The organism is Winogradskyella psychrotolerans, from assembly GCF_018860565.1.
GTDB lineage: Bacteria > Bacteroidota > Bacteroidia > Flavobacteriales > Flavobacteriaceae > Winogradskyella > Winogradskyella damuponensis.
This window is the reverse complement of sequence record NZ_JAHKPS010000013.1, coordinates 237,755-295,425: the sequence shown is the minus strand read 5'-3', so window position 1 is coordinate 295,425 and position 57,671 is coordinate 237,755. Positions and strand designations below refer to the sequence as shown.

54 protein-coding genes (1 of these 54 cut by a window edge) are annotated in these 57,671 nt (G+C 33.3%); 20 read left to right on the top strand and 34 right to left on the bottom strand.

The annotated features are described in order from the left end of the window. The 3 genes from KO504_RS05915 to KO504_RS05905 all read right to left on the bottom strand — a co-directional run. A protein-coding gene (locus tag KO504_RS05915; RefSeq protein ID WP_215925402.1) for an amidohydrolase family protein crosses the window boundary here: on the bottom strand, positions 1-1,109 show its 5' portion. The gene continues 202 nt to the left of window position 1, outside the view; only the first 1,109 of its 1,311 coding nucleotides appear in the window; its start codon is at positions 1,107-1,109; its stop codon lies off the left edge, out of view. A 12-nt stretch (positions 1,110-1,121) separates the two neighbouring features. Next, positions 1,122-4,094, bottom strand: a complete 2,973-nt coding sequence (locus KO504_RS05910; RefSeq protein WP_252723625.1) for an amidohydrolase family protein — start codon at positions 4,092-4,094, stop codon at positions 1,122-1,124. 230 nt (positions 4,095-4,324) lie between these two features. Continuing rightward, positions 4,325-5,392: a DUF3810 domain-containing protein gene (locus tag KO504_RS05905; RefSeq protein ID WP_215925401.1), complete on the bottom strand. Its 1,068-nt coding sequence runs from the start codon at positions 5,390-5,392 to the stop codon at positions 4,325-4,327. Between the two features lie 145 nt (positions 5,393-5,537). On the opposite strand from KO504_RS05905, the gene KO504_RS05900 reads away from it, so the two are divergent. After that, positions 5,538-7,001, top strand: coding sequence for an aminoacyl-histidine dipeptidase (locus tag KO504_RS05900; RefSeq protein ID WP_215925400.1), 1,464 nt, complete (start codon positions 5,538-5,540; stop codon positions 6,999-7,001). 125 nt (positions 7,002-7,126) lie between these two features. Here KO504_RS05900 and KO504_RS05895 read toward each other — a convergent pair whose 3' ends face one another. Genes KO504_RS05895 through KO504_RS05885 form a run of 3 tightly spaced genes read right to left on the bottom strand, consistent with a single transcriptional unit; the run spans position 7,127 to position 9,918 of the window. Next, positions 7,127-8,347: a peptidylprolyl isomerase gene (locus KO504_RS05895; protein WP_215925399.1), complete on the bottom strand. Its 1,221-nt coding sequence runs from the start codon at positions 8,345-8,347 to the stop codon at positions 7,127-7,129. Next, positions 8,340-8,873: a gliding motility-associated peptidyl-prolyl isomerase GldI gene (gene gldI / locus KO504_RS05890; protein WP_215925398.1), complete on the bottom strand. Its 534-nt coding sequence runs from the start codon at positions 8,871-8,873 to the stop codon at positions 8,340-8,342. The genes KO504_RS05895 and gldI overlap by 8 nt, the downstream gene beginning before the upstream one ends. Before the next feature lie 28 nt (positions 8,874-8,901). Further along, positions 8,902-9,918 (bottom strand): DHH family phosphoesterase, encoded by a 1,017-nt coding sequence (locus tag KO504_RS05885; protein WP_215925397.1) that lies wholly within the window; start codon positions 9,916-9,918, stop codon positions 8,902-8,904. A gap of 389 nt (positions 9,919-10,307) precedes the next feature. Between KO504_RS05885 and KO504_RS05880 the strand changes: the two genes are divergently transcribed. Then, complete coding sequence (locus tag KO504_RS05880) at positions 10,308-10,727, top strand: nucleoside-diphosphate kinase (RefSeq protein ID WP_092444097.1); 420 nt, start codon at positions 10,308-10,310, stop codon at positions 10,725-10,727. A gap of 122 nt (positions 10,728-10,849) precedes the next feature. Here KO504_RS05880 and KO504_RS05875 read toward each other — a convergent pair whose 3' ends face one another. The 5 genes from KO504_RS05875 to KO504_RS05855 form a co-directional block, all read right to left on the bottom strand. Next, complete coding sequence (locus tag KO504_RS05875; protein ID WP_215925396.1) at positions 10,850-11,959, bottom strand: serine hydrolase domain-containing protein; 1,110 nt, start codon at positions 11,957-11,959, stop codon at positions 10,850-10,852. A gap of 94 nt (positions 11,960-12,053) precedes the next feature. After that, positions 12,054-12,521 (bottom strand): SRPBCC domain-containing protein, encoded by a 468-nt coding sequence (locus KO504_RS17435; protein ID WP_436840192.1) that lies wholly within the window; start codon positions 12,519-12,521, stop codon positions 12,054-12,056. A gap of 303 nt (positions 12,522-12,824) precedes the next feature. Further along, positions 12,825-13,895 (bottom strand): DUF6090 family protein, encoded by a 1,071-nt coding sequence (locus tag KO504_RS05865; RefSeq protein ID WP_215925535.1) that lies wholly within the window; start codon positions 13,893-13,895, stop codon positions 12,825-12,827. Positions 13,896-14,057: 162 nt separating this feature from the next. Further along, complete coding sequence (locus tag KO504_RS05860; RefSeq protein WP_215925394.1) at positions 14,058-14,684, bottom strand: hypothetical protein; 627 nt, start codon at positions 14,682-14,684, stop codon at positions 14,058-14,060. 140 nt (positions 14,685-14,824) lie between these two features. Beyond that, positions 14,825-16,636: a serine hydrolase gene (locus KO504_RS05855; RefSeq protein WP_215925393.1), complete on the bottom strand. Its 1,812-nt coding sequence runs from the start codon at positions 16,634-16,636 to the stop codon at positions 14,825-14,827. Positions 16,637-16,816: 180 nt separating this feature from the next. On the opposite strand from KO504_RS05855, the gene KO504_RS05850 reads away from it, so the two are divergent. The 8 genes from KO504_RS05850 to KO504_RS05815 are packed head-to-tail and all read left to right on the top strand — an operon-like array spanning position 16,817 to position 22,091. Then, on the top strand, positions 16,817-17,239 hold the full coding sequence (locus tag KO504_RS05850; protein ID WP_215925392.1) for a DUF2141 domain-containing protein: 423 nt from the start codon (positions 16,817-16,819) through the stop codon (positions 17,237-17,239). 18 nt (positions 17,240-17,257) lie between these two features. Beyond that, entirely contained in the window at positions 17,258-17,884 is a 627-nt protein-coding gene (locus KO504_RS05845; protein WP_215925391.1) for a tetratricopeptide repeat protein, read from the top strand. A gap of 6 nt (positions 17,885-17,890) precedes the next feature. Beyond that, a complete protein-coding gene (locus tag KO504_RS05840) occupies positions 17,891-19,243 on the top strand; it encodes a histidine kinase (protein ID WP_215925390.1) in 1,353 nt (450 codons plus the stop codon). A gap of 11 nt (positions 19,244-19,254) precedes the next feature. After that, complete coding sequence (locus KO504_RS05835) at positions 19,255-19,581, top strand: 2TM domain-containing protein (RefSeq protein ID WP_215925389.1); 327 nt, start codon at positions 19,255-19,257, stop codon at positions 19,579-19,581. Then, the gene (locus KO504_RS05830) at positions 19,581-19,925 is read left to right on the top strand and encodes a 2TM domain-containing protein (RefSeq protein WP_215925388.1); all 345 of its coding nucleotides are present in this window, start codon (positions 19,581-19,583) and stop codon (positions 19,923-19,925) included. Before KO504_RS05835 ends, KO504_RS05830 begins: the two co-directional genes overlap by 1 nt. A gap of 48 nt (positions 19,926-19,973) precedes the next feature. Further along, complete coding sequence (locus tag KO504_RS05825) at positions 19,974-20,288, top strand: 2TM domain-containing protein (RefSeq protein WP_215925387.1); 315 nt, start codon at positions 19,974-19,976, stop codon at positions 20,286-20,288. A 46-nt stretch (positions 20,289-20,334) separates the two neighbouring features. Continuing rightward, on the top strand, positions 20,335-21,090 hold the full coding sequence (locus KO504_RS05820) for a LytR/AlgR family response regulator transcription factor (RefSeq protein WP_215925386.1): 756 nt from the start codon (positions 20,335-20,337) through the stop codon (positions 21,088-21,090). A 53-nt stretch (positions 21,091-21,143) separates the two neighbouring features. Beyond that, positions 21,144-22,091, top strand: coding sequence for a Fic family protein (locus KO504_RS05815; protein ID WP_215925385.1), 948 nt, complete (start codon positions 21,144-21,146; stop codon positions 22,089-22,091). A 41-nt stretch (positions 22,092-22,132) separates the two neighbouring features. Here KO504_RS05815 and KO504_RS05810 read toward each other — a convergent pair whose 3' ends face one another. After that, the gene (locus KO504_RS05810; protein ID WP_215925384.1) at positions 22,133-22,693 is read right to left on the bottom strand and encodes a hypothetical protein; all 561 of its coding nucleotides are present in this window, start codon (positions 22,691-22,693) and stop codon (positions 22,133-22,135) included. A 9-nt stretch (positions 22,694-22,702) separates the two neighbouring features. Beyond that, positions 22,703-23,878 carry an LETM1-related biofilm-associated protein gene (locus KO504_RS05805; RefSeq protein ID WP_215925383.1) on the bottom strand — a complete coding sequence of 392 codons (1,176 nt, stop codon included), beginning with the start codon at positions 23,876-23,878 and terminating at the stop codon, positions 22,703-22,705. A gap of 318 nt (positions 23,879-24,196) precedes the next feature. On the opposite strand from KO504_RS05805, the gene KO504_RS05800 reads away from it, so the two are divergent. Continuing rightward, a complete protein-coding gene (locus KO504_RS05800) occupies positions 24,197-26,347 on the top strand; it encodes a S46 family peptidase (RefSeq protein WP_215925382.1) in 2,151 nt (716 codons plus the stop codon). 110 nt (positions 26,348-26,457) lie between these two features. Here KO504_RS05800 and KO504_RS05795 read toward each other — a convergent pair whose 3' ends face one another. Beyond that, positions 26,458-27,033 (bottom strand): superoxide dismutase family protein, encoded by a 576-nt coding sequence (locus tag KO504_RS05795; protein ID WP_215925381.1) that lies wholly within the window; start codon positions 27,031-27,033, stop codon positions 26,458-26,460. 381 nt (positions 27,034-27,414) lie between these two features. Continuing rightward, the gene (locus KO504_RS05790; RefSeq protein ID WP_215925380.1) at positions 27,415-28,041 is read right to left on the bottom strand and encodes a YceI family protein; all 627 of its coding nucleotides are present in this window, start codon (positions 28,039-28,041) and stop codon (positions 27,415-27,417) included. Positions 28,042-28,193: 152 nt separating this feature from the next. Between KO504_RS05790 and hemN the strand changes: the two genes are divergently transcribed. The 6 genes from hemN (at position 28,194) to KO504_RS05760 (ending at position 34,905) form a co-directional block, all read left to right on the top strand. Continuing rightward, positions 28,194-29,558, top strand: coding sequence for an oxygen-independent coproporphyrinogen III oxidase (gene hemN / locus KO504_RS05785; protein WP_215925379.1), 1,365 nt, complete (start codon positions 28,194-28,196; stop codon positions 29,556-29,558). A gap of 12 nt (positions 29,559-29,570) precedes the next feature. Beyond that, positions 29,571-30,404, top strand: a complete 834-nt coding sequence (locus KO504_RS05780) for a universal stress protein (protein WP_215925378.1) — start codon at positions 29,571-29,573, stop codon at positions 30,402-30,404. Positions 30,405-30,638: 234 nt separating this feature from the next. After that, positions 30,639-32,084, top strand: coding sequence for a copper-containing nitrite reductase (nirK, locus tag KO504_RS05775; RefSeq protein WP_215925377.1), 1,446 nt, complete (start codon positions 30,639-30,641; stop codon positions 32,082-32,084). A 4-nt stretch (positions 32,085-32,088) separates the two neighbouring features. After that, on the top strand, positions 32,089-32,871 hold the full coding sequence (locus KO504_RS05770) for a formylglycine-generating enzyme family protein (protein ID WP_215925376.1): 783 nt from the start codon (positions 32,089-32,091) through the stop codon (positions 32,869-32,871). A gap of 146 nt (positions 32,872-33,017) precedes the next feature. Next, entirely contained in the window at positions 33,018-33,638 is a 621-nt protein-coding gene (locus KO504_RS05765; protein WP_436840191.1) for an SCO family protein, read from the top strand. 7 nt (positions 33,639-33,645) lie between these two features. After that, positions 33,646-34,905 carry an alginate export family protein gene (locus KO504_RS05760; protein WP_215925375.1) on the top strand — a complete coding sequence of 420 codons (1,260 nt, stop codon included), beginning with the start codon at positions 33,646-33,648 and terminating at the stop codon, positions 34,903-34,905. A gap of 117 nt (positions 34,906-35,022) precedes the next feature. Here the strand turns inward: KO504_RS05760 and KO504_RS05755 are convergent, their stop codons facing one another. The 14 genes from KO504_RS05755 to KO504_RS05690 form a co-directional block, all read right to left on the bottom strand. Further along, positions 35,023-35,472, bottom strand: coding sequence for a pyridoxamine 5'-phosphate oxidase family protein (locus tag KO504_RS05755; RefSeq protein ID WP_215925374.1), 450 nt, complete (start codon positions 35,470-35,472; stop codon positions 35,023-35,025). A gap of 34 nt (positions 35,473-35,506) precedes the next feature. Continuing rightward, entirely contained in the window at positions 35,507-36,331 is an 825-nt protein-coding gene (locus KO504_RS05750) for a universal stress protein (protein WP_215925373.1), read from the bottom strand. Between the two features lie 71 nt (positions 36,332-36,402). Continuing rightward, positions 36,403-36,867, bottom strand: coding sequence for a hemerythrin domain-containing protein (locus tag KO504_RS05745; protein WP_215925372.1), 465 nt, complete (start codon positions 36,865-36,867; stop codon positions 36,403-36,405). After that, positions 36,857-38,050: a hypothetical protein gene (locus KO504_RS05740; RefSeq protein ID WP_215925371.1), complete on the bottom strand. Its 1,194-nt coding sequence runs from the start codon at positions 38,048-38,050 to the stop codon at positions 36,857-36,859. Before KO504_RS05740 ends, KO504_RS05745 begins: the two co-directional genes overlap by 11 nt. Before the next feature lie 109 nt (positions 38,051-38,159). Beyond that, entirely contained in the window at positions 38,160-38,891 is a 732-nt protein-coding gene (gene ric / locus KO504_RS05735) for an iron-sulfur cluster repair di-iron protein (protein WP_215925370.1), read from the bottom strand. A gap of 51 nt (positions 38,892-38,942) precedes the next feature. Then, a complete protein-coding gene (locus tag KO504_RS05730) occupies positions 38,943-39,377 on the bottom strand; it encodes an RrF2 family transcriptional regulator (RefSeq protein WP_215925369.1) in 435 nt (144 codons plus the stop codon). 74 nt (positions 39,378-39,451) lie between these two features. Further along, positions 39,452-40,153 (bottom strand): sulfite exporter TauE/SafE family protein, encoded by a 702-nt coding sequence (locus KO504_RS05725; RefSeq protein ID WP_215925368.1) that lies wholly within the window; start codon positions 40,151-40,153, stop codon positions 39,452-39,454. Next, the gene (locus tag KO504_RS05720; RefSeq protein WP_215925367.1) at positions 40,154-40,600 is read right to left on the bottom strand and encodes a FixH family protein; all 447 of its coding nucleotides are present in this window, start codon (positions 40,598-40,600) and stop codon (positions 40,154-40,156) included. It abuts the gene before it with no gap. A 60-nt stretch (positions 40,601-40,660) separates the two neighbouring features. After that, on the bottom strand, positions 40,661-42,085 hold the full coding sequence (gene ccoG, locus KO504_RS05715; RefSeq protein ID WP_215925366.1) for a cytochrome c oxidase accessory protein CcoG: 1,425 nt from the start codon (positions 42,083-42,085) through the stop codon (positions 40,661-40,663). A 54-nt stretch (positions 42,086-42,139) separates the two neighbouring features. After that, positions 42,140-43,030, bottom strand: coding sequence for a cbb3-type cytochrome c oxidase N-terminal domain-containing protein (locus KO504_RS05710; protein WP_215925365.1), 891 nt, complete (start codon positions 43,028-43,030; stop codon positions 42,140-42,142). After that, positions 43,027-43,212 (bottom strand): CcoQ/FixQ family Cbb3-type cytochrome c oxidase assembly chaperone, encoded by a 186-nt coding sequence (locus KO504_RS05705; RefSeq protein WP_215925364.1) that lies wholly within the window; start codon positions 43,210-43,212, stop codon positions 43,027-43,029. Before KO504_RS05705 ends, KO504_RS05710 begins: the two co-directional genes overlap by 4 nt. Positions 43,213-43,218: 6 nt before the next feature. Further along, on the bottom strand, positions 43,219-45,417 hold the full coding sequence (gene ccoN, locus KO504_RS05700; protein WP_215925363.1) for a cytochrome-c oxidase, cbb3-type subunit I: 2,199 nt from the start codon (positions 45,415-45,417) through the stop codon (positions 43,219-43,221). Between the two features lie 11 nt (positions 45,418-45,428). After that, positions 45,429-45,614: a cbb3-type cytochrome oxidase assembly protein CcoS gene (ccoS, locus tag KO504_RS05695; RefSeq protein WP_215925362.1), complete on the bottom strand. Its 186-nt coding sequence runs from the start codon at positions 45,612-45,614 to the stop codon at positions 45,429-45,431. Positions 45,615-45,693: 79 nt separating this feature from the next. Then, entirely contained in the window at positions 45,694-48,069 is a 2,376-nt protein-coding gene (locus tag KO504_RS05690; protein WP_215925361.1) for a heavy metal translocating P-type ATPase, read from the bottom strand. A gap of 106 nt (positions 48,070-48,175) precedes the next feature. Between KO504_RS05690 and KO504_RS05685 the strand changes: the two genes are divergently transcribed. The 3 genes from KO504_RS05685 (at position 48,176) to KO504_RS05675 (ending at position 51,912) form a co-directional block, all read left to right on the top strand. Further along, positions 48,176-48,853 carry a Crp/Fnr family transcriptional regulator gene (locus KO504_RS05685; protein ID WP_215925360.1) on the top strand — a complete coding sequence of 226 codons (678 nt, stop codon included), beginning with the start codon at positions 48,176-48,178 and terminating at the stop codon, positions 48,851-48,853. Positions 48,854-49,234: 381 nt separating this feature from the next. Continuing rightward, complete coding sequence (locus tag KO504_RS05680) at positions 49,235-50,365, top strand: vWA domain-containing protein (RefSeq protein ID WP_215925359.1); 1,131 nt, start codon at positions 49,235-49,237, stop codon at positions 50,363-50,365. A gap of 83 nt (positions 50,366-50,448) precedes the next feature. Next, complete coding sequence (locus tag KO504_RS05675; RefSeq protein WP_215925358.1) at positions 50,449-51,912, top strand: magnesium chelatase; 1,464 nt, start codon at positions 50,449-50,451, stop codon at positions 51,910-51,912. A 148-nt stretch (positions 51,913-52,060) separates the two neighbouring features. Here the strand turns inward: KO504_RS05675 and KO504_RS05670 are convergent, their stop codons facing one another. The 5 genes from KO504_RS05670 to KO504_RS05650 form a co-directional block, all read right to left on the bottom strand. After that, a complete protein-coding gene (locus KO504_RS05670; RefSeq protein ID WP_215925357.1) occupies positions 52,061-52,633 on the bottom strand; it encodes a YdeI/OmpD-associated family protein in 573 nt (190 codons plus the stop codon). Between the two features lie 158 nt (positions 52,634-52,791). Further along, positions 52,792-54,432: a M1 family metallopeptidase gene (locus KO504_RS05665; protein WP_215925356.1), complete on the bottom strand. Its 1,641-nt coding sequence runs from the start codon at positions 54,430-54,432 to the stop codon at positions 52,792-52,794. Further along, positions 54,429-54,779 carry a hypothetical protein gene (locus KO504_RS05660; RefSeq protein ID WP_215925355.1) on the bottom strand — a complete coding sequence of 117 codons (351 nt, stop codon included), beginning with the start codon at positions 54,777-54,779 and terminating at the stop codon, positions 54,429-54,431. The genes KO504_RS05665 and KO504_RS05660 overlap by 4 nt, the downstream gene beginning before the upstream one ends. A gap of 50 nt (positions 54,780-54,829) precedes the next feature. Next, positions 54,830-56,176, bottom strand: coding sequence for a M28 family peptidase (locus KO504_RS05655; protein WP_215925354.1), 1,347 nt, complete (start codon positions 56,174-56,176; stop codon positions 54,830-54,832). Between the two features lie 13 nt (positions 56,177-56,189). After that, on the bottom strand, positions 56,190-57,338 hold the full coding sequence (locus KO504_RS05650; RefSeq protein WP_252723624.1) for a DUF6265 family protein: 1,149 nt from the start codon (positions 57,336-57,338) through the stop codon (positions 56,190-56,192). Positions 57,339-57,671: the final 333 nt, after the last annotated feature.

Here is a 57,671-nt window from a genome sequence, read left to right as displayed (position 1 = left end):
GCAGGATTCTGAGTAATTAATTGCAAGGCTTGTGCTTTTGTTAGTCCATGTGCTACAGTGGTACCAGCATAAAACGGGAGGTTACGAGAATTCATACGCTCCATTTGTCCGCTTGGTTCTAAAGCCACTAAAACACCAGCATCTACTAACTTTTTTGCGAGTTTATATGAGGTGTCATAATCATCATCTTCTAATTCTGGTCTAGAGTGAATTCGTCTTAAAAAGACAGACACATCATTTTGTTTTAAAAAGCTAGCGACATTACCTGCTTGATAGCCGCCAACAATTGTAATTTTAGAAACTCCATGGGACTTTGCAAAATTTACAGCATCAGTAATGCCTTTTTCATCATTAGCATTAATGTATAAACGTTTAGAGCCATCAAATAAGCCACCTAAAGCTTCAAAAGGTAAGTGTAATTCGGACTTATTTCCTTTATTATAACTTTTAGATTCACTGAAGTAATCTGATAATTCTTTTACTTGTTTGGCATAATCCTTATTGGGTTTTAAACCTGGATCTTCACCTAGCCACCAACGCCCACGACTAAAACTACTTGGCCAATTGACGTGAATTCCATTGTCCATTTTTATAGCGGCATCTTCCCAATTCCAAGCATCATACTGTACTACAGATGAGGTACCCGAAATACGGCCACCTCTTGGAACAACTTGTCCAAGTAATACGCCATTCGGTCTCATAGACTCAGTAACTTTAGATTCGGTATTGTAAGCGATAATACTTCTAATATGTGGATTATATGTTCCCATTTCAGACAAGTCATCAGAAGCTTTTACAGCATCAACTTCTACTAAACCTAAGGTGCCGTTAGCGACAATAAAACCGGGATAGACGTCTTTTCCTTTGGCGTCAATAATATCCATGGCTTGTCTGGTGAGTGGAGTTGTAGCTTGGGGTCCAATGGTTGTTATTTTTCCATTACTAACCACAATAATACTGTTTTCTATCACAGTGCCATTACCAATATGAGCGGTGGCACCAACAATCGCAAAGTCTTTGGTTTGCTTAGGTGCAGGTGTTTGCTGTGCGAATCCTAAAGTAACACACAACAAAAACAATAGACTATTTATTTTATTTAAGTTTTTCATTTTAAATCGTTTTTAGTGGTGTGAATCCATGGTGTCACAATGCATTAATTTCTCTTCTTTTTTCTTAACAGGCTGTGTTTTTAAGCCTTTATTTTTTTCTTGAAGCATTAAGTTTGTGAGTTCACTTTTTTCTTTTTTAATAGCTTCACGCATTTGTTGATCTCTAGCTAAATCAAAATAAGTGACTCCTTCAATAATTGTTTTTTCAGCTTTAGCGTAAATGGATAACGGATGATCGCTCCATAAGACCAGATCGGCATCTTTTCCAACTTTTATACTTCCAACGCGGTCATCAAGATGTAAAAGCTTTGCAGGATTTAACGTCACAAATTTTAAAGCCTCTTCTTCACTAATGCCACCATATTTTACAGATTTTGCAGCTTCTTGATTTAAACGACGCGACATTTCAGCATCATCACTATTAATGGCTACTGTAACTCCTGCATTATGCATAATCGCAGCATTATAAGGAATGGCATCATTTACTTCATATTTGTAAGCCCACCAATCGCTAAATGTAGAACCGCCAACTCCATGTGCTTTCATTTTATCAGCCACTTTATAACCTTCAAGGATGTGCGTAAATGTGTTAATTCTAAAATCGAATTGCCCGGCAACTTTCATTAGCATATTAATTTCACTTTGTACATAGGAATGACAAGAAATAAAACGCTCACCATTTAGAATTTCAACAAGTGTTTCCATTTCGGCATCATGTCTATATGGTTTGCCACTTTTCTTTAATTCGTCATAAGCTTTTGCTCTGGTAAAATAATCGACAAATACCTGTTCAACACCCATTCGCGATTGTGGGAAACGTGAATTGGTTCTGCTTCGCGATTGCTTTACGTTTTCACCCAAAGCAAACTTGATAAACTTAGGAGAATTGTCATAGATTAAATCGTCAGCAGCTTCTCCCCATTTTAGTTTAATGATGGCAGAGCGTCCACCAATAGGATTGGCTGAGCCATGTAAAATTTGAATGGAGGTCACTCCACCTGCCAAATTGCGATAGATATTAATGTCTTCATCATTTACGACATCTTCAATAGTCACTTCTGCTGAAGAGTTTTGACCTCCTTCATTTATTGAAGAGGCTGCAATATGCGAATGTTCATCAATAATACCAGCCGTAATATGTTTTCCGGAGGCATCAATAACTTTCGCGTTTTTACTCGATAGGTCTTTTCCTATTTTGGAAATTTTACCGTCCTTAATTAAGACATCTGTCTGTTCTAAAACACCTTCTTTTTCATTTGTCCAAACGGTTGCATTTTTGAATAATAAGGTTTCCGATTTTGGTTTCTCTGTAAATCCGTAAGCTAAATTAGGATAGGTGATAGGACTCATAAAAGGCGTCTCTGTAGCATCATTAGCTTTCTTTTTGCCGTCTTTTTTATTGGTGTCTTTTTTGGCTACTTTATTTGCAAAAAATGACAATTCATTGCCATTTTCTAAAATAGCCTTACCGTTTAAAGTATTGTTGTTTGCTGCGTTAGCTACAATTCTAACGTATGCTTTTTTCGTGCTATCAGCAGTTTTGAACGTCAGATTTACCCAGTCATCTGAGTAGTTCATTTTTGTGCCTAAAGTTTGGTCACCACTTTCAAGTTTAGCTTTTGGTTTACTTGTGCTTCCAGTAATGGTAAGTTTATAATCATTTCCAGCGAGTTTAAAATTGTAATCGCCATCAATGTCTTTTGTATTCATATTGGCTATAACATGTGGTGTGCCTTGTACCCAATTTTCAAAAAGTTTAGTTTTCTTTTCAAAAATGTCTCCATCAGTAATTAAGAAATTGGCATAGCTTCCCGTTTTTAAAGTGCCTAAAACATCTGATTTTCCTAATAATGACGCCGGAATAGTGGTTAAAGCTTCTAATGCTTTTTGTTTAGAAAGCCCATTTTCAATCGCTTTCATTAAATTAGAAGAAAAGGTTTTATTCGATTTTAAGCCATGTGTGGTTAACGCGAATTTGATACCGTTTTCAGCCAATAGTCTTGGGTTATGAGGTTCTTGATTCCAAGAACGCATATCGCTTAAAGACAATGTACTTGCTAAGAATGGATCATTAACATCGTAAGCCAATTGAAAATCTATGGGAAGAATAATGGTGGCATTTGTGCGTTTGATTTCATCAATACGTTCGTATTCATCTCCACCACCAACAATGGTGTATTGAATATTAAAAGCATCTCCAACTTTATCTGCTCGCATAACATTAGCTCTACTGCCAGCTTCAAAAATTTGAAGTAAATTTTTGTTTTTGTTTAAAGCTTCTAGTGATAAGTCTTTGGTATCAATATGTCCTGCTTCGTACCATTTGGCATCATTATACATTTGACGCAATAAAGCCATGCTGCCCATAATTGAAGATGGGTACGATTGGCGAGATCTTACACTTTTACGAAATGATAAATGTTGTGTGGTTTCGCCATCAACAACACGCATAGCATTATCCGCATTATTATTAAGTGCAATTAAAGCACCTGTGCCTCTAACAACACCATCTGGCATATGTGTATTTACAACACCAAAGCCTAACTTGTGTAGCTCTGATGCCGATTTTGCATCATATTTAAAACTTGCCATAACGTCTTGCTCCGGCATAATATGGTCGTTCCAATAATAGCCGCTTCGGCTTGCACCGTATTGTGGGCCGTTGCCTCCACGTTTGGGTTTCTCTACTCCAAAAGTGGTATACATATCAATAAAAGACGGATAAATGGTTTTTCCTGAAAGATCAATTTTTGTTGTATTCTTCGGAATGTTTACTGATTTTCCAACACTTACCACTTTACCATCCTTAATGAGGAGCGTGGCATTGTCTATTATTTCGGTTGGTGATACATGGATCGTAGCATTTGTAAATGCTGTGTAGTTAGAGTTGTTTGCAATAACTCCGGAATTGCTAGGAAAGTAATCTTGTGCAAATAACGAAAAACTGCACATAAAAATGAGCAGCCGTAAATGAACTTTAATCATATAGTTTTGGTTGGTTAGATTGAATTCTAAAGATAGGAATTATAGCTAAAGGGATATTCATTATTTGAATACTTTAACATTTTCTAAGTAGAATTAATGTTGTATTAATGAGCTAGATGGCCATTTAACGTTTAATAAAGTTTAAGCCTATTGCTGAAATTTAACTAAAATGTTGAATGTTTGGATTGTCCCCATGAGGGGACTTTAGGGGGGTTTTTTTAAGGATTAATTCACAATTGTTTGTCCTCATAATAATTAACCAATAGTGCAACGACATAACTGTAGCTTTTCATACCAGCAGATTGATTGTTTGCTTTTAAGAAACTATCAAACGTTTTTTCGAAAATAGGCTCTATTGGATTTTCGTAAGACTTCCAGAAATCTTGGACCTCTTGGTAGTTCTTTAAAATACCTTTATTTATCGTAGGAAGGATGGAGATGTAAAGGTCTGGTTCTCTGTTGTATATTTCAGCTAAGCAATACCGGAGTGCAAATGTGTGACCTGAGTATTTAAAATAGATATCGTCATTATGAATGGCAGCGAGACTTCCTATAAAATTCGCTTCATTTTCGGCGGCATAACCGAGTTGATGTGCCGCTTCATGACAAGCTGTGGTTGGGAATTTGTAGGTGGAGATCAAACCGTTCACTTGAGCTTCATTTGTAAACGGATTTAAATAACCTGAAAATCCCATATAAGTTAAAGGTAAGCTATAGATTGATTTTTTGATGCTTTTAGGATGATAATCCAGATGCGGGTAGACTTCAGAAAGGGTACTGTAACCCTCTTTTACCTTACTTAAAATTTCAGATTTAGTATAAGGTAACTCAACTTTTAAAGTATCGTTTTTTGCTAATTGAAGGTGTAGGTTATTCGATTTTTGAATTAATTTTTCTGTAAACGAAATCAGTTGTTCTGTGGTGTAATCTGCCTCAAGATTTAGGGATTTGTACAGTGGTTGTCTGTAATAATTGAATGCCCAAAGGATATGAAATGCAAAATAAGCGATTGATAAGGTTGCGCCAATATCTAGGAACCAATTTAAGGTGTCTTTAATGATGCGTTTCCGATTTATAATTAACCATCGTATTATATAAATTCCTACAAGTGTGTATAATATATCTCCAACCGAAAAAGGGATCCAGCCAAAAACATAGCGACTGAGTTTAGATAAGAACACGTACAGTCCATTGCTGTAAAATTGCTCAACAAATTCGGGATAATGCTTGAGTATAGCGATTAAAGCAATTTGAATTCCTAAGAATATAACTAAACCTAATTTTTTGTTTTTGAGCATAGATCAAAAATAGGAAAAAGATAGGATTGATTTATGGTTTTTCTTCTATAGAAATAGAACTGTAATGAGATTCTGAAACAAGTTTAAAATGACCACATAGAGTTATCCTTATTTTGTAAATTTGCTTTTTTAAAATTATATAAATATGAGTTCAGAAATAAGAGCCTTAGAGCCAAAAGAATTATGGAATAAATTTGCAGATTTAAATGCTGTACCACGTCCTTCAAAAAAGGAAGAGCGTGTGATTCAATTCATGAAGGATTTTGGACAAAACTTAGGTTTAGAAACGATAGAAGATGAGGTTGGGAATGTAATTATCCGTAAGCCAGCATCAAAAGGTATGGAAGACCGAAAGCCTATTGTGATGCAATCGCATTTAGATATGGTACATCAAAAAAATAACGATACGGTGTTTAATTTTGATGAGCAAGGTATTGAAATGTATGTTGAAGGCGACTGGGTAAAAGCAAAAGGTACAACTCTTGGTGCCGATAATGGTCTTGGTGTAGCAACAATTATGGCTATTTTAGAAAGTGATACTATATCACATCCAGCACTTGAAGCGTTGTTTACTATTGATGAAGAGACAGGAATGACAGGTGCTAAAGGGTTAAAAGGAGGTTTACTTAAAGGTGAGATTCTTTTAAATCTAGATACCGAAGAGGATGATGAAATTGGTGTGGGTTGTGCTGGTGGAGTAGATGTTACTGCAACACGCGAGTATAAAGAAGAAGAAACTCCAGAATTTAAAATTGGGTATACAATTACCGTAAAGGGCTTACAAGGAGGGCACTCAGGAATGCAAATTCACGAAGGCTTAGGTAATGCTAATAAACTAATGAACCGTTTGTTATTTGATGGTTTTGAAGATTATGGACTTCGTATCTCTGAAATTGATGGAGGAAGTTTACGTAATGCTATTCCTAGAGAAAGTAATGCAACTGTTGCAATTGATGCGGTACACGAAGCTGCGTTTGAAGCAGAAATGAAAGCTAAAGCTGATGAGCTTAAGTTTGAATTTAAAACTATGGAACCTGATTTAGAAGTTGTTGTTTCTAAAACAGAGACTCCAGAGAAAATAATGGATTTAGGTGTGCAAGAAGGCTTAACAAGAGCATTATATGCTGCATGGAATGGTGTATATCGTATGAGTCCGGATATTGAAGGCTTAGTAGAAACGTCTAATAATATCGCTAGAGTTATTGTAAAAGAGGGTCATATAAAAATTGGTTGTTTAACTCGTAGTTCTGTAGAAAGTACAAAACAAGACTTAGCAAATACCTTGCGTGCTGTTTTTGAACTTACAGGTTGTGAGGTTGAGTTTTCTGGTGATTATCCAGGTTGGGCTCCAAATATGGATTCTGATATTTTAAAACTAATGGTGCCAATTTATGAGCGTTTAAATAATGGAGAGAAGCCACATGTTGCTGCTTGCCATGCAGGCTTAGAATGTGGTATTTTAGGAACAAACTATCCAAAGATGGATATGATTAGTTTTGGACCAAATATTAAAGGTGCCCATTCTCCAGATGAGCGTGCACAAATTTCTTCTGCTCAAAAGTATTGGAAATTTGTATTAGAGATTTTAGAAAATATTCCTAAAGCTTAATTATAAAGGATCATAAATTTCACTTTATTGTTTTTTTAGTAAAGACAATATTGAAATTAGAGCAAAAAAAAGACCTGTTAAGTTTTAAACTTAACAGGTCTTTTTATATTATTCAGTTATAGTAACTATTTTTTAATTCCAGCTAATTCAATGTCAAAAACAAGGTTAGCATTTCCTGGTATTACAGGAGGATTTCCTCTTTCTCCATAACCTAAATAGTAAGGAATATAAACTCTTGCTTTGTCTCCTATTTTCATATGTAACATAGCTTCTCTAAAGCCTGCTATTAAGGTTGCTGTTTCGTTGTAAGGCATGTCAAAAGAAGTATAACGACCAGCTTTATCAATTCGTTCGTCATATTTTCCATTTTTTTCAGCGACATCTTTCCAAGTGGTCCAGAACAACTCTCCGTTTTCTAAATAACCAGCACATTCGATATTGACACGATCTGTAGATTTTGGTGTAACACCATTACTCTCGTGAGTAAATATCATAGCCATTCCTGTTGGAGACTCAATTTTACGTCCTTTAAGTTCTTCGTTCTTTTTTAAGAACTCAGTTTTTGCTAAATCAGCTTTTGCTTTTGCTTCTAGTCTTTCTTTTTCAGCTTTTGCTTCTTTTTCAGCTTTAGCGATAGCTGCTCTTTCTTTAATTTTTGGTAATTCTTCTGTAAATACTTTAGGAGCATCGAATTTTTTTGCGGTTGAACCAATTCTTATGATATTTACTTTAGTAATAACCACATCTTCAAGTGGTTTGCTAGATCGAGGTTCTACTTTTACATTAGATATAGTATCTAATACTGTTAATCCTTTTACTAATTCACCAAAAACAGAATGGCAATATACTCTTGGGTTTGCACAATCTTTTAAGTTTCCTTCAGCATCGTAACCATCTAGCCATGGAGTTGCTTTTTCAGTGATATAGAATTGACTTCCATTAGAGTTAATACCAGAATTGGCCATAGATAATATTCCTGGTTTATCATGTTGCAATTCCTGTACAAGTTCATCTTCAAATTTATAACCAGGATCACCAGTTCCTGAAGCTGTTGGGTCACCTCCTTGAATCATGAAATTATTCATTACTCGGTGAAATGTTAATCCATCATAAAAAGGCTTTCCTTTATATTCTTCTTTAACTAAGGGATGATTTCCTTCTGCTAAAGCTATAAAGTTAGCGACTGTAACAGGTGCTTTTTCAAAAAATAGTTTTGCAACCATCGTGTCTTTTGATGTTACAAATTCGGCATAAATTCCATCTCCTAAATCAGAATAACGTTCTTGGCAGGATATATTTACCAATACTAATAGTACAACGAATGCGGTAAGTGCTTTTTTAATCATTTTTTTCAATTATAGTGTTTAAAGTTACTTCACAAATTAAAGGAATGTTAGTTCCTATTTTATATTCATCTCCATAATAGCCAAATGCTTTTTGAGATGGAAAAATAAAAGTTGCTGTTTCAGATGGCTTCAAAAGTTTTAAGCCTTCACGTAAACCGGTGAACAATTCTTCTTTGTCCATAACATAGGTTTTGGTGGTCTTAGCATAAATTTCATCTCCTTCGAGATTAGAGATATCGTATGTAAAATTTATAACACTACCAAATTGGGGTTGTATAGTGTCATTTTCAATTTTTGTATTGTAATAATACCAAAATCCACTTTCTGAAGCGATATAATTTTTATTAGGATTACTTTTTATAATGTCTTGAATTTGCTGGCGTTCGTGCTCGTTTAGCTTTTTATTACGCTCGGCAGAGGCTTTTAAGAAAGAACCCGATTGTACAGATTCTGGCATTCGTGCTTCTGGCGATTTACAGCTAAAACACAGCGTAGATAAGATGAATATTAAGAGTAGGTTTTTCATATTAATTAATTTATTGTCCGTTATGGGCTTAGGACAAATCTTGTTTATATTGTGGTAATATACTAATAAATTTATTTATGGTGGTTTGCATATCATCTTCACTGCGTCCTCCTGCTGCATTTGTATGACCGCCTCCATTAAAATATGCTCTCGAAAATTCATTTACTGAAAAATCACCTTTACTACGTAAGGATATCTTTATGATATTGTCTTGTTTGTTTTCAATAAAAATGGTAGCAAATATAATTCCTTTTAAGGATAATGCATAATTCACAAAGCCTTCAGTATCTCCCTTTTTAAAGTTGAATTCGTCTAACTCGGCCTGAGATAAGGTGATGTAAGCTGTTCGTAATTCTGGAATGACTTTTAGGTTTTGCATTGCTCTTCCTAATAATTGTAAACGACTATAGCTATTTGTATCGTATATATTATTATGTATTTGAGAATTATCGGCACCTTTATCTATTAAATGTCCAATAACAGCATGTGTTTTACTTGTGGTTGCAGGAAAGCGGAAAGAGCCTGTGTCTGTCATGATCCCAACATACAAACATGTAGCAATAGTAGCGTTTATTTTGTCAGTATCACTAAGCATTTCAATGAAATTATATACCATTTCACAAGTTGAAGACATGTTTACATCAGAATACATAAACGTAGCATAATCATCTGGTTGCTGGTGGTGATCTATCATTATTTTAATTGCTGAGGATTTTTCTAAAACGTCAGCCATTTGATGACCAGCTCTATGAAAAGCATTAAAATCTAAGGTGAAAATGATGTCAGCCTTATCAATAAGAAGGTTGCTTTCTGCTTGTTGTGATTCAAATTTTAAAACGGTATCATCTCCAGGTAACCACTTTAAAAAATCGGGATAATCGTTAGGTGCAATAACTTTGGCATCATGATTATGAAGTTTTAAATAATGATACAATGCCAAAGTAGACCCCATAGCATCACCATCTGGATTTCTATGAGGAACAATAACGATATTTTTAGGTGCGCTTAAAAGCGCTTTTATTTTGGTAATCTGTGTGTTATTCATAAGTTGCGAAGATACATTTTTTAGATATTTTGATGTGTACTTTTAATATGAAATTAATAACTTGATTATGTTTTTTAATGGCTCTAAATACGAAATTTTAGAAAGTACAGTTTTATTAAAATAGAGGGTAGAAGCTTTTCATTTTTGATGATTTGTTATAACGAGTGGGTTTTTTGAATGATTTTTAATTTTGAAAATGCTTTTTAGTATTAGACGTTGTATAGGTATGTCTTTATAATATGTACGCCTTGAAAGTTACTTGTATTGGGGCTGATTTTTAGAAAAAAAGCAAACGGACATTTAGTTATATGGTAACATATATTTAATAATAACAGCACTTGATTAATTAAAGAAATACATTACTTTTGCACTTCATTAAAAAAAAATACATGGCAACTAACAGAACATTTACAATGTTAAAGCCTGATGCTGTTGAAAAAGGACACATTGGCGCAATATTAGAGAAAATTTCAGCTTCAGGATTTAGAATCGTAGCAATGAAATTAACACAAATGACTACAGCAGATGCTGAAGAATTTTACGCAATACACAACGAACGTCCATTTTTTGGAGAGTTAGTAGAATATATGACTCGAGGACCAATCGTTGCTGCTGTTTTAGAAAAAGATAACGCAGTTGAAGATTTTAGAACTTTAATTGGTGCTACTAATCCTGCTGATGCAGCTGAAGGAACTATCCGTAAATTATATGCAGCTTCTATTGGAGAAAATGCTGTTCACGGAAGTGATAGTGATGAGAACGCAGCTATTGAAAGTGCTTTTCATTTTGCAGGAAGAGATATGTTTTAAATTAAAACATGATTATAATATTGAAAAAGACCGTCTTTTAAAGATGGTCTTTTTTTTGTTTAATTTAACCTATATAGGACAGTCGCGTTTATAGAGAATTATGGATAGTGGTAGGTGTGTTGTTATTTGCCATCCAATGTTTTTATTAGTCCAAAGCATAATTGGTCAATATTTCCCATCTTTTTGTTATATGCTGAAACATTAGATAAAATGATTATTCCGTTTCTATTTTCTGTATCTAAAGCCATTGAAGAGCTATACCCACCAGTTCCGCCATTATGCCAAATGAGTTCACGACCATTTTTCCTTTTTAGGATATGCCAGCCTAGTCCAATGCTCATATTTTTATTGACTTTAAATGTTGGCTTTTGTGTAAGAGTTAATTCGTTATTGTTATCATCAAATTGAGCTAAAGCAAATTTAGATAAATCTTCTACGGTTGAAAAAATGGCTCCACCACCAGCTAAAGCATCAAAATCCCAATTTGCGGTTGTTTTTCCGTTAGGCTTTAAGCCTTTAACCAAGTTAGATGTTATGTTTTCCTTTTTACTTGTAGAGTTTGTCATTTTATATTTTTCAAATAGTTTCTCTTGCAGTAAGTTTTCATAAGAAGTATTAGAAATTATTGCTAACTCAAATCCTAAAATTCCTGCGCCAAGATTAGAATATTCGTACTTAATTCCTGGATCTTGATTTAATTTAATTTTGCTGGTTAAATAATCCGTTAATTTCTCTTTATCGTAATCTTTATAAGGATTGTCTTGGTCTACCAATAAAAGGTGTAGGTTGGTAGGTAATCTTGGAAGTCCAGACGTATGATTAGCAAGTGCCTTAAAGGTTATTGTTTTATCGGTATTAAGTTTAAAGTCTAAGTAATCTTGAATATTATCTTCTAACTTTAATTTTTGGTCTGTTACAAAATTTGAAAGTAGAGTTGCCGTAAACACTTTAGTTATAGAGCCTATTTCAAAAATATTCTTGTAGTTTTCAATTAATTGAATTGTGTCATTTCTATTTTCGACTCCAATAAAATCAATTTTGCCGTTTTTTATCAGCGCAATAGAAAGTTGTGTGTTCTTTGGAAATGATTTAGTGTTTTTATAAATGAGTTCAGATTGCTCTTTAGTAATTTCGCTAGTAGACATTTCCATTCCATTTTTAGCTATTGTTGATTGTCCATTTGAGCAACTCGATAATACCAGTCCTATTAATGCGGTTAGATATGATTTCATTTTACTGTTTTTTGTACCTATTGTAAAGATAGAATTTATATGGTTTGTTTTACCTGTTCGCTAGGTTTGGTTGTAGCGTGTTTAGGAAACTTAATTATAAGGTGTTGTAGCTGTTTTTTTTGTTTTCAACCTGATCTTTTAATTCTCGATTAAATGTAGGGAAGAATTTGACCGTTAAATTTGCGACTTTTTTGGCAGACATGTCTTTGTTTCCTAATCCATTAAAATCATCAGATTGTATAAAACGTGTTTGGTTATTAGATATTTTCTCTACTCTGAATCTATGATTGTCAGTCAATCCTTTAAAACTACCCTCCATCGAATCAGACCAACCAAATTCCACCATTTCTTCATAAATAAAAACATGTGGTGTGTCAAATGTTTTTCCATCTACTAAATAGGAAATAATGACTTTTCCTTTGTGATGAATGTTCCCATTAATACCTACAAGGGTGCTGCTCCATTTTGAAATATTATTCCAATCGGTTAAAACTTTCCATACGTTTTCAACTGGCGCATTAATTACAATATCTGTATACGTTTGCCAGTGATTATGAGTCAGTTTTCTAACTTTTATATTCTCTACTATTTTTTTAATAATTTTTTAATTATTGTTTTAAACTTCAAACCTTCTGATAGTTGATGAACCACTAAATCCACTATACATAAATTGTCCATCATCAGAAATGGCTAGAATTGTAGGCTCACTTCTTTCATATGTAACATTGGTTCATTGCTTTTGATGGTTTCATAAAATTCAGATTCGAGTGATGATTTCGGATAGTACTGAATTTCAATTATTGTGTTTTCTTTTTTGCTTTTATATATGGTGTTAGCCTTTTGTTATTAATTTCTTCTAATGAGTTTAAAGCTTATCTAAGTGAACTCTTGTTCCAAATTTCATAATAATTAAAGAAGTAATTTCATTCGTACTATTTCTTATAAACTCTCCTTTAAAGTAAATATCAGTTTGGCCAAATATCTTATCTGCAGTTTCAAAATAGAAAAGATCTATATCTTCAAGATCTCCATTCATAACGCCTATTAAGTCATTGTCTTGTATCTGAACTTTATAGTTCATATCAGGAAATTGACCATCAAAACCTTCAATCTCTACAACCTTAAAAGTGCCCACATATTCTTTTAGTTGTTCCGTTGTTAGATCAACTAAATTATGTGGTATAAAATCGGGAAGTGGTTCATTATTTTTAACAAGTGCTTTAATTTGTTTGTATGCATTAATTGCGTTTTCTCTAAATTGCATAACATGATAACTTGCCAAATTTTGCCAACCAGCATTTTGGTATAGCTTTACATCATTTTTATAGTAAGGGTCATTCAGGAAAAAATCAATCATCTCATCTTCTAATTGAGGCCGATCTAATCTGTAATACCAATCTTTACTTTTGGCTAACTCATCCATCATTCTATCTGTAATCAAGTCCAATCGATTATCAAACTTATCTATTTCGTATTTATTATAAATATAGATCTCGTTTAATGGCTCAATAACTGCTTTTAGCTTTTTGGGAACATTATCAACATTTTCTGTGAGGTTAGTATATCCATTTTCATGAATTTTCATATGAAAAGCTTCCATAATAGCATATCTTAAAGCATTTTGGTAATCATTTTTATAATCATCATAGGTTAGTTTGTCTGTTTTTATTAAGTTGATGATTGAATCTTTTGTTTTATAATAGGCAATTAGTTCGTCCGATTTTTGAATATCTAGTCCTAAATCATGTTGTACTTCTTTTAAAATAGAAACAATCTTATTTTCGGTTTTACGCTGTTCGTTTTTATTATTTATTTGAAGTGCGATAAGAATACCAATAATAACAAGCACAATTTCTCCTATTGCATAAAGTAGATATTTGCTAAATTTATTTTCTGAGAGTAGGTTTTTGCGAATTTTTCTAAAGAATTTTATCATTTGGTTAGTGGTTGGTCTTAATGAAGGCTAACGTGATTGTGTATGGTTAGTTGCGTGTTATAAGTGAGTAAGTTAGCAAATAAAAGCCGAAGTAGAAAAACCGTGAGGTTTTTCGACAGTAGGCGAGTAACAGCTATAAATTATATACATTGTTGTGGGTAGTTATATTATTTTATTCCTCATTATTTTTCCAAATTCATTCAATGCGTAAATGGTTCCTGAATTTTTTCTATCAACAGCTCCACCATTAATTCCAAGATTTCCAACAAGTCCAATTGAAAATAAATGTTCTAAAACATATTTCTCAACTTTAATATCATTATTAGATGTAATTTCATTCCGCTCGTCAAAAGCAACAATTTTTAAAACATCCTCTACATAAGCTGAATTAATAATTGATGTTAATCGTAAGAATTCCGATTTTGTAATTTCATTTCCGATAAATAGCCTTAAACTTCTTGCAAGCCATTTTATTTTTTGAAGATTATCAGCTCTTTCTAAAGTCAAAAGTATTTTTGAGCCAATTCTGTCGTAATCTGTTAACTTAAAGTACTTAGCCTTGAACTCTTTTATTTCTTGTTCATTTTTTAATTCAAGTTCATTTATAAAGTGAATTATTTTTGATAATAGAATTCTGTCCGATGCAGAATGAAGCAATTTCACGACTGAAATTCCAGTTCCGACAAATGGAATATCTTTGAAAAGTCCATCCTCCAATAAACTATCTAAACCAACTTCTCCAAGGTCTTTGCTTATTGATAAAATCTCCTCTTTTTCTATTTCGTTCATCGTTTTTGTTAATTACCTACAACCAGTTATATAGTAGTTTTTATCACCGACATCCCATGTTAATTTCGGGATAAAAGAAATTTTAGGTTCATTTATCCGTTAATAACTTTAAGTTTTATATACGTAAAGTTACGTATGCATTAATCTTTTAGTTTTCGTTTAGCTACAAACGTACCATTAGGCTGAATAAATTTTACTTCATTAATGCTTTTATCTTCACTTTCTATAAACTCAACTTTAAAGCCTTCAAGTGTTTTAAAGTTAAATTTGTGTGTAGCTGTTGGGATTAAGGCATATTCTGGTTGTCCTGGCACAAAAACATAAAGTACATTTTCGTCTTTAATGTAGGCTTTAATTTCTGTTCCCATTAAATCGTATTCGCCAACATACTGTTCTAAGGTTTTTGCATCTACATCTATAGTGTTTGGTGAGCGTTTAAAAGCTATAGGATCTACTAAGCCTTCAATATCTATACGACCATAATCTATATCTCCTGCAATATTGGTACTAAAGTTTATTTTAACCGAATTACCAATATCTGTAGTGTCTACTTTTCCGTTTTTAACATCGAGAAATTCAAACGTATCGTAATGAAAATGATTTAAGAATAATTTTTTTCCATTCAATTGAGAAAATAGCGAGTCGTTTTCTAATTTTATTTCAAATTTACCATAGCCTTTCTGCTCATAAGTCCCTGTATAGTCTAATTTGGTATGTGAGGGTTTGGTGTTTTTTACATTAGAAGTTCCCATATCGTCTTTAGCTTCTTTCATCGCTTCTAAAGATTTTTTCAAATCTTCCTTGTGCTTTTTTGCCCATTCGGTCTTATTGACTTTTAGCATATAATCAGCGGCAATATTTCTAATAAGTTTAGGGACTTGAGAGCCATTTTGATTGGCTAAAACAACAATACCTAAACTGTCTGAAGGATACAAAGCAACGCTAGCCGAAAAACCATCAATATTACCACCATGTTCTACCATATAATGACCTTTATACGAATGTAAAAACCAGCCGTAACCGTAATTTGCGAATTGTGCATCTGGTAGTTCTTTAGAAGGAAATCCTGCTGCCACAACCATTTGAGAACTCATAGCTTCTTTTACGTAATTCTCAGGAATAATTTGCTCGCCTTTATATTTTCCGTTGTTAATCCATGTCATTAACCATTTACTCATATCATTAACACTACTGTTAATACTTCCTGCAGGCGACATCGCAGCAATATCGTAATAATCCATTTTAGAGATGTTTCTATCTTTATCTAACTCGTAGCCTAAAGCTGCATTAGCGCTAGAAGTCATACCTGCAATGGTGGTTTTAGAACGATCCATGCCTAACGGCTTAAAAAATGCGTTCTCAATATTTTCTTCCCAGGTTTTTCCTGTAATTCTTTCTGTAATTACCCCTTGTAATAAAAACCCAAAATTGTTATAATACCACTGTTCTCGTACTCCCGTAAAAGGTTCGTGATATTTTATTTTGGTTACTAAACTGTCCTTACTATGACTTGGGAAAAAATACCATGAACCGTCGTGTCTTGGTAAACCTGTGCTATGACGCATTAAATCTTTAATGATAATAGTGTTATTCATTTCATCATTGTAAAATTCTAACTCAGGAATGTGTTTTTTTGGATGATCGTCAAACGTCAATTTGTCGTCCTCACGATGCAATCCTAAAAGCGCAGATGTAAATGCTTTTGTGGTAGAACCAATGGCAAAAAGTGTGTTGGCATCTGCGGGAATTTTATTTTCATAATCAGCATAACCAAAACCTTTGGCATAAATAATTTTATCTCCTTCTACAATAGCTACGGCAAAACCTGGAGCTTTTGTGCTTTCTAAAACAGCGTTAAATTGCTTTTCTATGCCTTTAAGGCGTTTGTCGGTTTGTGAAAACACTAATGTAGAAACGAGTGTTAACGCAACAATAAATATGCGGTTTTTCATGCTTTGGTTGGTTTTAATTGTCGTTATAAGGTATAAGTATAGAATTATACCTGTAAGTTACTGTTTTTTTAATAAATTTTTAAAAAGTTACAATTCGTCATTAAAAAATAACATTTCGGTTATTTCTGTTTTTTAAACCAGCACTTCTATTAGATATTTGTGTCAAACAAAACCAAAACCATGAATATACTTGTAAAAATCATAGTCATTCTTTTGCTTAACGTTTTAAGTTATCAGTTACAGGCTCAAGACAATTATTCGGTTACAGTAACCGTAACGAATGCCAATAATGACAAAGGGAAAATCTTTGTAGCACTTTATAATACTGAAACAGGGTTTTTAAAGGAAAACTATAAAAGCCATATAAGTGTCATAGAAAATAAACGTTGCACAGTAACTTTTGAAGGAATTCCTGAGGGTGTTTATGCAGTTTCCGTTTTTCATGATGAAAATGATAATGGAAAAATGGATACTAATTTTATGCATATTCCCAAAGAAGATTATGGCTGCTCAAATGGAGCTACCGGTTTTATGGGACCACCAAAATGGAAGGACGCTAAATTTGAATTGAAAGCTAATAAGACTATAAAAATAAAACTATAACCAAAAAATATATTTATCATGACTAAAAATCTAATCCTAATTGTTTTTCTATTTATTACAGGACTGGCTCAAGCACAAACTAATTTCGAAAAAGGTATGAATAAAGCTTTTGAGCTCTGGCAAGCTAATAAAACTGATGAAGCAGAAAATATGTTTGAACGTATTGCTAATGCAGAACCTAAAGAATGGCTGCCAAATTACTACATCGCTCAGATTAATAGCCTAAAAAGCTGGACAGAAAAAGATGCGACTGTTATAAAGGCACAATTAGATAAGGCACAGCAACATATAGATGCAGCTATGTTAAAAAGTGAAAATAACACAGAATTACTGGTTATGCAGGCTCAAGTTTTTACCAATTGGGTAGCTTTTGATGGTATGACCTACGGTATGAAATACGGAGCTAAAATAGCGGAGTTGTATGATAAAGCTACAGCTTTAGATCCCACAAATCCAAGAGCAGCTTTAGGTAAGGCAGAGTGGGCTATGGGAAGTGCAAAATATTTTGGAAAAGATACAGCACCTTATTGTAAAGACATAGAAGCATCCATTGAACTTTTTAATACCTTTAAGCCAGAGAGTCAATTACACCCTAATTGGGGAAAAGAACGCGCAGTAGCTGTTGCTAAAGATTGTAAAGCCTAATAAATTATGATGAAGTCATTAAAAAAAATAATTCTAACCTTCGCCATTGGATGTGTGGTATTTGTAATAGGGAACCTTTTATCAGATGGTTTTAAATACGATTCTTTTAATGACTTTTTAATTCAATTCGGGTTTTATCAATTGTATGCCTTTGTTCTAGGGTATTCTAATATGGCATTTTTCGATTATATGGAAAAGCGAACTTGGACAAAAGGAGATTATATTAAACGTATACTTATAGGTATTATAGGGAGTACATTCATCACTTTAGTAGGTCTCTTTCTTTTACGAGCAGGAACAGCAGTGTTTTATTATGGAACAGACTTTAATTTATTTATGGAAAAGGAATCCTGGAAAGCCTACTCGTTTGGTATCTGGATAACATTGAGTATTGTTTCTGTTTTTCATGTGGTTTATTTCTATAACCGCTATCAAAAAAATAAGATAAAAGAGCAAAAAGTAATTGCTGGTACGGCAAGTGCCAAGTTCGACGCTTTAAAGAATCAATTAGATCCGCATTTTTTGTTTAACAGTTTAAATGTTTTAACCAGTTTAATTGAGGAAAACCCAGAAAATGCTCAAAAATTCACGACCTCATTATCTAAAGTATATCGTTACGTTTTAGAGCAGAAAAGCAAAGAGTTAGTCACTGTAGATGAAGAGTTGAATTTTGCCAGAACCTACATGTCGCTTTTAAAAATGCGCTTTGAGGATAGTATCATTTTTGAGATTCCGGATAAAGCGTCAAACCCAGAAAGTAAAGTGGTGCCATTGTCATTGCAATTGTTGTTAGAAAATGCGGTAAAGCATAATATGGTCACATCTAATAAACCATTGCATGTTAAGATATATGAAGATGGTAATCACTTGGTAGTGATGAATAATCTACAGCCCAAACAAATAGTAAAGAAGAGTAGTGGTGTTGGTTTAGAAAATATAAAACAACGGTACCAATTACTTACAAATAAAAAAGTACACATCAATCAACGAGAAAAGGATTTTGCAGTCGCAATTCCGATGCTCACAAAACAAGTATCAATCATGAGAACAGCACAAAGATCACAAGAGCGTCTTAACGACGATTATGTAAGAGCACGCAAGCGTGTAGAGGAATTAAAAGCCTTTTATTACAGTTTAATATCTTACGTATTTGTTATCCCTTTTTTAGTATTTATATGGTATAAGTATTCTTATATGACCATTCAATGGTTTTGGTTTCCTGCCTTTGGTTGGGGATTGAGCTTGGTGTTTCAAGCCTACAGAGTCTTTGTAGATGATGGAGCTTTGGGATCAGGCTGGGAAAAGCGAAAAATAGAAGAATATATGCGTAAAGAAGATGAAAATAAGCGTTGGAATTAAACAATCAGATTATGGACAGAAATAAATCAAATTTTAGAAAAGCGAAGCATAAGGTTGAAAAACTAAAGAGTTTTTACACGCACTTAGCAGTTTATTTTATAATTAATTCTATTATAACTGCCGTAAAAGTAATGAGTGGTACTCATAGTGGAGAAACATTTGAAGAGGCCTTTTTTACCTTTTCTACACTAGCATCATGGTTAGTTTGGGGTTTGGTAATTGCTATACATGCGTTTTCTGTATTTGGACTGCCACTTATTATTGGCGACGATTGGGAAGAACGAAAGATACAGCAGTTTATGAATGAAGAATTTGAACACAATAAAAAATATAAGTAATGGAAAAGTTTGAAATAGAATCTTACGAAGACCAAAACGGTTCAACCGATTTTAGAAATGAAGAAGCATATTTACGAGCTAAGAAAAAGGTAGATGCTATCGTTGGTTTTTACTGGCATTTGGCGGTTTATGTGATTGTGAATTTGTTTCTCATAATTCTAATCGGAGTTAATTCTGGTGATGGTTTTTCAGGGTTTGGACCCTATGCCACAGCGTTTTTTTGGGGCATAGGGTTAGCATTTCATTTTTTAGGAGTTTTCGGGACCAATTTTCTATTCGGAAAGAATTGGGAAAAACGTAAAATTCAAGAATTTATGGAAAAGGAAGAGCAGCATTGGGAATAGGGGTTTAATAAAGAGTGAAGAGTTAAAAAGAGATATAAATATTTGAAAATGAACAACCAAGACAAAGAACGACTAAGAAAGGCGAAAGCGAAAGTGAGGCGAATTAAAATTTTCTATATTCACCTAGCAGGATACGTTGTAGGTGTAGCACTTCTTTTGTATAATCTTTATATTGTTTCAGGACCATACACTAATAGTATTATAAGTCTAAATCTGAGTATATTAGTAGCATGGACAGTTTTTATCGTTATACATGGACTCAATGTTTTCAAAGCTAGAGGTATTTTTAATAAGCGTTGGGAGGATCGGAAAACAGAGAAATTCTTGAAGGAAAAAGACGAGCAAACGACCTTTTGGGAATAACATATTTAATTAAATAGAAGAAATTAAAAATATATAAATTTAAGTCATGAATGTAATCATAATAGAAGACGAAAAACCATCAGCAAGGCGCTTACAACGGATGTTAAAAACATTAGATATCAATGCAGAAATCATGTTACATTCGGTGGAGGAGTCTATAGCATGGTTTGAAACAAATGAGCATCCAGATTTGATATTTTTAGATATTCAATTGAGTGATGGTTTGTCTTTTGAGATTTTTGAAGCTATCGATATCAAATCTGCTGTCATATTTACAACGGCTTATGATGAGTATGCGTTGAAAGCTTTCAAATTAAATAGTATTGATTACTTATTAAAACCCATTGATGATGAGGATTTAAAAACGGCTGTTGAAAAATACAAAGGCAGATTGCCTCAAAAACAATCTGTTACCTTAGATTTTAATGATATTAAAAATTTATTGGTGAATCCGATTGAGCGCGAGTACAAAAAACGGTTTTCAGTAAAAGTTGGTCAGCATTTAAAGCTCATTAATATTGAAGATATCGAATGTATTTATAGTGAAAACAAAGGCACTTATGCATTTACCACCGAAGGCCGTAATTATCTTTTAGACGCGACTTTAGATGAGTTAGAAGCCGATTTAGAACCTGATATATTCTTCAGAATCAGTAGAAAGTTCTACGTGAATATCAATGCCATAAAAGATATGGTGAGCTATACCAACTCACGACTTCAAATAAAACTCAACCGTTTTAACGAGCAAGATATTATAGTGGCTAGGGAACGTGTTAAAGATTTTAAAAATTGGTTAGAGTAATATCGGATAGGTTTAAAAATATCTGTAACCGATAAAAGTTGTATCTTTGTAATATGTGGGACGTTAATACAGCATATCGCAACGATTTAGAGACTACATTTAGTAGGTTATTAGACAAGGTTAAGGCTTTAAATGCTGCTAGACCATTGCCCAATATTATATTGCAAAATATTAAAGAATCACTTCTCATAGAGTGGACCTATAATAGTAACAGTATAGAAGGTAATACGCTTAGTTTAAGAGAAACACAAATGGTATTACAAGAAGGCATTACCATAAAAGGAAAATCATTACGAGAGCATTTTGAAGCTAAAAATCACGAAACGGCTATACATAAGTTATATGCTTTAGTTAAGAATGATTATGTTTTAAATGCTAAAGATATTTTAGAGCTTCATGGTTTGGTATTACGTTCTATAGAAGATGATTATGCAGGGCGTTTACGAAACGCTGCTGTTCGTATTTCTGGCGCTAATTTTATACCGCCAAACGCTCGTAAAGTTTCAGAATACTTAGAGACATTAATAAACTATATTAATAACAACCCACAAGGGCTTAATCCTATTGAGTTGGCCACGGTTTTTCATCATAAATTTGTATGGATTCATCCATTTTTTGATGGTAATGGTCGTACTATTCGGCTTGCCATGAATTTATTATTAATGCGTCATGGTTTTCCACCAGCTATTATTTTAGCCAATGATAGAGCTAAATATTACGCAGCACTAAATCAAGCTAATAAAGGAAATTATAGTAAACTCATGTTATTAATGGCTCAGGCTTGTGAGCGTTCAATAAATATCTATATGAGTGCTATTCCGGGTTCAGATAACGATTATCAGTCGATTTCTAATATCGTTGAAGAACCAGAAGTGCCTTATAGCCAAGAATATGTCAGTTTATTGGCACGTCAAGGTAAAATAGATGCTCATAAAGAAGGGCGTAATTGGTACACGACTAAAGAAGCTGTTCTAAATTACATTAATGCTAAAGGGAAATAAAGTTGATGTTTTGAATAAAGACAGGAAAGCTAATTGTAGTATTAATCGACCTCGCGGTTTTTATATAATTCAATAGCCTTTACATAATCTATAGCGCCTTTCATACTTAAATCGTGAATAAAGCCATCCGTTTCAGGATGATTAAGTTTAATCCAATTGGCAAGAGCGTTCACCTCGTTTTGCCATATAGACCAATTAACATCATTACAATCTAGTTCTTTTATTCTTGATATTTTTTCTGCTGTAAATTGAAACTGATAGCGACAGGTCATTGGGTTATTCTTTAAAAATTCAAGCTTTAAAGAACGCATAGAAACAGTCGCAACAAGTTGTCCGTCCTCATGGTTTAAATTAACTAATTCATAATCGGGTTTAAAGATGGAGTCCCATTTAAATTGTTCATAATAGCTCTGATGTGAGTAGGTTGTGGTATAGTCTCCAAAGACTGTTGTAAGACTATCAGCTAATACTTTTTTTATCAGTTTGTAATCCGAATTTTTATAGCCGTTATAGTATGTTTTTATTTGCTTAGATGCTGTATGTTGTTTTTCAGCACAACTCGTAAATACGATGATTATTAATAGGATTATAATGTGCTTCATAGTTTGGTTCTATTCCTTGTCGTCTATTCTATTGTCGTCAAAAGCTGAAGGTAATAACTTAGGAATAAACTTAATAAACAAGGGTAAAAGCAACATACCGCCAGGTAACATAAAGATGGCTAAACTAGGTATGGATTTAAAGATGTCTATGAGTTGCGTTTGAATTTTTTTCTGTTCTTCGTCCGTAAGATTGCGTTGTGTAGATTGGGTTAATAGGTATAAGGCTTCTTTACTTTCAGACAACTCTTTAATTAAACGTTTGCTGTTTCGTTTAATCAATTTTGAAACGACTTTACTACTATTATCATAAAAACTTTGTGCTAAATTTTTAGAACTTAAAAACGCGACCTCATCTTTATGCTCATCATAAAACAGGTTAATGTCATTTATGGATCTTACAATAACCGTATTATCGACACTTAAATCTTTTTTTAATTGATTTAAAAAGCTTTTTTCTTCGTTGTCTATAATCTTGTCAGTCCAAGATGCCATACACACTAAATCTATAACATATAATTTTTCTAAAGGCTCGTTTATTATAGAAATGGCATCAGTATAGGTTAGAAGCTCAGCGTTTTTATAACGAATAGAACCTTCAAACAGTTTAATAAGGTTTTCATCGTATTCAGATTTTACAGTCTTGTTTTCAATAACTGAAAACACAATAGTTTCTAATGCAGATTCAAGATTTTCAACATAGTTTTTAATGTTTTTTTCGTCTTTTAAAAAACGATGATACCCTAAAACATCAACGAATAAAAGGGCGTTAATTAAAAAATAATTAAAACTTTTTGAAATAAAATTATCATCAATATGTATACGCTTATGAATGATTTTTTCCAACAAACTATCAGGTGATTTATCGCTAAATAAATCTTCAAAAAACGATTGTTTTTGATCACTGATAGACTTGTAATATCTAATGAGGCTTTCGGTGAATTGTTCCTTAGGATTTTCCTTGTTATAAATGTAATAGAAGGTTAGCAGTAAATTGGTTTTACAACGTTCTTCTTCACTAAGTTCAAAGGGTTTAACAATATCTAATACCACTTTAATATTACTTCCATATATAAACCCAGTACGTTTTAAATTAATATAAAACGTATCAGTTTCAGTCTGAGAATACACGATTTCAGAAACTTGATTGAGTAATTTTTTTATCCAGCCATTAGCTGATGGATTCATAACATAAAGATTGAAGCTGCAAAGTTAAATTTTTATAGTTATAAATCATTAATTTATTTTGTTAACAAAATTTTGCTTGCAACAGCAATCTTAGGAGTTGTAACATTGATGTCCTTTAATTGAAGCACTTGCTGTATGAGAAGTGCTAGTGTATTGTGTTATGAGTTTTTTATGATGGTTTTGAGTTTTTGTTAATGGAAATATGGCTTTAAAGAATAGACACTTTTTTATTTAAAAAGATAAAGCTTTAACACTTTATCGGCTATAAAAACAACTTAAATTTCTGTATTTTTATGGCCATAAATAAAACAACAAAACATGAAGAGAATATCCCTTACAATTATTGCCTTTATCATTTCATTATCGCCAGCGATGGCAAATGAAGGTATGTGGTTTTTAATGCATATTGAGCGTTTAAATCATCGCGATATGCAAAAAATGGGTTTACAATTAACACCCGAAGAAATTTACAGTATTAACAATCAGAGTTTAAAGGATGCCATTATACAATTTAATGGTGGTTGTACAGCAAGTATTGTTTCAGATAGCGGATTGGTACTAACAAATCATCACTGTGGTTACGATGCTATTGCTGAATTATCTACTGCAGAACAAAACCATTTAAAGAATGGATTTTGGGCAGGATCATTGGCAGAAGAAATGAAGCCAGAAAGCCTATATGTTCGCTTTTTCGTAAGAATGGATGATGTCTCTAAGCGTATGTTAGCTCAAGTAAATGATAGCATGAGTGAAAAAGAGCGTGAAGCTGCACTTAACAAAGAAATAGCTAAAATTGAGCAAGAAAATAATGAAGGAGGAAAATACACTGTTTCTGTACGTTCATTTTATCAAGGAAATGAGTTTTATTATTTCGTCTATGAAGATTATACTGATGTGCGTTTAGTAGGAACACCTCCAGAGAATGTAGGTAAATATGGTGGAGACACAGATAACTGGGAATGGCCAAGACATACTGGTGATTTTTCATTATTCAGAGTTTATGCAGATGCAGATGGAAATCCAGCAGAATATTCAACTGATAATGTGCCTTTAAAAGCAAAATATCATTTACCTGTTAATATTGATGGAGTAAAGGAAAATGATTTTGCTATGATTTTGGGATATCCTGGTCGTACCAACCGTTGGATGCCTGCACAAGGTGTAGAGCAAAATGTAAAATATGCATATCCTGCTTGGGTTGAAGGCTCAAAATTAAGTATGGATGTGATGAAAAAATACATGGACGCAGACGAATCTGTAAACCTAATGTATGCATCAAGCTATGCTAGTATTGCTAACTATTGGAAAAATAGAGCAGGAATGATAAAAGCTTTAACTGAGCATAAAACCGTAGAAAAAAAGAGCAAAACTGAAGCTAAATTTAATAAATGGGCTAATAAGAAAGCGAATAAAGCTATGTACGGAAAAGTTATTGAAAATATCAATAACTATTATAACTTAACAAATGAAAAAGCGAGACAAAGTAATTATTTATTAGGAATGTTACGCTCCAGTAAATTTGCCGTTTTACCTTACAGAATTGGGTCTGGTTTAACACAATATGTGAATGCTAGTGAAGCAGAACGTAAAAACCTTTTACCAAGACTTGAAGCTTTTATTGAAAACTCTTATCAAAATTATCATTTGCCATTAGAAAAGGAAATTTTAGCGAAACAATTAGGCTTGTTGGCTTCAAAATCTAATTATTCTTTACCAGAATTAGTGGCAGAAATAGGAGAAAAAAACAATAATGATTTTACAGCTTATACTAATGCTATTTTTGATTTAAGCCTGTTTTCATCTAAAGAAGGTGCTTTAGCATTCTTACAGTATCCTGATAAAGCTATTTTAGAGAATGATCCGTTATTAAAATTATCAAACCAATTATTAGATAAATATAGAGAAAGTCCTGAGAGTTTAGAGCAGCCAACAAACGATTATCAGGCGTCTTTTAGATTATTAGTAAAAGGTTTACGTGAATCTGGATTAAGTGATATAAAATATCCTGATGCAAATTCTACTTTACGTTTATCTTACGGAAAAGTGAGAGCTTTACCTGCAGATAAAAGAAACGATGCAAATGAAAACAATTACACTACGTTTCAGGGTATGATTAAAAAGTACAAGCCTAACGATAGTGAGTTTGATTTAGACCAAAGCATGTTAGATATCTACGAAAAGAAAGATTATGGACGTTATGCTAACGAACGTGGTCAATTACCTGTAAACTTTTTAACAGATAATGACATTACTGGAGGTAATTCTGGTTCGCCTGTTGTTAATGGAAAAGGAGAATTAATTGGTTTAGCATTTGATGGAAACATTGAAGCTATGGCAGGTGATGTAATTTTCGATAAAGATTTACAACGTACCATTAATGTAGATATTAGATATGTACTATGGTTAATTGATAAATACTCTAACGCAAAACATATTGTTGATGAGTTAACTATTGTTACGAAATCATAATAAGAAAGTTATCTGTAATAAAAAAAGCGACCTGAATTTCAGGTCGCTTTTTTTATGCGATATATTTAGGTATCTTATGTTATGATACCTTTATGAGTGGTATTTTATAATTACTTAATAATACCAGCACATCCAATACGAGCGCCAGCATTACCAGAAGGTTGTGATGTTAAATCATCGATACCAATATGTACAATAATTGCTTTGCCTAAAATATCCTTTGTTTCGTCTCCACAACCAATACACCATTCATTTGTAGATTTACTTACAGTTGCACGACCGTTTGTATTTGCTGTGATATTACCAATATCACCTTTGTGATAGCCCGCTTTGTCTCCCCAAGCACCATGTGGTTGCCCAGTAGGATTCCAATGACCGCCAGAAGACGATCCGTCTTCTGAAGAGCAATCTGCTTTTTCATGAATATGTATGGCATGTTGCCCTTCTTCTAAACCTTTAACAGTTCCAACCATAGTTACAAAACCGTTTTTTTCTACAAAATTAATGGTACCTTCTACATTACTGCCGCTTTTTGGGTATAGTGATACCGATAATCTTTTTTCAGTTGAATTTTGTTCTGCAACATCTTCGGTTTTAACCTTGGTTTCAGAATCTTTTTTTGAGTCTTTACAAGCTATTGCAAATATCATTGCAAATGCAAGTACTATTAATTTTAAATTTTTCATGATTGATTTTAATTATTTTACTAAAGTTAATAATGTAACTGAATTACAAACTTTTTGATACCAGTAGTCTTTGTGGTTGTCTTATAGGTTGTTTTGCTTGTATAAGAATACTTGACATTTATTTGTCTCCAATACCTTTTACAATGCTCAAGCCTGAACCATGCAAATCACTAAAGTGCACTTTCTTTAATTCTGTAATACAGTCCTTTTTTATCAAAAACGATATTACGAGCGTATCTAAACAGATGCCATAAAGATATCTTAAGTGTGTGTGTTAAAATTATGGAAGTAAGGAATGATTAAAGAACTCAATCAATAATATTATTAATGCATTTGCTAGTGATTAGATGAACAATAAGAAGATTGTATATACAGTTTTTATTATTTATCACGTAAATAAGTACTCACCTCAATAGCAACATCTTCCCAAGTTTTGCTAACTCCATCAGCACCTTTATGAAGATCAAAACAAGCTTTGTTTAATGTTTCTAATGCTCCTAATGCATCCCAATCTTTTAGTTGCATTGTGCCTTTCATAGTAACACGTCTTTCATCAGTAATATTAACCTCTAAAGGTAAATCTGCAGTAACCCCATTCATTGTAATAGAGGCAATATATGCGTTATCCATATATTTAATTGTACCTTTTAGTAAGTCCGTATTTAACATAGCACCAAAGAATGATGTTTTTAGTTTTTCATCTCTAGATTCGTCTTTTGTAAACAAGCTACTAATTGGAATAGAAAAATCTAAATTATTTAGAGCTTCACTTGGAGATGCACCTTCTTTTTCTTTAAAATTCAAAGTTGTAAATTCTCCACCAACAGGTAATTTCTCGGTTGTCTTATAAGCTGTCCATTTTACAGAAGTTGCTTCTGGTTTAACAATGTATTTAATTGTGTTTTCAACGGTTTCTTTTTTAACCTCTTCCTTTTCTTTTTCTTGTTTACAAGATGTAAATACTAAAGAAATAACTACAAGTACAGATAAGAATTTTATGCTTTTCATAAGCTGAGTTTTAATTTTTTAGTAAAGTTAAGCAGATAAATACTTTTGTGCAAGGTGAATTGAGATTCTTAAATATGATATTTTACTCTATATGACAAATATCATATTTTAAAAGTCTATATACCATTAATTTTGGCGGTGAATTTTAAGCCATGAGTCACTCTTTAATTAGTAAATATAATGTTTCTGGACCTCGTTATACAAGCTATCCAACGGTCCCTTATTGGAATTTGGAATCATTTTCTTTAAAACAATGGAAAGCTTCTTTAAAACGTTCTTTTGAAGAAAGTAACACGTCCGAAGGCTTAAGCCTTTATATTCATTTACCGTTTTGCGAAAGTCTTTGTACCTTTTGTGGTTGTCATAAACGTATAACCAAACGACATGAAGTAGAATCGCCATATATAAAAGCGGTTTTAAAAGAGTGGAGCTTATACCTCAAATTATTAGGTAGCAAACCAAGGATTAAAGAATTACATCTCGGTGGTGGTACACCCACATTTTTCTCTCCTGAGAATCTTCAGTTTTTGATTTCGGGACTTTTAACGAATGCAGAATTGGCAGAAGACTACGAATTTAGTTTTGAAGGTCATCCTAATAATACCACTGAAGCACATCTTCAAACTTTGTACGATTTAGGGTTTAGACGTGTGAGCTATGGAGTTCAAGATTATAACCTTAATATTCAAAAAGCCATTAATCGCATTCAGCCTTTTGAAAACGTAAAACGTGCCACAGATTTAGCTCGTAAAATTGGTTATACTTCTGTTGGACATGATATCATTTTTGGTTTACCATTTCAAACCGAAGTAGATGTTACAGAAACGATCAATAAAACTAAAGCGTTAATGCCAGATCGCATTGCGTTTTATAGTTATGCACATGTCCCTTGGATTAAAGGAAATGGACAGCGAGGATTTAGTGAAACCGATTTGCCAACCCCAGAATCTAAGCGTTTACAATACGAAACAGGAAAACAATATTTTGAAGAGGCTGGTTATGTAGAAATTGGCATGGATCATTTTGCTTTAAAAAGCGATTCACTTTATAAAGCGATGGAAAATAAAACGTTACATCGCAATTTTATGGGGTACACAGCTTCTAAAACACAAGCAATGATTGGTTTAGGAGTGTCTTCAATTAGTGATAGTTGGTATGGTTTTGCTCAGAATGTAAAATCTAATGAGGAATATTATGAGTTGTTAAGTAAAGATATAATTCCTGTTTTTAAAGGGCATATTTTAAATGCTGAAGATTTAGTGATTAGAAAACACATTCTTAATCTGATGTGCAATTTTGAAACGTCATGGAAGGCGGCTAATTTATCATTTGAAGAATTACCCGAAATTCTCATAAAATTAAAAGAATTTGAATTGGATGGTTTGCTTCATTTTAGAACAAACCAAGTGATTGTTACAGAAAAAGGAAAACCTTTTATAAGAAATATATGTATGGCTTTCGATCTGTTATTGCAACGAAAAAAGCCAGAAACACAGTTGTTTTCAATGACAATTTAAAACTTTAATACAATGAAAAAAATAATTGTACCAGTAGATTTTTCAGAACATTCTGAATTTGCACTCGAAGCTGCTGCAGGTTTAGCTAATAAATATGGCTCTGAGCTTATTGTATTGCACATGCTAGAATTGTCTTATGCAATTATATCGTCAGCCACAGAATCACAAAACCAAGAAGTTGTTTTTTATTTAAAATTAGCAGAACAAAAGTTTGAAACTTTTTTAGATAAACCTTATTTAAAGGATGTAAAAGTAACACCAATAGTAAAACATTTTAAAGTTTGGAGCGAAGTTAATGATCTCGCAGAAGAACATGGTGCAGATCTTATTGTGATGGGATCCCAAGGCATAAGTGGAGTAAAAGAAGTTTTGATAGGTTCTAATACTCAAAAAGTTGTTAGGTATGCTAATATTCCGGTCTTAGTCATTAAACATAATCCAATTTTGTTAGATTTTGAAAATGCTGTTTTTGCTAGTGATTTTTCAGAAGAAGCTGTTGCACCGTATTTAAAAGCAAAGACAACTTTCAATAAACTTGGTTCTAAAATGCATTTGGTTTATGTAAATTCTCCTGATGGCAATTTTAGAAGTTCTTCTGAAATAGATAAAAAAGTCGCTAACTTTTTAAGAAAAGCAGAAGGGAATTTAGACAATTTGAAAAGTGTTAATGTGGTTTCCGATTATTCTATAGAGAAAGGAATACTTAACTTCTCTAATGTTATTGGAGCAGATGTTATTGCTGTAGCAACTCATGGTAGAAAAGGCTTGTCACATATTTTTGAAGGTAGTGTCTCTGAAGATATTGCAAATCATTCTACTTTACCAGTTATGACATTCAAAATATAATTTTGATATTTTAGTAGTTAGTTTTTTTAATATCAAACTAAAATGCCAGAGATTAAGTTTTCTGGCATTTTTTTGTTTTTAGAGACTCATTTTTAGTAAATGACGCCTTATCCTGATAAATATCATATTTTTAATATATACTATAAGCTACTTTTGATTATTAATAAGACAATTTTATCCTATTTAAAACAGTTAGATGTAATTTTTTTTTAAACACTAAAAACCACAACCAAAATGAGAACATTAAAATTATTATTAGGCATTGTAGCTTCAGGATTACTCATTTTATCATCTTGTAAAGAGAATGATCAAAAAGAGAATTCTAGTACCGCAGAAATTCCCGTAAGTAGAGAAATGATAGCAGAATTAACTGCTCCACCAAATGTACCAACCCCAGTTGGTAGACGAAAAGCAAAAAAGCTTATTGTTAATATGGAAATTCTTGAAGAAGAAGGCGAATTAACAGATGGAGTAAAGTATGTATATTGGACCTTTGGAGGTTCTGTACCAGGTAGTTTTATTAGAACACGGGTAGGTGATGAAGTAGAATTCACATTATCTAATCACCCAGACAATAAACTACCACACAATATAGATTTACATGCTGTAACGGGGCCAGGAGGTGGAGCAGAATCTTCTTTTGTAGCACCAGGACATGAAAAAACATTTTCCTTTAAAACATTAAACCCAGGCCTTTATGTTTACCACTGTGCAACAGCACCTGTAGGAATGCATATTGCAAATGGAATGTATGGTCTTATTCTTGTAGAACCAGAAGGCGGACTACCACAAGTAGATAAGGAATACTATATTATGCAAGGTGATTTTTACACTAAAGGTAAAAACGGTGAACGTGGCTTACAGCCTTTTGATATGCAAAAAGCCGTTGACGAAAATGCCGACTACGTTGTATTTAACGGAAGCGTTGGAGCATTAACAGGCGACAATGCTATAACAGCTAAAGTAGGCGAAACGGTTAGACTTTATGTTGGTAATGGTGGACCAAACCTCGTCTCTTCTTTCCATGTTATTGGTGAAATATTTGATAAAGTACACGTTGAAGGTGGTGACCTCGTAAATGAAAATGTACAAACTACATTAATTCCGGCAGGAGGTGCAGCTATAGTAGAGTTTAGAGTTGATGTTCCAGGAACATTTATCTTAGTAGATCATTCCATTTTTAGAGCCTTTAATAAAGGGGCTTTAGGAATGCTTAAAGTGGAAGGTGAAGAAGAAAAGAAAATCTACTCTGGTGAAATTAGAGAAGGTATTTATTTGCCTGAAGGACCAGGAATACAAAACATGCCAACAACTGATGAAATTGTAGAATCGGAAATTCCAGCAAAATCTTTTGAAGAACAAATGGAATTTGGAAAACAAATTTATATGCAAACCTGTTTTGCTTGTCACCAAGCCGAAGGGCAAGGTATTCCTAATGCGTTTCCTCCTTTGGCAAAGTCAGATTATTTAAATGCCGATGTAGATAGAGCAATTGGAGTTGTTATCAATGGATTAAGTGGCGAAATCACTGTAAACGGTGAGAAGTATAATAGCGTTATGACCAAGCAAATGATTTCTTCAGACGATGTCGCAAATGTATTAACTTACGTTTACAACAGTTGGGGAAATTCTAAAAAAGTAGTAACCAAAAAGATGGTTGACGACGTTAAAAAGAAATAATATTATGAAAACCAAAGTCTTTAGTTTGTTCATGTTGTGTTTAGGAGTTCAATCTTTAATGTTTGGGCAGGCTAAAGACATGGTTCTTATAGAAGGGAGCCGTTATATTCCTTTATACGGAAGAGATTCTATAGTCGTTGAAGTCAAAGATTTTAAGATGGATATCTATCCTGTATCTACTGAAAATTATAAGCAGTTTTTAAAAGATAATCCTAAATGGAGGAAATCTAAGATCGTGTCGTTATTTGCAGATAAAAGCTATTTATCTAACTGGAAAACCGATTTAGAACCAAACGACTCTATTCATCCTAATAGTCCGGTTAACTACGTGTCGTGGTTTGCTGCAAAAGCCTATTGCGAATGTCAAAATAAGCGCTTACCAACAATTGACGAATGGGAATATGTTGCCATGGCAGACGAAACCACAAAAGATGCACGTGTTAAACCATCTTATAACGCACAAATTTTAGCTTGGTACGAAGCTCCTAGAACAAAGGAAAACCGCATCGGTGAAACACCAAAAAATGCTTGGGGAGTTTACGATTTACACGGTTTAGTTTGGGAATGGACTTTAGATTTTAATTCGGTATTAATCACTGGAGAATCTAGAAAAGATGTAGATAAGGATAGTAATCTATTCTGTGGAAGTGCAGCAGTTAATGCTACAGATTTAATGAATTATGCTGCATTTATGCGTTATGCCATTAGGGGAAGTTTAAAAGCTAAATACGCTATGAAAAACCTAGGTTTTAGATGCGTACAAGATATTAAAAAAGAAAACAAATGAACGTTTCAAAGAAAAATCACAAACACGTCATCCATATAAATAACGTGAGTAACTATTTAAAATTAACAATCTCAGTGTTGGTATTGTTAATGGTTGTAACATCATGTAAATCGGATGGATCAAAAACATCTGACACAGCATTAGTTATGTACCAATGTCCAATGCAATGCGAAGGAGACAAAACCTATGATGAAGCAGGTAGCTGTCCTATTTGTAACATGGATTTAAAACAATTAGAAACAGCTTCAAAAGACATAGAAACTGATGAGATTTCAGAGGAATCTATTTTCAACTTAACGAGTAAATGGCATACTGAAGAAGGTAATGAAATTCAACTTGAAGACCTTAAAGGAAAAACTTTAGTTATGGTAATGATTTATACCTCGTGTAAAGCAGCTTGCCCAAGATTGGTGGCCGATATGCGAAATATTGAAGCTAAAATTCCTACTGAAAATATTAAGAATGTACAATTCGCATTGGTCTCTATTGATCCTGAAACAGATACTCCTGAGCGTCTAAAAGCATTCGCCATAGAAAATGAAATGGACGGTGAGCAGTGGACGTTTTTACAAGGTACAGTTGATGGAGTTAGAGAATTTGCCAATGTATTATCTGTAAAGTATAAAGAGATTTCTCCAATAGACTTTTCGCATTCTAATATTATTAGTGTGTTTAATCCGGCAGGAGAATTAAAACACCAACAAGAAGGTTTAGGCGTAGATAATAAAGAAACTATTGAAGCCATCCTTCAGTTAACCCAATACTAATTTAAAGATGAAAATACTACTAACAATTCTTTGCTTAGGAGTTGTAATGACATCCTATGCGCAAGAATTTGAAATTTCGGCAGAATTAAGACCACGATTTGAATACAGACATGGTTATAAAACACTGATTCCAGATGATACAGACGCTGCAACATTTATATCGCAACGTACACGATTAAATTTTAATTACGGAAGTGAAACATTGAATGCTTTTGTGTCGTTTCAAAATGTGAGAGTTTGGGGCGATGTTCCAACGACGTCTTTGGAAGACAAAAACGGAATTGCATTGCATGAAGCTTGGGCAGAATTAGTTTTTAATCCAAAATTAGCCGTAAAATTAGGTCGACAAGAAATCAATTACGATGATCAAAGAGTTTTTGGAAATGTAGGCTGGGCACAACAAGCTAGAAGCCATGATGCTATAGTTACCACTTACCAACCAAATACAACGAATCGTTTCGATTTTGGTTTGGCTCTAAATGCAAATGAAGAAACTGTTTTTGACACAGATTACGCCGTTAATAATTATAAGGCATTTCAATATATATGGTATCATACTAATCTAAAAAATGTTGGATTAAGTGTTTTACTATTAAACAACGGTTTAACCTATATGGATGAAAACGATGAGCAAAAAGTAGATTATAACCAGACCATAGGTTCTAGAATGACATTCCAAAAAAACAAATGGCAGACTGATGCGTCTATCTATTTTCAAACTGGGTCAATAGCAAACACAGATTTGAGTGCTTTTAATATTGCGGCTAATGCCTTTTATAAAATTAATGCTGAATTTAAAACGGGATTAGGTATAGAATATCTTTCAGGTACTGATATGAACACTACTGAAAACAAGCTAAAATCATTTAATCCTTGGTTTGGTACGAATCATAAATTTAATGGATTGATGGATTATTTTTATGTGGGCAACCATTCTAATTCTGTAGGATTACTAGCTCTTAAAGCGAGCTTAGAGTACCAAAAAGAGCGATTTTCTGCAAAACTAACGCCTCATATATTTTCATCTGCGGCAACTGTTGTAGACCAGACAGGAAAAGAAATGAGCAATGCATTGGGCACCGAATTAGATTTGGTATTGGGTTATAAGTGGACCAAAGACATCAGTTTTAACGCAGGCTATTCGCAAATGTTTGCCACAGAAACGATGGAGGTTTTAAAAGCGGGCAATAAAGACAATGCTAACAATTGGGCTTGGTTAATGATTACGGTTAAACCAAGTTTATTTAAAACAACACTGAATAATTAAAGCTTAGCATAATTCCCAATATTAGGGGAAATTTAAAAAGAAACAGCAGTATATTTAAATAGTTTTATAACGAATTTAAAAGATACTGCTGTAGTCTTTAAGACTTAGTAAGTCTATTTAGTCATGTCTTATTTTTCCTGTAAATTCTTCAATATTTATAACAAAAACTGTAGGAATGTCGTCAGAATCTATTTTAGCAGAAAACTCACTAATAAAATCTAAATCGCGTAACTCTTTTCGCATTATAACATCTTTTACTCCTAAAGAAAATTCATGTAACATGGCTTTTGCACTACTGCGTTCCAGTTCTATAAATTGACCATGAGCTACAGCAGATCTCCAGTTGGTAATTGAGGTTATTTCAGCAACTTCTAGTGCTACTTTATCGTGTTGACGCATGGCGCTAATTTTATGTCCATCACCTGAGTAACAAATAATTCTATTATCTGAATAAAAATAAGTAATAGGTACAACAAAAGGTTTGTTTTGATAAATATATGCTAGATGCCCTATGTAATTTTGGCTCAAAATCAATTGGCACTCTTCTTTATTTAAGGACTTTATCATAATTTTTAAGGTTTAGATTTATTTTAACATAGGTTTAATGACAGTGCAATACTAAGAGTGGTAATTTCATTCTGGATTTTAACTCTTTACTTGGAGAGGCACTAAATAAGCGTTTTAAAAAGGATTTATCTTGAGTAATAAAAGCGGTTATATCTATGGGGTTGGTTTGTATGTAGCTTGAAACAGCATAATCTATGGGTACACCTTCTACAAGGTGGTATTTAGAATCTAATAATGCAATGCTTTCCTTATCTTGTAATGAAATGTTAGAGGCATCATTTTCTGAGCTAATTCTAAGAATGTGAAGTTTCAGTTTAAAATCTTCTATAAAATCTATAATATGTTCTAGTAAGTGACTACTAAAACTATCATCTGTATTTAAGGATACCAAAAATTCTTTAACAGGCGAAAAACTATAATTGCTTGGTACAACTATGGTTTTACATTTTACTTTCTCAACAACATTAATGGTATTACTACCAAAAATAACTTCTTTTACATTAGACGCTCCGTTACTTCCCATGACTACAAAATCGATAGAAAATTTCTGAACCAACTGGTTAATTGCATCGGTAAACACATCAAAATCTATTATCGTTTCAAAATGATAATCTTGAGTTTTGGTATCATTTTTTAATTTTTCGATTAAGGCATCGAGTTTCTCTTGTGGTTTTTTAGTGATAGAATCGTAAATAGAATTTTTTGGAGACATTAATAAATCGTCTGTAACATATCCACTTACTTTATGCACATACATAATGTAAAATGTACATGTTTTAGACTCAAAAAACTGCATGGCGTAACTAATTGCATTTGTAGCATTCTTAGAAAAATCTGTAAGTAAAAGTACTTTTTTCATGATTAAAAAACTTTTACTTAAAGTTACGAAAACTTATTAATAGCTGCAATGACATAAATCATGAATTGAATTTACGATTTCCAAAAGACATCACTTACGTTGTCTTCAAATTTTTCAGGTTGATGTATAATTTCAATGTAACGTAATTGTGCTTCAGTTGCTACTTTCTGAATTTCGGGAAATAAGATGCGTTCTTCAAATCGGATGTGCTGTTCTAATTCTTCTTCAATTTTACTCAAGATTTTTAAGTCGTTGTCACGATCTTCAAACAAGCGCTTTAATCTTCTGTGTTCCGCTAATACGCGTTTTATTAATTCGTTTTCAGGCTCTAAAATGGGAAAAATGTGAGTTTCTTCTATTTCAAAATGGGGAATTAAGTGATTTTTAAAAAACCAATCGGCATAAGCTCTAATGCGTTTAGGGGCGATGTCTTTACTAAATCCGGCTCTAATTTTCCAAGATAATAATAAGCCATGATGATGTTCTCTGCTTAATGGTTGAAGTGCTTTATGGCGTTTTTGTGGTTTAGGTTGCATAAGTTTCTTGTTTAATAATAGTGAATAATAAAGCACTGATACCTATTGGTAAAAGGATGCTAAATAAAAATAATAACAGGTAATAATGGGGTAGAATTCCAGTTCCGAAATAAAACATAATCCCTTGAATTAACAGCAGCACTTCAGTTAAAACAAAGCCTAAAAGGAAACTGTACACACCAAAATTTAAAGTTTTAGAATTGCTTACGAAGTTGCTTTTTATAATAAAAGCCAATAAAAAGCCTGAAATGACACCCAGCATTAGTAGGTGAATAAATCCGATAATAAAATTGCGGTGATTGTAAACAACTGCAGAGAATTCCGGCAAAATAGATACGGTTTGAAACAGTACTTTTAAGATAAAACAGACCAATGCAAAACCGTACATATAAGTCACAAGCTTTGATTCTTTGTGCCATGCTAAATACGGATTAGGCTTTATAAGTTGAAAGAATTTATAAAGCGTTAAAACTTGAAGTATAACACCCACACCATTAATCCATGGCAAGCTCGAATGAGGCGCAAACCATTGAATTGGCAAGGCAAATGTTAGTATTGTAGATGCAATTAACAACCTGTAAAACTGCCTAAATAGTTTAGAGTCTTCAACCTTTAATAGGTGAAAAAACACAGAAATAACAGCAATTAAAAACCAGCCATTAAACTGAAAGTGTAAAAAGAATTGAATGGCAATGTGATAAAAGGCCGAAGTTGATCCAAGTATGGAAACTGCAGGTCCTAAACACCAAACTCCAATGGTAGAAATCATCATAAATAGGAGTGATGCTTTTAATAATTTTTCGGTTGCAGTAGACCTTGTCTTAAGATGTTTCCAGATAAGAAATACAAAGTAGTAACTACAAAAGATATGTAATGTTGAAAATGTTATGGATAGTGCAGCATAACCTTGTATGGGGAAACTAATCATCATACCAACAACAGCAAGTTCTGTGAGCCAAAACAAGCGATTAAAAATCTTAGGCTCATTAGGAATAAAATAATGAATAAACAGCGTAAATAGCATTAAATACACCCAACCTAACATGGCAACATGAGAGTGCGCATGTGTTAAAAACCGATAATTTATACCAATAGATTCTAAAAATGAAAAGCGCAGTGCCAAACCCATTAGGGCTGCAATTAGAAAATTAATTAGACATATAACAACTAACTTTTTTGGCATCGTTAAGATTACGATTTAGAAATATACAGATTAATAAGAAGAAAATCCCAAAATGTAAGGGATAACATTTTAGGATTTTCAAGTTTAGAAATGTATTAAGGGATTGCTATTAACTAAACTGTTGTTCTAATTTTATAGCTTCAGGGAATAAAATATTATTCTCTAAATGAATATGTAAATGCAAATCTTTTTCAAACTCTTCCAACATCGCAAAAGTGACTTTATAGGTGTTACATGCATCTGCAGGTGGAGTGTAATTATTAGTGAGTGCATCAATCTCTCTAAATCGAGCTCCTTCGTTATCGTGCTCTTCCATCATCATGGCAATAGGGTTTTCAACGGTTCCAAATTGAGGAGATTGTACTGTTTGATCTTCTAATTTAGCCTTTACCATCTTTTTAATGAATGGAAAAAGGATGAGTTCCTCTTTTTTCATGTGTGATGCTAATTCTCCTGCAGAAGCTGTAAACAATTCATTAATTTTAAACAATTCTGGATGACGCTCTCCGTGCACACGACATAATTTATCTAAAAACTGACGTAGCACAGGGGTTTTCTCTTCGACATATCGGTGATGTTTCTTTTCAATATATTCAGCCAATAAATCTAAAGGCCAAGATTTGTAATCTATAGTTTCAGCACCTTTAGAGTTTAAAACCTGATTAAGTTCATCCATGAGCTGATTGCTGTCAATACCTTTTTTATCGCAAGCTTCTTCTACTGTTCGATTACCATTACAACAAAAATCGATTTTGTATTTAGAAAAAATAGCCGCGGTTCTAAAATCATCTGCAACATATTGTCCTATTTCTTTTTGGGTATTTTTTTGAAGTGTTTCCATATTATAATTTTATTTCGGATAAACTTATCCTATTTGTGTTCAAATTTTTTTTTAGATCTTTAGAAATGAGACACCAGATTTAATATCTAGGGCTAACTGCTCTAAAGTTGTGTTTTCTAGCATTTCTCTTAGTTCTTCTCTAACGACTTTAAATTTATCGTGTACAGGGCAAGGATGATTTTCATCGCAGGTATGTAAACCTAATCCGCAGCCCTTATAAATGTTATCTCCATCAATAGCAAAAACAATTTGAGAGAGTTTTATTGTGGCAATTTTATCTTTATCAATTTCAAAACCACCGTAAGCTCCTCTAACCGATTTCACTATGTTGTTTCTAACTAAGGCTTGCAATATTTTTGCGGTAAATGCCTGAGGTGAATCAATCTTTTCAGAAATTTCTTTAGGACTTACACGTCTGTTTTCAGAAGAATTTACTGCAATAAAAATGCTGGCTTTAATTCCGTATTCACAAGCTTTAGAAAACATAGGTTTGTTAATTTATATAACAAAGATAAGTTATATATTTTAAATAAGATAGTTTTGTCTTAATTAAAATATGTTTAATGGCATTCAATAGCACTTGAAGCCATCTCTATTACTGGAGCAGGCGAGAGGTAAGGAATACCTAAGCCTAAACCACGCAGAATAAATAATAATCCAATAACTACAACAAAAACAGGAATTGCTTTTTGAATACGTTGTTTTATAGTACTATTTAAAAATTTACCTAAATAAATGGCTGTTGTCATTAAAGGAATGGTTCCGAGTCCGAATAAAACCATATAAATACTACCTTCTAACAAACTGCCAGTGGCTATAGATCCAAAGACAGCCATGTAGACTAAGCCACAAGGCAAAAAGCCATTGAGAAAACCAATAGTTAAAAACGTATCTGCTGTTTTCTTTTTTAAAGCTTTTCCTAAAGAGGATTTAACTTTAGAAATACCTTTGTATAACGGTTTTGTGAGGTTATACTTCCCTATTATGTTTTGAGGTAAGAGGACTATAACTATCATTAAAATTCCAATAACAATAGAAAGTTGCTGTTGTATTCCAAAAAGTGAAAAACTTTTTCCAACGAGTCCAAAAACCAAGCCTATAATACTGTAAGCTAGTAGTCTACCAAAGTGGTATATACTAATTTGGCTTACTTTTTTAAAGGAGTTAGATCTATCTACAGGCAACATAAAGGCAATAGGACCACACATACCAACGCAGTGTAGGCTACCTAATAACCCTAATATGAATGCAGATGCTAACATTTAATAGGTGATTTCTTTTTTAAAGAGATAAGAATTTGTGTTATATTTCCAATCTACTTTAATGTTCCAACGACCATCCAACAAGCGTTTGTCAGGTATGAGCAAATTGTGGTTAGACAGTGAAATCGGTGTTTCAAAATCTAATTGCTTGTTAGATGGTCTATATAGGAACACTTTACCTTCAATCTTTTGAATATCTAAATCTTCTGGAAATGAAATAACAATGCCTTCATTAGTTTTTTTCCAAGACACATTGGTTTTAAGATTTTTTGCATTTTCTTCGTGATCTAAATCAGCTTGAAATTGCAGCTCTTGTCCGTAATAATCTTCAATTACTAAATCGTGGTCATACTTTTTATCTGTACTCATGCTTATGACAAAGTACATGATAAACGAAATAAAACATACAAATGCAATAACGATTCCTGTTCCCCAATTTATTTTCATAATTATATTTATTTTGTCACCCTGAATTAAACTTAGGTCAACATTAATTTGTAATGATCACTAATTAAAACTTCTAGGACCTAAGAAGGTTACAGAGGTGGTTTCAATGAGTTCATCTTTACTATAGAGATCTATCATAACGTCATTTTTATCCCCTGATAAATCACTTTGTTTAAGTTCTATAAACAATGTGCCTTCGGCTATGCCTTGTGGCTCTACAACAAAGGTCTCAGAAGTAGAAACAATGTGTATATCTCCGTCCCAACCTCTTAGTTTAAAGGTTATATCATCTATTTCTCTAGAGGTTTTATTTACCAGTTTAAAGGTATAAACGTTGCTTATAATATCGTTATCCTTGTGCTCATATAATTGTCCTGGTAATCGTAATATTCTAGCTTCAACATCACTACGTAAAAGTAACATACCTGCTAATATGCCAATTAAAATGGTAAGTACAGCTATGTAACCTTTCATTCGAGCCGTGAGTTTAAAAGGCTCTTTTTTCTCAATATTATCTTCACTAGCAAAACGTATCAATCCTTTTGGCAGGTTAATACTTTCCATGATATGATCACATTCATCTATACATGCAGTACAGTTAACACATTCTAATTGCGTACCGTTTCTAATGTCTATTCCTGTTGGACAAACGTTAACACATTGAGAACAATCAATACAATCTCCATGACCTAGAGCTTCTCTGTCTTCGTTTTTTCTGAATTTCTTTCTACCATTTTCAGCTTCGCCACGTTTGTAATCGTATGCAACAACGATAGATTTATTATCTAAAAGTACACCTTGCAGGCGACCATAAGGACATGCAATGATACACACTTGTTCTCTAAACCAGGCAAATACAAAATAGAATACAGCTGTAAATATTAGAAGGGGGATAAGTGTACCTGTATGTTCAAAAGGGCCTTCGGTTATGTATTTTATAAGTTTATCTCCACCTATTAAATAGGCTAAGAAAACATTTGCAATTAAAAATGATATAACTAAAAAGATAAACCATTTTAATAGGCGTTTTTTGATTTTTTCAGCATCCCATTTCTGACGATCCAAACGCATTTGTTTGTTACGATCACCATCGATCCAATATTCAATACGTCTAAAAACCATTTCTAAAAAGATGGTTTGTGGACAAATCCAACCACAAAACACACGACCAAAGCCTACGGTAAATAGTGTAATAAAAACAACACCTATTAGCATGGATACCACAAAGAGGTAAAAATCTTGAGGCCAAAATGGAAATCCAAAAATATTAAAGCGCCTTTCTAATATGTTAAATAATAGAAACTGATTACCATTAATTTTTATGAACGGAGCTGCCAGTAAAAATGCTAATAAAAAATAGCTTACTAATTTACGCTTTTCATATAATGGTCCAGAGGGTTTTTTAGGGAAGACCCATTTACGTTTACCTTCTTCATCAATTGTTCCAATTGAATCTCTAAAAACTTCATTTTCTGGCGTTTCCATTGTTTTTCAACTTAAATATTTATTAGAAACAAATCTTATTATATTGTTTCTTTATTATTCTTTAGAGTCATCATCTACCCAAATATCACCTTCTGCTTCTTTAGGATTAGCAGGAGTAGTGCCTTGAAACTGTAAAACATAACTGGCTACCTGAGCCATTTCTAGAGGCTTTAAACTTTGTTTCCATGCAATCATACCTTTTCCTGATCGTCCACCTTCAGAAACCGTTTTAAAAACATTTTTGATACCTCCACCTAAAATCCAATGGTCATCGGTAAGGTTTGGTCCAATTCCACCACCACCATCTGCCATGTGACAAGCAACACAGTTGGTTTCAAAAATCTTTTTACCAGCGTTCAAATCTGCTGTTTCAGTCAATAGTTCCACAGTATTAAAGTCAACTAAACCTTTTGCTGTTTTCTTGTATTCTTCAATTGCTTTGTTAGCCTCTGCATATTCAATTTCATATTCTACAAATTGATTGTCTGCATCCAAAACATGATAACGTACCATATAAACTACGGCGAAAATTATTGAGATGTAGAAAGAATATATCCACCATGGCGGTAAATTATTATCTAATTCTCTAATGCCGTCGTAATTATGATCTAGAATAATTTCGCCTTCTTCTTCAATAGGTTTATGCTTTCCTACTAATTTTGAGTAAAGTGCTTTAACTTTTGTAAACTGAGGTGTTTTAGTTTGAGAAGCTAAATAACGTTTTTTACCTTCTTCATCTAAACTTTGATAGAGAATATTATCTAATGAATTTACAATACCTTCAATAGCAATAAGTACTAATAATACTAATAGTAAAAAGAGTAAGATAATAGGCTGCTCCATAAAGGCAGGCTGATCTCCTGAATCTATAAAGTATTCTATGAGTCCGGCAATGGCAAAAAACACTACAGGTACTCTTACGTATGATGGGATTAAATGTCTCATATTTCGGTATCGTTTTGGTTGTCTAATGGTATATTACTAACAGTGGTTATATAATCTTTCTTAGCTGTGATTACCCAGTAGAATAATACAACAAAGAAGATAAAGAAAATAAGAAGGGATATCATAGGGTATATTTCTATACCTATGATACTTTCCAAATGGCCTTTTACAAATTTGAACATAATGAGTTAGTTTTGAGCGGTTTCGTCTAAAATATCTTTTACTTTAATATCGGTTCCTAATCGCTGTAAATAAGCAATTAAAGCCACGATTTCTCTATTTCGCATTTCTACGAATTCATCACCTGAAGCAGCTTTATCAGCTTCATAAGAGGCTACAAAATCTGGATCATTGTATAGGTTTTTTTCAATTTGAATACCTTGCTCTAGCATATCTATTTGTGCGTTTGCAATATCTTCTTCAGTATATGGTACACCTAATGAAACCATTGTTTCCATTTTCATTTCAGTGCTAGACTTGTCTAGTTCATTTCTAATTAACCATTGGTAAGCTGGCATAATAGAGCCTGAAGATGTACTCTGTGGATCGTACATATGGTTAAAGTGCCAGTTGTCTGAGTACTTGCCTCCAATACGATGTAAATCTGGCCCTGTACGTTTACTTCCCCAAAGGAATGGATGATCGTAAACAAATTCACCTGCTTTAGAGTATTCACCATAACGCTCTACTTCAGATCTAAAAGGACGTATCATTTGTGAGTGACAGCCCACGCAACCTTCTCTAATATAAAGATCTCTACCTTCAAGTTCTAAAGGAGTATATGGTTTAACCGTGCTAATTGTTGGAATATTTGATTTTACAACAATAGTTGGTACAATTTGGACAATACCACCAATTAAAATAGCTATGGTAGCATATATAGTTAATAGTACAGGCTTACGCTCTAACCAAGTGTGCCATCCTTCTCCTGCAACACGACCTTTAGATACACGTTTTAATGCAGGTGCTTCAGCTAATTCATCAGTTACTTTATGATCAGATTTAGCAACAGTTCTTATAACATTATATACTAAAATTAGCATACCCGTAATATAAAGTGTACCACCAATGGCACGCATCCAATACATTGGCATAATTTCAGTTACAGTTTCTAAAAAGTTACCATAAACTAATGTGCCATCTGGATTAAATTGTTTCCACATACTTGCTTGTGCAAAACCTGCTACATAAAGTGGTAATGCATATAGCATGATACCTAAAGTACCTATCCAGAAATGCATATTGGCTAAACCAATAGAGTATAATTTGGTTTTAAATAATCTTGGGATTAACCAATAAATCATACCAAAGGCTAAGAAACCATTCCAAGCTAATGCTCCAACGTGAACGTGAGCAATAATCCAATCGGTAAAGTGCGCAATAGCATTTACATTTTTAAGCGAAAGCATTGGACCTTCAAATGTTGCCATACCATAACCGGTAATAGCCACTACCATAAATTTTAAAACGGGATCTGTACGTACTTTGTCCCACGCACCACGCAAGGTTAATAGTCCGTTAATCATACCACCCCAAGATGGCATTAATAACATAATTGAGAATGCAACACCTAAGTGTTGTGCCCATTCTGGTAGAGCAGTATATAATAAGTGGTGTGGTCCTGCCCAAATATAGATAAAGATTAACGACCAAAAGTGAACTATAGATAATCTATAAGAGTAAACAGGTCTGTTAGCTGCTTTAGGTACAAAATAATACATTAAACCTAAGAAAGGTGTGGTTAAGAAAAATGCAACAGCATTATGACCATACCACCATTGTACTAAGGCATCTTGAACACCTGCATAAACAGAATAACTCTTCATACCAGTAAAGCTTACAGGAAGTGCTAAACTATTAAATATGTGAAGTACCGCAACCGTTACAAACGTTGCTAAGTAAAACCATAGAGCAACATATAAGTGACGTTGACGACGTTTTATCATGGTACCAATAAGGTTAATACCAAATGCAACCCAAATTAAGGCAATAGCAATATCTATAGGCCATTCTAGCTCTGCATATTCTTTAGATGTAGAATAACCTAAAGGCAATGTTATAGCAGCTGCGACGATAATAAGTTGCCATCCCCAGAAATTTAAGTTACTTAAAAAGTCACTAAACATTCTTGCCTTCAATAGACGCTGGGTAGAGTAATATACACCAGCAAAAATAGCATTACCAACAAAGGCAAAGATGACCGCGTTGGTGTGTAATGGTCTTAATCGACCAAAACTCAACCAAGAGATACCATCGGTCATGTTAGGGAATAAAAACATAAAGGCCAAAATGAGCCCTACAAGCATTCCAACAACTCCCCATAGAATGGTAGCATAAAGGAATTTTTTAACGATTTTATTATCGTAATAGAATTGTTGCATTTCCATATTTAATATAATTAGTCAGTTTTAGTTTGTTTAGATGTATTGGTTTGCTCTTTTATTAATTCGTCTTCAAAAAGCATGCGTACAGATGGAGTATAGTCATCATCATATTGCCCAGACTTGACTGCCATTATAAAAATGACAAAGAAAGCCACGCCAATAACGACGCTAACTGATAATAAAATATAAATAACACTCATACCTACTGAAGTTATGGTCCAAAATTACGTTTGAACTAGTTTTGAAAACATGATTTTTATCATATTTCCTTATTTTTAATCATTCTAATCGTTTTCCTAGAAGATTTGTAGCAACTGTTGTAAATACAACAATACTGATTGAGCTTAAAGGCATTAGTATTGCTGCAACGACGGGTTCTAATTGTCCGGTTGTAGCAAAGTATAATCCAATAATATTATAAAAAAACGAGACTACAAAGCTCCATTTAATAATTTTTATAGCTGATTTAGAGGCTAAAATATAGTTGTATAATTGCTTAAATTTTGAAGCATCTAAAATAGCATCACAAGCAGGTGAGAAGACGTTTACATCTTCCGATATGGCGATGCCAACATCACTCTGTGCTAATGCACCAGCATCATTTAAGCCATCTCCAATCATTAAAACTTTAGCTCCTTCTGATTGATGGTATTTAATAAACTCTAATTTATCTTCTGGTTTCTGATTGAAAATTAATTTGGTTTTAGCCGGTAATAACTTTTTTAAATTTTCAAGTTCGCCTTCATTATCTCCTGAGAGAATAACCAAATCAAAATGCCGCTTTAATTGATTAAATAATTTTGAAACCCCTTTTCGATAACTATTGTAAAAGGTAAATTTGCCTTTATAGACATTATTACTACTCACATGAACAGTAGTATTTAAAACCGTACTTTCATTAGGGTTACCAACAAAACTTGCAGAACCAATTTTCATATTAACCGATTCGTGTTTGGCCTCAATACCTTTACCAATATGTTCTTCAAAAGCATCAAGTGTAATGATATTGTTTTCTTTTAAAATGGTATATAAGGTTCGGCTTAAAGGATGGTTTGAGCCTCTCAAGGAATTTTTAAGTACTATATGTTCTGAATCTGAAAGTAATTCGCCATCGTATTCTGCATTACTGTTTTTGTTAGATGTAATCGTTCCTGTTTTATCAAAAATTACCGTGTTTATTTGTGCTAGCTGTTCAATAACACTAGCGTTTTTTATGTAAAATTTTTGTTTGCCAAAGATTCTCAATAAGTTTCCAAAGGTAAAAGGAGCAGAAAGCGCAATGGCACATGGACAAGCAATGATTAATACCGCTGTAAATACATTCATAGCTTTACTAGAATCTACAAACAGCCAAAAAGTTGTCGCAATAAAAGCAACCGTTAATATCGCTATTGTAAAATGTTTACTAATGGTATTGGTGATATTGGTAAAACCGTCTTCTTTGTTTTTGTTAAAAACATCATTACTCCATAACTGAGTAAGATAACTTTGTTCAACAGATTTTAGAGCTTCCATTTCAATAACTCCATTGGTTTGTTTACCTCCTGCAAATAATTTATCGCCAGATTGTTTTGATACTGTCTGTGATTCGCCTGTAACAAAACTGTAATCTATTTTTGCTTTTCCGTTAATTAAAATACCATCCACAGGGATTAATTCTTCATTCCGAATTAAAATACGATCGCCTTTTTCAATATCATAAACCTGAATAGAATTCTCGTTACCTTCTTTGTCTATCTTAGTTATTGCGATAGGGAAATACGATTTATAATCGCGCTCAAAGGATAAGAAATCATAGGTTTTTTGCTGAAAGAATTTACCAACCAAAAGAAAAAATATTAAACCAGCCAAACTATCAAAAAAGCCAGAACCAATATCAAACATAATTTCTATGGTACTTCTAATAAAAAGTACAGAAACTCCTAGAGCAATTGGGACATCAATATTTAAAATTTTAGCCTTTAAACCTTTGTATGCTGAAATAAAATAATCTTGAGCAGAATAAAACACAATAGGTAAAGACATCGCAAACATTAACCAACGGAAGAAGGGTTTGTATTGTTCTAACCAAAATTCGTTGACTTCAAAATACTCAGGAAAAGATAAAAACATAATATTACCAAAACCAAAAGCAGCAACTCCAAGTTTATAGATTAAGGCTCGGTTAATATGTTTTTTGCCAGAATTAAAATCGTCTAAACTAATATAAGGTTCATAGCCAATAGAGCTTAATAATAAAACAACCGATTTTAAATCCGTAGCATCAGAGTTATAAGTGACTCTAACTGTTTTTTTTCCAAAATTGACTTGAGAATCTGAAATGTTTGGATTGAGTTTGTTGAGGTTTTCTAAGATCCAAATACAAGAGCTACAATGAATATGTGGAATGTAAAGCGTGGCTATTTCTACAGAATCAGCTCTAAATTCTGTTAGCTTTTCAATAATGTTTTCTTGGGATAAAAAATCGAATTTGCCTTCTATTTCCTTTGGAATGGCACCAGGCGAATTTTGTAAATCGTAATAACAGGTTAAATCATTTTCGTTAAAAATTTCGAAAACGGTTTTACAGCCATTACAGCAGAATGATTTGTCCTGAAATGTAATTGGATGATTACCACAGTCATCACCACAGTGAAAACAAGTTTTGCTTTCCATATTATAATTTGCTCATTTATACCTGTAACAAAAGTCACTAATCTAGTGAATTTAAACTATGATATTTGTCATGTTTTAATTAACTTTGAATTTAATTGTTTTTCCTATGAGCAAATGTGACCAATGTATTATTAGACAGTTTAATGCCTTAAAAGCTTTAGGGAAAGACGATTTAGTTCGGATTTCTGGTTGTAAGACGTCTAGATTTGTTCAAAAAGGAGAAGTTCTTTTTAGAGAAGGGGAAAGTATCAATGGGATATTTTGCGTTAAAGATGGTGTCTGTAAATTGTCTAAATTGAGCGCCAATGGTAAAGACCAAATTGTAAAACTGGTTGTTAAAGGTGATTTAATTGGACAACGTTCCTTAGTGTCAGATGAGAAATCTAACCTTACAGCTGTTGCCGTAAATGAGATGGAAGTCTGTTTTATTCCTAAAAGTGAGATTCTTCACGATTTATCTAAAAATGCCAGTTTTTCTCTAGATATGCTTCAAGATATGGCAAAAGAGCTCAGAATAGCAGATAATGTCATTGTAGATATGGCGCAAAAATCTGTGAAGCAACGCTTGGCAGATGTCTTAATTTATTTGCATGAAACTTTTGATAAGGATAAGGATGGTTATTTAAGCGTCATATTATCTAGGGAAGATTATGCTAGTCTTGTTGGTACAGCTACAGAATCTGCCATTAGAATTTTATCTCAATTTAAAAAGGAAGGTTTAATTGCTACAACAGGAAAACATGTTATGATTTTAGATTTAGAAGGCTTGAGACGCATTGAGTAATTCAATAGTCTATCGCCAACCTAGTCTTCTTAACAGCTTAATTTTTTCTAAAAAAAAGTCACTTTACTTTGTGTAATAATTGATTTGTAAGACACTTTTTTAAATTCAATTATTACAGTCTTTTTCTTATCTATTGCTATTGTATGATTGATCTAGCGCTTCAATAAGTTTGTCCTACTATTTTTTAATTGGATAACGGCATTTTGGTACAACTTGTAAGTAGTTAATAAAATGTTAGAATCTAAAATATTCAAATATAGCGTTGTTAAAAGCATTATTTTTACATAGCTATGAAACGCACATTCTTAAAATTTCATCTCAGAAAGACAGAGAATAGTCGCGAACTGCATGTGTCAGTTAAATAACAATAAAGAAAAACACATGAAAGAAAAAATAAATAAATCGGGTTTCGTCTTTAAAACCTATGAAGCTCCGCATCAATCTCCTTTCGAAAAACTCTTTGAAATTTTCAAAGAACTGATTACGCATACTTCTGGTGATTTTGATGAAGCTATCGATTGGTTACGAGAACTGGATAAAGAATACAAATTAACGACTCCAGAGTATACCACTGATGATTTTATTGAAGACCTAAAGAATAAAGGGTATATAAGAGAAGAGCTAGATCCTACAGGCGCTGGTGAAGGCGGCATGACAATTACGGCCAAAACAGAACGTGCCATTAGACAACAAGCATTAGATCATATTTTTGGTAAAATAAAACGCAGTGGTTCTGGCAACCATAAAAGCAAAGGTGTTGGACTTGGTGACGAGCATACAGGTGATTTTAGACCTTATCAGTTTGGTGATGGTTTAGATAAAGTTTCGATGACTGAAAGCATTAGAAACGCTCAAATCAATAATGGGATTGGAGATTTTAGTCTAACCGAAGACGATTTGGTGGTTGAAGAAACACTTCACAAAAGTCAAATGAGTACGGTTTTGATGATTGATATTAGTCACAGTATGATTCTGTACGGAGAAGACCGAATTACTCCAGCGAAAAAAGTCGCTATGGCTTTAGCCGAATTAATCACCACCCGCTACCCAAAAGACACTTTAGAAATATTAGTCTTTGGTAATGATGCTTGGCCAATTAAAATTAAAGAATTACCTTATTTAAAAGTCGGTCCTTACCATACCAATACCGTTGCAGGATTACAACTCGCGATGGATATGTTGCGTAGAAAACGAAATACCAACAAGCAGATTTTTATGATTACGGATGGTAAGCCTAGTTGCTTACGTATGCCAGACGGCCAATATTATAAAAACAGTAATGGTTTAGATCCGTTTATCACCAACAAGTGTTATGCGATGGCACAACAGGCAAGACGTTTACATATTCCGATAACAACTTTTATGATTGCAGAAGATCCGTATTTGATGCAATTTATTAGAGCATTTACACAAGCCAATAGAGGAAAAGCCTTCTACACAGGATTGAAAGGTTTAGGCGAAATGATTTTTGAAGATTACGAAAACAATAGGAAGAAGAGAATTAAAGGATAAAAACAGCTTTTAGCCTTTAGGTATTAGCCTTTAGCTCAAACGAGCATACTAATAACTAAATGCTAATAGCCAAAAGCTATACAATGAAAACAGAAAATATAAGTACACTCGGAGAATTAAAAAAAGCAGGGTATCAAGCAAAGTCTATTAAAGATGAATTGAGAGATAATCTTATTGAAAATATAAAGAATAAAGTCAATACGTTTGAAGGCATTCATGGTTATGAAAATACCGTGATCCCAGAATTAGAACGTGCGATTTTATCTAGACACAATATTAATTTATTAGGATTAAGAGGACAGGCAAAAACACGTTTAGCAAGGATGATGGTGAATCTGTTGGATGAAAACATTCCAGTAGTCGCAGGTTCTGAAATTAATGATGATCCCTTAGCGCCGATTTCAAGATTTGCAATAGAATTGATTGCAGATAAAGGAGATGATACTCCAATAACGTGGTTACACAGAAGTGATCGTTTTGCAGAAAAATTAGCTACTCCAGATGTAACCGTTGCTGATATTATTGGTGATGTCGATCCGATAAAAGCAGCCAATTTAAAATTGAGTTATGCCGATGACCGTGTGATTCATTACGGTATGATTCCACGTGCGAACCGTTGTATTTTTGTCATAAACGAATTGCCCGATTTACAAGCACGAATTCAAGTGGCTTTATTTAATATTTTACAAGAAGGAGATATTCAAATTAGAGGATTCAAATTACGTTTACCTTTAGATATGCAGTTTGTATTTACGGCGAATCCTGAAGATTATACCAATAGAGGAAGCATTGTAACTCCTTTAAAAGATAGAATAGGGTCTCAGATTTTAACGCATTACCCAGATTCTGTAGAAACGGCTAGAACCATTACAACTCAAGAGGCTAAGCTAGATTCGAGACAATCAGAATCTGTTTATGTTCCAGAATTAGCGAAAGACCTTTTAGAGCAAATCAGTTTTGAAGCTAGAGAAAGTGAGTATGTAGATGTAAAAAGTGGAGTCAGTGCACGTATGAGTATTACGGCTTTTGAGAATTTACTAAGTACCGCAGAGCGTAGAGCTTTAATTGCTGGTGACGATACAACTGCTGTACGTTTATCAGATTTTACAGGAGTGATTCCTGCAATTACAGGAAAAATAGAATTAGTGTACGAAGGAGAACAAGAAGGTGCCGATTTTGTAGCTAACGCTTTAATGGAAGCTGCAGTAAAAACCTTATTCCCTAAATATTTTCCTAAAGTTGAAAAACTAGAAAAACAAGGTGACGAAACTCCTTACGATGACTTAATCTCGTGGTTCTTTAATGGAGATGGTTTTGAATTGTTAGATGATTATGATGATGTAACTTATAAGGTAAAATTAGATGAGGTAACACCTTTAGATGCTTTAATTGCAGATTATCAGCCAGAAATTGATCCTAAAGATGTCTATTTTGAAAAGGAATTTATTCTTTGGGGTTTAACGCAATTTAAAAAATTAAGTAAGTATCGTTATTCTGAAGGCATGCAGTTTAAAGACCCTTATGGAAGTTATATTAGTGGGTTATAGGTTCTAAAATCTTGTTTAAAATTTTAAAACACCCCTAAGGTCCCCTCGAGGGGACAGTAGTTCTAATATTATATGGTGGATTGTCCCCTTGAGGGGACCTTAGGGTGTAATAGTTTATTGTTGAGCTTAATGATGTGTAAACTATAACTTACCAAATATCACGACTTTTAATATTAGCATCGCAGAGTTTTATAATCTCTGCGATTCTTTTTTGTTTTGTCGCTTCACGTTTGGCTTGGTTTAACCAATATAAATACTGTTTTCTGTAGCTAGGAGCAAAGTTGAGGTAGTTTTCAAAAGCATTTTTGTTAGCATCAAAGGCTTTTTGAAGATTACGAGGAATAACTCCATTTTCTACATCGTCTAATGCTGTCCAACTGCCATTTTCTTTTGCAATTTGAATAGACAGATGTCCACTTTGGTGTATTAAGTTTTCTTTATGTAATTGCTCTATATGATTTTTGTTTACTGCACTCCAGACACTTTTGGGTTTTCGTGGACAAAAATATTGTCGGCGTTTTCCGTCTCCTAAACTTTTTACTGTGGAATCTATCCAGCCAAAACAAAGGGCCACTTTTACGGCTTCTTCCCAACGCATAGAGTCCTTTTTATGATCGACTTTGTAGAAAATTAGATGAACACCTTTTACAGAATCGTGATAGTCTAGCAACCATTCGCGCCATTCCGTATCTGTTTTAAAATATAATTCTTGTAATTCCATGTTTATTTCCCGAGAAAGCGGGAGTCTTTTGTTTTCAGACCTGTCAGTTTTTTTTTAATGTTATTTAATTTAACTGAGTGAATTGTCTCCTTGAGGATTAGTGAGAACCAAAATATATTTTGTTTTGAAACTACCGATCGAAGCTCTTAGGGGTGTTTTTAAATTTCTTTTGATAGAATATAAAAATCTCTATCTATCTTAAAGCCTTTAGAAAATATTTTTTTAGTCTGCCAAGTTGCTTTTGGGAACAACCATTCGGATTTGCCATCAATGTCAATTTGAATAGGCATATCAAACCCTTCAACAATGTCTGTCCAACGATACTTTAGTTCCCCTTTTTTTATTTCATATTCCAAGGTCGGAATCTTAGTCGTTCTTAAATATTGATTAAAAAAAGCCGTTAAATCAATACCTGATTGCTCACTTAAGTAATCTTCAATCTGTTTAGTAGTCACCGTTTGATGATAAAATTCAGAATTTAAGCCTCTCAGTATTTGTCTCCATTTTTCGTCATCTTCAATGAGTTGACGAAGTGTATGCAACATATTAGCTCCTTTATAATACATGTCGCTAGAGCCTTCATTATTCACATTGTAGGTGCCAATTAAAGGTTTATTGTTTTGAATATTAGCACGTGTGCCAATCACATAATCGGCAGACGCTTCTTTGCCATAATAATAGTCTAAAAATAAATTTTCAGAGTAGGAGGTGAAGCCTTCGTGAATCCACATATCAGCGATGTCTTTGTTGGTGATATTGTTAGCAAACCATTCGTGACCAGCTTCATGAATGATAATAAAATCAAATTTTAAACCCCAACCAGTATCAGATAAATCTCGTCCTAAATAGCCCTGTTTATATTGGTTTCCGTAGGTTACAGAACTTTGGTGCTCCATGCCTAAATAAGGGACTTCAACCAATTTAAAACTATCTTCATAAAATGGATAAGGACCAAACCAATGTTCAAAGGCTTTCATCATTTTTGGTGCATCTTTAAAATGTGCTTTGGCGAGTTCTAAATTATCTTTAAGCACCCAATAATCCATATCTAAATCCCCTTTTTCACCTTTAAAGACTTCTGAGAAATTGGTATAGTCTCCAATATTCACATTAACTCCATAATTGTTAATTGGGTTGCTCACAAACCAATGCGAAGTGACGGTGTTGTTATTATTTTCAACCCGTTTTCTAAGACGACCATTAGAGACATTCGTCAACCATTTGGGATTGGTAACGCTAATCAGCATACTATCCACTTCGTCATACATATGGTCTTTGTTTGGCCACCACACACTAGCACCTAACCCTTGACACGAGGTGGCGATAAAATGCTTGCCGTTTTGATCTTTTTTCCATGAAAATCCACCATCCCAAGGAGCGCGTTTGGCTTCTCTCGGATAACCATTATAATGAATTTCAATGGATTTGATGTCACCAATATTTTGCTTTGTAGGAATTAAAATAAAATTGGCATTACCTTCAACTTGTACCTCTAATTCTTTGTCATCTTGTATCGCTTTGGTTATTTCCATGGGCTGTTGCAAATCGATTTGCATAAACTCATTAGGCTCTGAAACGACTTTATAATAAATAGTGTTTTTGCCTGAAATGAACTTGAGCTCTGGTTTTACTTCAATATCTAAATGGTAATAGGTTAAATCCCACCATGCGCGTTCTGGAGTGATGCTTCCTCTTAGGGTATCTTGATGTGTGAATTTTCCTTTATCTTGAAGTAATTGTGCTTTTAGAGAAAAAGTTGATACAATGAAAGTAATGAGACATACGTATTTTAATTTCATTTCATTTGAAGTTTTAAATATTTAAAGAACATAAATCCTGCCAATAGTAATGTTAGTCCTAAATACAAGGATCCAAAAAGAAGAAGGTTGTTGTAATCTTGATTAACAACGGTAAATTTAGCTAATTCAGAAACTAATGCTAATACCATAAATAAACTCAACATAATAACGACCGTGGAAATTAGTAATCCTAAAATCGTTTTTTTACTGAATATTTGATACACAAGAATAGCTAATAAAGCTATAGCAATAGGATTAAAAAGGTTGGGAGTTAAGATCCAATAATAGATAACGGAACCGATTAAAAATAATTCTGGTAGTAGAGATGTAATCGTTTTGATTTTCATGATTCTTGTTGGTATAATTAGTTTAGTGTTTCACTAATTTAACGTAGTTTTTATCTTAAAATTTTATTTGGAAACACAACAACACTCTCATGGCCATCTGCACTTACAGCGGCCACGCCAAAAAAGAAATTATCAATAACAATACCATCTAAGGTAAACTCTGTAATGTTTTCTACATAACGACTGTGGTCCCAAGTTGGCGAAGTGGTATCTCTCCAATAGATTTTATAACCTTTGGCACCTTCAACGTTATTCCATTGTAATTTAGCAGAGGCTTCCACAATACCACCAATACTAACTTCGGTTGGAGACGGTGGAGCAGAAGCAAGGCTTGCCATAGTAATGGCATTGACAGTGGTTAATTTCTTGCAATACGGAAAGTTAACATGCTCAAAAGTGTCTCCGTATGCAATCCCATTTTCTGTACGAATATCTTGATGCTGTTGCGTATAGTTTTCGTGAGCTTCCATAATTCGGATACCAGCAAAGCCCGCATCATTAAAAGGTCTATGATGACCTCCACGTCCAAAACGATCTAAGCGATAAACCAGCATTGGGTTCATCTCTGGCATGTAGGTTTTTGTTGTTTTATATACAAATCGTGCCAACTGACGCGAAATACCATCAACTTCACCACCATAAAAACGTCTGGCTCTCGCTTGTTTTGCTAATGTTTCAGGATCTGTTTCCGACGTTGTTATAGGTTCTGAGAAAATTCGGAAAGTGCGGTTATCAATCACACCATCGACTCCAGAGATATTTCCAATCATGTCATTATTTAAAACTCCAATAATATCCCAATGATACTCCTTCGCATATTTTGCTAAACCTTGCCCTCCAAACAAACCTTGTTCTTCACCAGACAGTCCCACATAGATAATACTATTCTCAAACTTATATTGAGACAATACTCTAGCAGCTTCAATAGCACCTGCCATTCCTGTGGCATTATCATTTGCACCTGGTGCATCTGAAGTAAAATCATTTGGATCAGAGACTCTAGAATCGATATCACCACTCATTATGATATAGCAATTTGGATATTTCGTACCACGTTGAATGGCTACAACATTAACGACCATCACATCTTTAACGATACGTTGATTCTCTCCTTTTTTTACTAAATCCTTTTGGTAGAACACCTCTAAGCAATCGTTACAATCTTTAGAAATGGTTTCAAATTCAGATTTTATCCAACGACGCGCAGCTCCAATACCACGAGTTTTAGAAATGGTGTCGCTTAAGGTGTGTCGTGTTCCAAAGTTGACTAACGTTTGTACGTCTTTTTTTAAACGTTCTTCCGAAACAGCATCAATGATGTCATAAATATTTTGGTCGGTTTGTGCACCTAGTACAATAGAAACCATTAGAAATACTGAGCTGATTGCGATTTTCATTATGTTGAAGTTGTTAATCGATTAATTGTAAAGTTCCGAAAATATTGGCATCAATCCAACCACGATTTTTATCTTCACCTTCTACAGGAATTGACCCTATGAAATTTTCACGTTCTAAACTACTGTCGTTGTCACAGTAGGCAAGAGCAAAACCTATGTTTTTATTCGCTTGTAAGGTTGTAGGCAGATTATCCATATCGTCTTTATAGGTATCGTTAAATAATTTTATTTTGACTTCCCATAAGGTGGTGTTTCCTGTAACGTTTCGTTTAGATTCTATATGTGAATTATATAATTTACCTTCTCTTTTTGTCGACATATCAACGACATTTCCGTCTAAAGCAATATGATAAGCAAAGGCATTATGATTAAATTGATGTTCGCCACCACTATTGTCTTCATCAATAAATACTTCTAAACAATCATCGTCCCACCACGCTACAAGAGGGTCTTTGTGAGTGTCTGTAATAATATCATCTTGTATTTCTGCCAAAAGATAAAGGGCATCTTTAGTCCAAGATAACTTGTATCGTCCTTTAAAATCGTCCGCGGTATAGGCTTCACCTAACCATAACTGATCGAGTTGATGCCATTCTGAATTTTTCCAAATACTTTCATTGGCAATACCATCAATATTTATGTTTTCTTTTGCATGTTTAACTTTAATCAGCTGTTTCAGTGGTTTGCTGTTTTTTAAAGTTTTTTTGTAATTGAATTTTACGGTTTCAGTTTTTCCGTTGTCTTCGATATCCACATAGACATTCATTTCACTATCTGAAATTTTTTCAAAGGATATGCCTTCAAAAACCACTTTATTTTCTGTGATTTCTATTAAAGGAAAATCAACGGTTTCATCTTTCGTTTCCCAGCCTTTAAGATCTGGGCCGAAATGTTTTAATTGAAGAATTAATGAATTTTCGACTTCTCTTATGACTTCAATTTCGTAGAAGGTGACTTTTCCGTCGTTAATTAATTTAAACGTTGCCATCATAGAACCGCCAGAAGGTTCGCTCCAGATTTCTTCAGTGATGCCACCAAAAGCTTCACCATGCCATGTGCCAGCAATCCATGCAATGTTTTCTAGTTTGGGCTCAAGCACTTTACTTGTTTGTGCTTTACTTGGTAATGTAAAAGCAATTAGTAAGAACAGTAAGTGTTTCATTGAGCTCGTTTTTATATGATCAAGTAAATATAAAAATTACATGGTACAAACCGGTTATAAACAAAATAATAAGTCCTATTGCTAAAAGACTAATAGCGCGACTTACATTTTTAAATATCTAGGCTGATATTTTTGAAATGATAAAAAAATATAGCTAGTGTAGGTGTGGAAACCTCGAATAAACTTTGTTCAATGGCAGCAGTAATTATAATGACTGACTAACCCTTTATAGATTTTAATTTTATTTATATATGTATAATAATTCATTAATTTAGAGTAATGGATTACTTAAAAATAGTTTAATCTATAGCGGCTGTCAATCACATATTGATG

Coding starts and splice junctions, on each gene's coding strand:
- ccoN (WP_215925363.1), bottom strand. CDS start 45,417: ATGGAAATGCAACAATTCTATTACGATAATAAAATCGTTAAAAAATTC.
- KO504_RS05705 (WP_215925364.1), bottom strand. CDS start 43,212: ATGTTCAAATTTGTAAAAGGCCATTTGGAAAGTATCATAGGTATAGAA.
- gldI (WP_215925398.1), bottom strand. CDS start 8,873: ATGAAAAACCTACTCTTAATATTCATCTTATCTACGCTGTGTTTTAGC.
- nirK (WP_215925377.1), top strand. CDS start 30,639: ATGAGAACATTAAAATTATTATTAGGCATTGTAGCTTCAGGATTACTC.
- KO504_RS05850 (WP_215925392.1), top strand. CDS start 16,817: ATGAATATACTTGTAAAAATCATAGTCATTCTTTTGCTTAACGTTTTA.
- KO504_RS05755 (WP_215925374.1), bottom strand. CDS start 35,472: ATGATAAAGTCCTTAAATAAAGAAGAGTGCCAATTGATTTTGAGCCAA.
- KO504_RS05765 (WP_436840191.1), top strand. CDS start 33,018: ATGTACCAATGTCCAATGCAATGCGAAGGAGACAAAACCTATGATGAA.
- KO504_RS05885 (WP_215925397.1), bottom strand. CDS start 9,918: ATGAATAACACACAGATTACCAAAATAAAAGCGCTTTTAAGCGCACCT.
- KO504_RS05875 (WP_215925396.1), bottom strand. CDS start 11,959: ATGAAATCATATCTAACCGCATTAATAGGACTGGTATTATCGAGTTGC.
- KO504_RS05830 (WP_215925388.1), top strand. CDS start 19,581: ATGGAAAAGTTTGAAATAGAATCTTACGAAGACCAAAACGGTTCAACC.
- KO504_RS05860 (WP_215925394.1), bottom strand. CDS start 14,684: ATGAACGAAATAGAAAAAGAGGAGATTTTATCAATAAGCAAAGACCTT.
- KO504_RS05675 (WP_215925358.1), top strand. CDS start 50,449: ATGAAAACAGAAAATATAAGTACACTCGGAGAATTAAAAAAAGCAGGG.
- KO504_RS05760 (WP_215925375.1), top strand. CDS start 33,646: ATGAAAATACTACTAACAATTCTTTGCTTAGGAGTTGTAATGACATCC.
- KO504_RS05650 (WP_252723624.1), bottom strand. CDS start 57,338: ATGAAACACTTACTGTTCTTACTAATTGCTTTTACATTACCAAGTAAA.
- KO504_RS05770 (WP_215925376.1), top strand. CDS start 32,089: ATGAAAACCAAAGTCTTTAGTTTGTTCATGTTGTGTTTAGGAGTTCAA.
- KO504_RS05840 (WP_215925390.1), top strand. CDS start 17,891: ATGATGAAGTCATTAAAAAAAATAATTCTAACCTTCGCCATTGGATGT.
- ccoS (WP_215925362.1), bottom strand. CDS start 45,614: ATGAGTGTTATTTATATTTTATTATCAGTTAGCGTCGTTATTGGCGTG.
- KO504_RS05880 (WP_092444097.1), top strand. CDS start 10,308: ATGGCAACTAACAGAACATTTACAATGTTAAAGCCTGATGCTGTTGAA.
- KO504_RS05800 (WP_215925382.1), top strand. CDS start 24,197: ATGAAGAGAATATCCCTTACAATTATTGCCTTTATCATTTCATTATCG.
- KO504_RS05905 (WP_215925401.1), bottom strand. CDS start 5,392: ATGCTCAAAAACAAAAAATTAGGTTTAGTTATATTCTTAGGAATTCAA.
- KO504_RS05655 (WP_215925354.1), bottom strand. CDS start 56,176: ATGAAAATCGCAATCAGCTCAGTATTTCTAATGGTTTCTATTGTACTA.
- KO504_RS05815 (WP_215925385.1), top strand. CDS start 21,144: ATGTGGGACGTTAATACAGCATATCGCAACGATTTAGAGACTACATTT.
- KO504_RS05670 (WP_215925357.1), bottom strand. CDS start 52,633: ATGGAATTACAAGAATTATATTTTAAAACAGATACGGAATGGCGCGAA.
- KO504_RS05825 (WP_215925387.1), top strand. CDS start 19,974: ATGAACAACCAAGACAAAGAACGACTAAGAAAGGCGAAAGCGAAAGTG.
- KO504_RS05750 (WP_215925373.1), bottom strand. CDS start 36,331: ATGAAAAAAGTACTTTTACTTACAGATTTTTCTAAGAATGCTACAAAT.
- KO504_RS05680 (WP_215925359.1), top strand. CDS start 49,235: ATGAAAGAAAAAATAAATAAATCGGGTTTCGTCTTTAAAACCTATGAA.
- KO504_RS05720 (WP_215925367.1), bottom strand. CDS start 40,600: ATGAAAATAAATTGGGGAACAGGAATCGTTATTGCATTTGTATGTTTT.
- KO504_RS05690 (WP_215925361.1), bottom strand. CDS start 48,069: ATGGAAAGCAAAACTTGTTTTCACTGTGGTGATGACTGTGGTAATCAT.
- KO504_RS05795 (WP_215925381.1), bottom strand. CDS start 27,033: ATGAAAAATTTAAAATTAATAGTACTTGCATTTGCAATGATATTTGCA.
- KO504_RS05740 (WP_215925371.1), bottom strand. CDS start 38,050: ATGCCAAAAAAGTTAGTTGTTATATGTCTAATTAATTTTCTAATTGCA.
- hemN (WP_215925379.1), top strand. CDS start 28,194: ATGAGTCACTCTTTAATTAGTAAATATAATGTTTCTGGACCTCGTTAT.
- KO504_RS05665 (WP_215925356.1), bottom strand. CDS start 54,432: ATGAAATTAAAATACGTATGTCTCATTACTTTCATTGTATCAACTTTT.
- KO504_RS05780 (WP_215925378.1), top strand. CDS start 29,571: ATGAAAAAAATAATTGTACCAGTAGATTTTTCAGAACATTCTGAATTT.
- KO504_RS05835 (WP_215925389.1), top strand. CDS start 19,255: ATGGACAGAAATAAATCAAATTTTAGAAAAGCGAAGCATAAGGTTGAA.
- KO504_RS05845 (WP_215925391.1), top strand. CDS start 17,258: ATGACTAAAAATCTAATCCTAATTGTTTTTCTATTTATTACAGGACTG.
- ccoG (WP_215925366.1), bottom strand. CDS start 42,085: ATGGAAACGCCAGAAAATGAAGTTTTTAGAGATTCAATTGGAACAATT.
- KO504_RS05855 (WP_215925393.1), bottom strand. CDS start 16,636: ATGAAAAACCGCATATTTATTGTTGCGTTAACACTCGTTTCTACATTA.
- ric (WP_215925370.1), bottom strand. CDS start 38,891: ATGGAAACACTTCAAAAAAATACCCAAAAAGAAATAGGACAATATGTT.
- KO504_RS05710 (WP_215925365.1), bottom strand. CDS start 43,030: ATGAGACATTTAATCCCATCATACGTAAGAGTACCTGTAGTGTTTTTT.
- KO504_RS05810 (WP_215925384.1), bottom strand. CDS start 22,693: ATGAAGCACATTATAATCCTATTAATAATCATCGTATTTACGAGTTGT.
- KO504_RS05685 (WP_215925360.1), top strand. CDS start 48,176: ATGAGCAAATGTGACCAATGTATTATTAGACAGTTTAATGCCTTAAAA.
- KO504_RS05910 (WP_252723625.1), bottom strand. CDS start 4,094: ATGATTAAAGTTCATTTACGGCTGCTCATTTTTATGTGCAGTTTTTCG.
- KO504_RS05805 (WP_215925383.1), bottom strand. CDS start 23,878: ATGAATCCATCAGCTAATGGCTGGATAAAAAAATTACTCAATCAAGTT.
- KO504_RS05900 (WP_215925400.1), top strand. CDS start 5,538: ATGAGTTCAGAAATAAGAGCCTTAGAGCCAAAAGAATTATGGAATAAA.
- KO504_RS05820 (WP_215925386.1), top strand. CDS start 20,335: ATGAATGTAATCATAATAGAAGACGAAAAACCATCAGCAAGGCGCTTA.
- KO504_RS05725 (WP_215925368.1), bottom strand. CDS start 40,153: ATGTTAGCATCTGCATTCATATTAGGGTTATTAGGTAGCCTACACTGC.
- KO504_RS05895 (WP_215925399.1), bottom strand. CDS start 8,347: ATGATTAAAAAAGCACTTACCGCATTCGTTGTACTATTAGTATTGGTA.
- KO504_RS05660 (WP_215925355.1), bottom strand. CDS start 54,779: ATGAAAATCAAAACGATTACATCTCTACTACCAGAATTATTTTTAATC.
- KO504_RS05790 (WP_215925380.1), bottom strand. CDS start 28,041: ATGAAAAGCATAAAATTCTTATCTGTACTTGTAGTTATTTCTTTAGTA.
- KO504_RS05745 (WP_215925372.1), bottom strand. CDS start 36,867: ATGCAACCTAAACCACAAAAACGCCATAAAGCACTTCAACCATTAAGC.
- KO504_RS05730 (WP_215925369.1), bottom strand. CDS start 39,377: ATGTTTTCTAAAGCTTGTGAATACGGAATTAAAGCCAGCATTTTTATT.
- KO504_RS05865 (WP_215925535.1), bottom strand. CDS start 13,895: ATGATAAAATTCTTTAGAAAAATTCGCAAAAACCTACTCTCAGAAAAT.